This window comes from Stenotrophomonas sp. YJH_SMC_123 (assembly GCF_059368215.1).
Genome location: NZ_JCAFRM010000001.1, coordinates 1,005,807 through 1,053,654 on the forward strand (window position 1 = coordinate 1,005,807; position 47,848 = coordinate 1,053,654).

35 protein-coding genes and 1 pseudogene (1 of these 36 running past the window's edge) are annotated in these 47,848 nt (G+C 66.5%); 23 read left to right on the forward strand and 13 right to left on the reverse strand.

Going from position 1 to position 47,848, the window contains the following annotated elements; all coding sequences use genetic code 11:
- Window positions 1-330 carry the beginning of a 3-oxoacyl-ACP reductase gene (locus AC5P5W_RS04730; protein WP_456044012.1) on the reverse strand. 432 nt of this gene lie to the left of the window's left edge, so 330 of the gene's 762 nt are visible here — the first part of the coding sequence; the start codon lies at window positions 328-330; its stop codon lies off the left edge, out of view.
- A gap of 90 nt (window positions 331-420) precedes the next feature.
- Between AC5P5W_RS04730 and dapB the strand changes: the two genes are divergently transcribed.
- The 5 genes from dapB to AC5P5W_RS04755 all read left to right on the forward strand — a co-directional run bounded on the left by dapB (window position 421) and on the right by AC5P5W_RS04755 (window position 7,392).
- A complete protein-coding gene (dapB, locus tag AC5P5W_RS04735; protein ID WP_080052982.1) occupies window positions 421-1,140 on the forward strand; it encodes a 4-hydroxy-tetrahydrodipicolinate reductase in 720 nt (239 codons plus the stop codon).
- Window positions 1,141-1,476: 336 nt separating this feature from the next.
- Window positions 1,477-2,604: a glutamine-hydrolyzing carbamoyl-phosphate synthase small subunit gene (gene carA, locus AC5P5W_RS04740; RefSeq protein ID WP_014646993.1), complete on the forward strand. Its 1,128-nt coding sequence runs from the start codon at window positions 1,477-1,479 to the stop codon at window positions 2,602-2,604.
- Window positions 2,605-2,754: 150 nt separating this feature from the next.
- Window positions 2,755-5,997 (forward strand): carbamoyl-phosphate synthase large subunit, encoded by a 3,243-nt coding sequence (gene carB / locus AC5P5W_RS04745; RefSeq protein WP_046429957.1) that lies wholly within the window; start codon window positions 2,755-2,757, stop codon window positions 5,995-5,997.
- An 8-nt stretch (window positions 5,998-6,005) separates the two neighbouring features.
- Entirely contained in the window at window positions 6,006-6,470 is a 465-nt protein-coding gene (gene greA / locus AC5P5W_RS04750; RefSeq protein ID WP_495220878.1) for a transcription elongation factor GreA, read from the forward strand.
- Between the two features lie 4 nt (window positions 6,471-6,474).
- Window positions 6,475-7,392 carry a Regulatory protein, RpfE type gene (locus AC5P5W_RS04755; protein ID WP_014646995.1) on the forward strand — a complete coding sequence of 306 codons (918 nt, stop codon included), beginning with the start codon at window positions 6,475-6,477 and terminating at the stop codon, window positions 7,390-7,392.
- 112 nt (window positions 7,393-7,504) lie between these two features.
- Here AC5P5W_RS04755 and AC5P5W_RS04760 read toward each other — a convergent pair whose 3' ends face one another.
- Complete coding sequence (locus tag AC5P5W_RS04760; RefSeq protein ID WP_197574513.1) at window positions 7,505-8,545, reverse strand: DUF1176 domain-containing protein; 1,041 nt, start codon at window positions 8,543-8,545, stop codon at window positions 7,505-7,507.
- A 146-nt stretch (window positions 8,546-8,691) separates the two neighbouring features.
- Between AC5P5W_RS04760 and recJ the strand changes: the two genes are divergently transcribed.
- Both recJ and AC5P5W_RS04770 read left to right on the forward strand, forming a co-directional pair.
- Complete coding sequence (gene recJ, locus AC5P5W_RS04765; RefSeq protein ID WP_481443349.1) at window positions 8,692-10,449, forward strand: single-stranded-DNA-specific exonuclease RecJ; 1,758 nt, start codon at window positions 8,692-8,694, stop codon at window positions 10,447-10,449.
- A gap of 142 nt (window positions 10,450-10,591) precedes the next feature.
- Entirely contained in the window at window positions 10,592-13,504 is a 2,913-nt protein-coding gene (locus tag AC5P5W_RS04770; protein ID WP_197574511.1) for a DUF2135 domain-containing protein, read from the forward strand.
- 102 nt (window positions 13,505-13,606) lie between these two features.
- Here the strand turns inward: AC5P5W_RS04770 and AC5P5W_RS04775 are convergent, their stop codons facing one another.
- Window positions 13,607-14,806, reverse strand: a complete 1,200-nt coding sequence (locus AC5P5W_RS04775; RefSeq protein ID WP_049418897.1) for an acyltransferase family protein — start codon at window positions 14,804-14,806, stop codon at window positions 13,607-13,609.
- Between the two features lie 175 nt (window positions 14,807-14,981).
- Between AC5P5W_RS04775 and AC5P5W_RS04780 the strand changes: the two genes are divergently transcribed.
- The 8 genes from AC5P5W_RS04780 to AC5P5W_RS04815 all read left to right on the forward strand — a co-directional run bounded on the left by AC5P5W_RS04780 (window position 14,982) and on the right by AC5P5W_RS04815 (window position 26,989).
- Window positions 14,982-15,842 carry a LytTR family transcriptional regulator DNA-binding domain-containing protein gene (locus AC5P5W_RS04780; protein ID WP_197574922.1) on the forward strand — a complete coding sequence of 287 codons (861 nt, stop codon included), beginning with the start codon at window positions 14,982-14,984 and terminating at the stop codon, window positions 15,840-15,842.
- 70 nt (window positions 15,843-15,912) lie between these two features.
- A protein-coding gene (gene prfB, locus AC5P5W_RS04785; protein WP_014037064.1) for a peptide chain release factor 2 occupies window positions 15,913-17,038 on the forward strand; the annotation gives its coding sequence in 2 pieces (ribosomal slippage) (window positions 15,913-15,987 and window positions 15,989-17,038; 1,125 coding nt in all).
- A gap of 156 nt (window positions 17,039-17,194) precedes the next feature.
- Entirely contained in the window at window positions 17,195-17,977 is a 783-nt protein-coding gene (locus tag AC5P5W_RS04790) for a helix-turn-helix transcriptional regulator (protein WP_021204557.1), read from the forward strand.
- Between the two features lie 699 nt (window positions 17,978-18,676).
- A complete protein-coding gene (locus tag AC5P5W_RS04795; RefSeq protein ID WP_142234668.1) occupies window positions 18,677-20,062 on the forward strand; it encodes an NAD-dependent succinate-semialdehyde dehydrogenase in 1,386 nt (461 codons plus the stop codon).
- 62 nt (window positions 20,063-20,124) lie between these two features.
- A complete protein-coding gene (locus AC5P5W_RS04800) occupies window positions 20,125-21,765 on the forward strand; it encodes an acetolactate synthase large subunit (protein ID WP_142234669.1) in 1,641 nt (546 codons plus the stop codon).
- Between the two features lie 187 nt (window positions 21,766-21,952).
- A complete protein-coding gene (gene lysS / locus AC5P5W_RS04805) occupies window positions 21,953-23,464 on the forward strand; it encodes a lysine--tRNA ligase (RefSeq protein WP_012480078.1) in 1,512 nt (503 codons plus the stop codon).
- A 205-nt stretch (window positions 23,465-23,669) separates the two neighbouring features.
- Entirely contained in the window at window positions 23,670-24,815 is a 1,146-nt protein-coding gene (gene rpfG / locus AC5P5W_RS04810; protein ID WP_032959453.1) for a cyclic di-GMP phosphodiesterase response regulator RpfG, read from the forward strand.
- A complete protein-coding gene (locus AC5P5W_RS04815) occupies window positions 24,812-26,989 on the forward strand; it encodes a response regulator (protein WP_142234670.1) in 2,178 nt (725 codons plus the stop codon). The genes rpfG and AC5P5W_RS04815 overlap by 4 nt, the downstream gene beginning before the upstream one ends.
- A gap of 70 nt (window positions 26,990-27,059) precedes the next feature.
- Here AC5P5W_RS04815 and AC5P5W_RS04820 read toward each other — a convergent pair whose 3' ends face one another.
- The 5 genes from AC5P5W_RS04820 to betI all read right to left on the reverse strand — a co-directional run bounded on the left by AC5P5W_RS04820 (window position 27,060) and on the right by betI (window position 33,877).
- Window positions 27,060-27,932, reverse strand: coding sequence for a crotonase/enoyl-CoA hydratase family protein (locus AC5P5W_RS04820; RefSeq protein ID WP_014647007.1), 873 nt, complete (start codon window positions 27,930-27,932; stop codon window positions 27,060-27,062).
- A gap of 161 nt (window positions 27,933-28,093) precedes the next feature.
- Window positions 28,094-29,770: a long-chain fatty acid--CoA ligase gene (locus AC5P5W_RS04825; RefSeq protein WP_014647008.1), complete on the reverse strand. Its 1,677-nt coding sequence runs from the start codon at window positions 29,768-29,770 to the stop codon at window positions 28,094-28,096.
- 221 nt (window positions 29,771-29,991) lie between these two features.
- Window positions 29,992-31,674: a choline dehydrogenase gene (gene betA / locus AC5P5W_RS04830; protein ID WP_046430400.1), complete on the reverse strand. Its 1,683-nt coding sequence runs from the start codon at window positions 31,672-31,674 to the stop codon at window positions 29,992-29,994.
- Window positions 31,675-31,775: 101 nt separating this feature from the next.
- Entirely contained in the window at window positions 31,776-33,248 is a 1,473-nt protein-coding gene (gene betB, locus AC5P5W_RS04835; RefSeq protein ID WP_014647010.1) for a betaine-aldehyde dehydrogenase, read from the reverse strand.
- Between the two features lie 38 nt (window positions 33,249-33,286).
- On the reverse strand, window positions 33,287-33,877 hold the full coding sequence (gene betI, locus AC5P5W_RS04840) for a transcriptional regulator BetI (protein ID WP_014647011.1): 591 nt from the start codon (window positions 33,875-33,877) through the stop codon (window positions 33,287-33,289).
- Window positions 33,878-34,045: 168 nt separating this feature from the next.
- On the opposite strand from betI, the gene AC5P5W_RS04845 reads away from it, so the two are divergent.
- Entirely contained in the window at window positions 34,046-35,596 is a 1,551-nt protein-coding gene (locus AC5P5W_RS04845) for a BCCT family transporter (protein ID WP_014647012.1), read from the forward strand.
- 128 nt (window positions 35,597-35,724) lie between these two features.
- Here the strand turns inward: AC5P5W_RS04845 and acnA are convergent, their stop codons facing one another.
- Window positions 35,725-38,478 carry an aconitate hydratase AcnA gene (gene acnA, locus AC5P5W_RS04850; protein ID WP_069118468.1) on the reverse strand — a complete coding sequence of 918 codons (2,754 nt, stop codon included), beginning with the start codon at window positions 38,476-38,478 and terminating at the stop codon, window positions 35,725-35,727.
- Window positions 38,479-38,780: 302 nt separating this feature from the next.
- On the opposite strand from acnA, the gene AC5P5W_RS04855 reads away from it, so the two are divergent.
- From AC5P5W_RS04855 to AC5P5W_RS04885, 7 genes are all read left to right on the forward strand, one after another.
- A complete protein-coding gene (locus AC5P5W_RS04855; RefSeq protein WP_005409505.1) occupies window positions 38,781-39,005 on the forward strand; it encodes an AbrB/MazE/SpoVT family DNA-binding domain-containing protein in 225 nt (74 codons plus the stop codon).
- 6 nt (window positions 39,006-39,011) lie between these two features.
- Window positions 39,012-39,410, forward strand: coding sequence for a type II toxin-antitoxin system VapC family toxin (locus tag AC5P5W_RS04860; RefSeq protein WP_005416402.1), 399 nt, complete (start codon window positions 39,012-39,014; stop codon window positions 39,408-39,410).
- Window positions 39,411-39,453: 43 nt separating this feature from the next.
- Window positions 39,454-42,045, forward strand: a complete 2,592-nt coding sequence (acnB, locus tag AC5P5W_RS04865) for a bifunctional aconitate hydratase 2/2-methylisocitrate dehydratase (protein WP_169411803.1) — start codon at window positions 39,454-39,456, stop codon at window positions 42,043-42,045.
- Between the two features lie 142 nt (window positions 42,046-42,187).
- Complete coding sequence (locus tag AC5P5W_RS04870) at window positions 42,188-43,015, forward strand: WG repeat-containing protein (protein WP_197575081.1); 828 nt, start codon at window positions 42,188-42,190, stop codon at window positions 43,013-43,015.
- A gap of 246 nt (window positions 43,016-43,261) precedes the next feature.
- A complete protein-coding gene (locus tag AC5P5W_RS04875) occupies window positions 43,262-43,990 on the forward strand; it encodes a hypothetical protein (protein WP_197575079.1) in 729 nt (242 codons plus the stop codon).
- A gap of 31 nt (window positions 43,991-44,021) precedes the next feature.
- Complete coding sequence (locus tag AC5P5W_RS04880; RefSeq protein WP_197575077.1) at window positions 44,022-44,216, forward strand: hypothetical protein; 195 nt, start codon at window positions 44,022-44,024, stop codon at window positions 44,214-44,216.
- 422 nt (window positions 44,217-44,638) lie between these two features.
- On the forward strand, window positions 44,639-44,752 hold the full coding sequence (locus AC5P5W_RS04885) for a TonB family protein (protein WP_232017610.1): 114 nt from the start codon (window positions 44,639-44,641) through the stop codon (window positions 44,750-44,752).
- A gap of 136 nt (window positions 44,753-44,888) precedes the next feature.
- Here AC5P5W_RS04885 and AC5P5W_RS04890 read toward each other — a convergent pair whose 3' ends face one another.
- The 4 genes and pseudogenes from AC5P5W_RS04890 to AC5P5W_RS04905 form a co-directional block, all read right to left on the reverse strand.
- Window positions 44,889-45,962, reverse strand: a complete 1,074-nt coding sequence (locus tag AC5P5W_RS04890) for a protein-glutamate methylesterase/protein-glutamine glutaminase (protein WP_014647016.1) — start codon at window positions 45,960-45,962, stop codon at window positions 44,889-44,891.
- Window positions 45,959-46,555 (reverse strand): chemoreceptor glutamine deamidase CheD, encoded by a 597-nt coding sequence (cheD, locus tag AC5P5W_RS04895; RefSeq protein WP_014037083.1) that lies wholly within the window; start codon window positions 46,553-46,555, stop codon window positions 45,959-45,961. The genes AC5P5W_RS04890 and cheD overlap by 4 nt, the downstream gene beginning before the upstream one ends.
- Window positions 46,552-47,421, reverse strand: a complete 870-nt coding sequence (locus tag AC5P5W_RS04900; protein WP_049407415.1) for a CheR family methyltransferase — start codon at window positions 47,419-47,421, stop codon at window positions 46,552-46,554. The genes cheD and AC5P5W_RS04900 overlap by 4 nt, the downstream gene beginning before the upstream one ends.
- A gap of 37 nt (window positions 47,422-47,458) precedes the next feature.
- Window positions 47,459-47,848, reverse strand: a pseudogene (locus AC5P5W_RS04905) (methyl-accepting chemotaxis protein); the annotation flags it as partial.

Sequence of the window (47,848 nt, forward strand, 5' to 3'; positions counted from 1 at the left end):
CGCCGGCCAGCCGATATCGGCGGCGCCGTCGCGGGCATCACCATTGAACGAGAACGCGGCGAGCGCGTTGTTGACCACGGTGGTGACGCCCTGGCCGAAGTGGGCCAGGGCGTGCTGCAGCATTGCATCGACCTGGCTGCGGTCGGTGACGTCGGCCGGCAGCGCGATCGCCTGTCCGCCCAGCTCGGCGGCCAGCGCCCGTGCGAGGCCTTCGCTGCGGTGGTAGTTGACGATGACGCGCGCACCCTGCGCCGCGAACGCGCGGGCGATGTGCTGGCCAAGGCCGCGGCCGGCGCCGGTGATCAGCACCAGCTGTTCGCTGATCTGCATGAGGGAGCTGCCATCCATTGCATGAAAGGGCATGCAGCGTAGCAGCGATGGCGCTTGCCGGAGCGGGCGTGCTGCCGCTAGCCTGCAGGCATGAACCAGACTCCCTTGCGATTGCTCATTCACGGTGCCTCCGGGCGCATGGGCCAGGCCCTGCTGCGGCTGGCCGCCGAACATCCCGAAACCCTGCAGATCGTGGCCGCAGTGACCGGCCGTGCGCCGGCACAGCGCGTGGTCGACGGCGTGCCGTTCTTCGGCGCCAGTGAGCTGCCCGGCGCGCCGGTGTTCGATGTGGCGATCGACTTCAGCCTGCCGGAGGGCTTCGACCCGATGCTGGCGCTGTGCGTGGAGCGGGGTGCCGGGCTGGTGTCGGGCACCACCGGTATCTCCAGCACGCAGCGCCAGGCGCTGGAGGCCGCGGCGGCGAAGATCCCGCTGGTATGGGCCTCGAACTTCAGCCTGGGCGTGGCGGTACTGGACGAGCTGGTGGAGCGCGCGGCGCAGGCGCTGGCCGGCTGGGACTGCGACATCGTCGAATCGCACCACACCCAGAAGAAGGATGCGCCATCGGGCACCGCGCTGACCCTGGGCGCGGCCGCGCAACGGGGCGGGGCGGAGCCGCACTACGCCAGCCTGCGTGCCGGTGACATCGTGGGCGAGCACCTGGTGCAGTTCACCGGTCTGGGCGAGCGCATCGAGCTGGTGCATCGGGCCACCAACCGCGACATCTTCGCCCGCGGCGCCCTGTTCGCCGCCCGCCAGCTGCAGGGGCGGGCGCCGGGCAGCTACCGGGTAAGGGATCTGCTGCAGTAGGGCGGGCTGATTCCTGGGGTCGGATCCCTTTCCTGCGGAAAGGGCTCTGACCCCATCCGAGGGCGCCTGGGGTCAGAGCCTTTCCCATTCGGGAAATGGATCCGACCCCGCCTCCGGCCCGCATACGCCATCGGATTGAAATGAATGCGCAATCGCCTGTTCATGAAGCGCGATAACCGCTGGCGCGAGCGCCCCGGCAGCGCTACAATTCGCACTCGCCGAATCACGAAAGCCGGACCGGTCCCAGACCGTACGTCCGCGCTTTTTTGCAACCGGATTTCCGTGAAGCGCAGGCGTGACTTCGGCAGCCCCCTCGGTAGCCAAAGTGAGATTCCCGTGACCCAAGCCGCAATCCTCGTCCTCGAAGACGGCACCGTATTCGAGGGCGAATCCGTAGGCGCGCCCGGCCTGTCCGTCGGTGAGGTGGTGTTCAACACCGCCATGACCGGCTATCAGGAAGTGCTGACCGACCCGTCCTACGCCCGGCAGATGGTCACGCTGACCTATCCGCATATCGGTAACACCGGCATGACCGACCAGGACAACGAAGCGTCCAAGGTGTGGTCGGCCGGCCTGATCGTGCGCGACGTTCCGCGCCGCCCCAGCAACTGGCGCAGCCAGGTGTCGCTGCAGGACTGGCTGATCCAGCGTGGCGTGGTTGCCATCGCCGGCATCGACACCCGCAAGCTGACCCGCATCCTGCGCGAGAAGGGCGCGCAGAACGGTGCGCTGATGGCCGGCGACATCGACGTGGAAAAGGCACTGGAAGCCGCCCGCAAGTTCCCGGGGCTGAAGGGCATGGATCTGGCCAAGGTCGTCACTACCGAGAAGACCTACACCTGGACCGAGGGCCAGCTGGACCTGGATGCCAATGCCTTCGTCAGCGTGCCGGCCCGGTTCAAGGTCGTGGCCTACGACTTCGGCGTGAAGACCAACATCCTGCGCATGCTGGCCGAGCGTGGCTGCGAAGTGACCGTGGTACCGGCGCAGACCCCGGCCGCCGAAGTGCTGGCCCTGAAGCCGGACGGCGTGTTCCTGTCCAACGGCCCGGGTGACCCGGAGCCGTGTGACTACGCCATCGAAGCGATCAAGACCTTCATCGATGTGAAGATCCCGACCTTCGGCATCTGCCTGGGCCACCAGCTGCTGGGCCTGGCCTCGGGCGCGCAGACCATGAAGATGGGCCATGGCCACCACGGTGCCAATCACCCGGTGCAGGACCTGGACAGCGGCCGGGTGATGATCACCTCGCAGAACCACGGCTTCGCGATCGATGAAGCGACCCTGCCGCCGACCCTGCGCGTGACCCACCGCTCGCTGTTCGACGGCACCAACCAGGGTGTCGCCCGCACCGACGTGCCGGCGTTCTCGTTCCAGGGCCACCCGGAAGCGTCGCCGGGCCCGACCGATGTCGGTCCGCTGTTCGACCGCTTCGTGGTGCTGATGGAGCAGGCCAAGGCGTGATCAGTACGCCGCCGGCCCCCCCGGTGGCGTCGCGATGGACCGTAAACCCCGCATCGCTGCTGCCCCCGGCGCGGCGCTGCGGATCAAGATTCCTGATCGACAGCGTGCGATCACTCCCCCTTGTCACGCTGTACTGACTTAGAGAAGAAAATGCCCAAGCGCACTGACCTCAAGACCATCCTCATCATCGGTGCTGGCCCGATCGTCATCGGCCAGGCCTGCGAGTTCGACTACTCCGGCGCCCAGGCCTGCAAGGCCCTGCGTGACGAGGGTTACCGCGTGGTGCTGGTCAACAGCAACCCGGCCACGATCATGACCGACCCGGAGATGGCCGACGCCGTCTACATCGAGCCGATCAACTGGCAGACGGTCGAGAAGATCATCGCCAAGGAAAAGCCCGATGCGCTGCTGCCGACCATGGGTGGCCAGACCGCGCTGAACTGCGCGCTGGACCTGGCCGACAACGGCGTGCTGGAGAAGTACAACGTCGAACTGATCGGCGCCAAGCGCGAAGCGATCCGCATGGCCGAAGACCGCGAGCTGTTCCGCGTGGCCATGGGTGAGATCGGCCTGGAATGCCCGACCGCCGCCGTCGCCCACACCCTGGACGAAGCGCTGGAGATCCAGACCCGCGTCGGCTACCCGACCATCATCCGCCCCAGCTTCACTCTGGGCGGCAGCGGTGGCGGCATCGCCTACAACCGCGAAGAGCTGGTCGAGATCGTCAGCCGCGGCCTGGAACTGTCGCCGACCACCGAGGTGCTGGTGGAAGAGTCGGTGCTGGGCTGGAAGGAGTTCGAGATGGAAGTGGTCCGCGACACTGCGGACAACTGCATCATCGTCTGCTCGATCGAAAACCTGGACCCGATGGGCGTGCACACCGGTGACTCGATCACCGTGGCGCCGGCGCAGACCCTGACGGACAAGGAGTACCAGCGCCTGCGCGATGCCTCCATCGCCGTGCTGCGCAAGATCGGCGTCGATACCGGTGGCTCGAACGTGCAGTTCGGCATCAACCCGAAGACCGGCCGCGTGGTCGTCATTGAGATGAACCCGCGCGTGTCGCGTTCCTCGGCGCTGGCCTCCAAGGCCACCGGCTTCCCGATCGCCAAGGTCGCCGCCAAGCTGGCCGTGGGTTACACCCTGGACGAACTGAAGAACGAGATCACCGGTGGCCTGACCCCGGCCTCGTTCGAACCGTCGATCGACTATGTCGTCACCAAGATCCCGCGTTTCGCCTTCGAGAAGTTCCCGGCCGCCGACGCCCGCCTGACCACCCAGATGAAGTCGGTGGGTGAGGTGATGGCGATGGGCCGCACCTTCCAGGAGTCGGTGCAGAAGGCCCTGCGTGGCCTGGAAACCGGCAAGGTCGGCTTCGACCCGACCGGCCTGGACCTGGCCAACGAAGACGACCTGCAGACCCTGCGTCGCGAGCTGAAGGCGCCGGGCCCGGAGCGCCTGTTCTTCGTCGCCGATGCGTTCCGCGCCGGCATGAGCGTGGAAGAGATCTACGCACTGTCGTTCATCGACCACTGGTTCCTGGACCAGATCGAGGAAATCATCGCTGCAGAAGGCGAAGTCGCGGCCGGTGGCATCGACGCGCTGGACGCCGCACGCCTGCGCAAGCTGAAGCGTGCTGGCTTCTCCGATGCGCGCCTGGCGCAGCTGACCGGCACCAATGAAGCCGCCATCCGCGCGCTGCGTCGTGCGCACAAGGTGCGCCCAGTCTACAAGCGCGTGGACTCCTGTGCGGGTGAATTCTCCACCGGTACCGCCTACCTGTACTCGACCTACGAGGACGAGTGCGAGGCCGCGCCGAGCAACCGCGACAAGATCATGATCCTGGGCGGTGGCCCGAACCGCATCGGCCAGGGCATCGAGTTCGACTACTGCTGCGTGCACGCGGCACTGGCGCTGCGCGAGGATGGCTATGAAACCATCATGGTCAACTGCAACCCGGAAACCGTGTCGACCGACTACGACACCTCCGACCGCCTGTACTTCGAACCGCTGACCCTGGAAGACGTGCTGGAGATCGTCGAACTGGAACAGCCGAAGGGCGTGATCGTGCAGTACGGCGGCCAGACCCCGCTGAAGCTGGCGCGCGCGCTGGAAGCCAATGGCGTGCCGGTGATCGGCACCAGCCCGGACTCGATCGACCTGGCCGAAGACCGCGAGCGCTTCCAGCAGCTGGTCGACAAGCTGGGCCTGAAGCAGCCGCCGAACCGCATCGCCCGCAACGACCAGGAAGCCCTGCTGCTGGCCCGCGAGATCGGCTACCCGCTGGTGGTGCGCCCGAGCTACGTGCTGGGCGGCCGTGCGATGGAAATCGTCTACGGCGAAGCCGACCTGGCCCGCTACGTGCGCGACGCGGTGAAGGTGTCCAACGATTCGCCGGTGCTGCTGGACCGCTTCCTCGACAACGCCGTGGAGTGCGACGTCGACATCATTGCCGATGCCCAGGGCAACGTCCTGATCGGTGGCGTGATGGAGCACATCGAAGAAGCCGGCGTGCACTCGGGCGATTCCTCGTGCTCGCTGCCGCCGTACTCGCTGTCGGCTGAAACCCAGGCCGAGCTGCGCCGCCAGGTGGTGGAGCTGGCCAAGGCCCTGAACGTGGTCGGCCTGATGAACACCCAGTTCGCGATCCAGACCAGCGACGAGGGTGCCGACACCATCTACCTGCTGGAAGTGAACCCGCGTGCCTCGCGCACCGTGCCGTTCGTGTCCAAGGCCACCGGCATGCCGCTGGCCAAGATCGCCGCCCGCTGCATGGCCGGCAAGACGCTCGCCGAGCAGGGCGCGACCAAGGAAATCGTGCCGGACTACTACTCGGTGAAGGAAGCGATCTTCCCGTTCGCCAAGTTCCAGGGCGTCGACCCGATCCTCGGGCCGGAGATGCGCTCCACCGGTGAGGTGATGGGCGTGGGCCGCACCTTCAACGCCGCCTTCGCGCGGGCGCAGGAAGCCGGCGGCATCAAGGCACCGCCGGTTGGCAAGGCCTTCGTCTCGGTGCGTGATCCGGACAAGAAGCGCGTGCTGCCGGTGGCCAAGGCGCTGCTGGCGCGTGGCTACAGCCTGGTCGCCACCCGTGGCACCGCCGCTTGGCTGCAGCAGCACGGCATGGACTGCGAGATCATCAACAAGGTGGTCGAAGGCCGTCCGCACATCGTCGACTCGATCAAGAACGGCGAGATCGTCTACATCGTCAACACGACCGAAGGTCGTTCGGCGATCAACGACTCGTTCTCGATCCGTCGCGAGGCGCTGCAGCATCGCGTCACCTACTCGACCACCATTGCCGGCGCCAAGGCGCTGGTGGATTCACTGGAATTCCGCGGCACCGGTCCCGTCTGGTCGCTGCAGGAGCTGCACAAGGAGTTGAATGCATGAGAGCCCCCATCACCATGAAGGGCGCGCAGAAGCTGCGCGACGAACTGGATCACCTGAAGTCGGTCAAGCGCCCGAAGGTGATCGCCGCCATCGCCGAAGCGCGTGAGCATGGCGACCTGAAGGAGAACGCCGAGTACCACGCCGCGCGCGAGGAACAGGGCTTCATCGAAGGCCGCATCAAGCAGCTGGAAGGCGAGCTGTCGCACGCCGAGATCATCGACGTGAGCAAGCTCAACTCCGGCTCCAAGGTGGTGTTCGGCGCCAGCGTGACGCTGGCCGACGTGGAAACCGACGAAGAGAAGAAGTACCAGATCGTCGGTGACCTGGAAGCGGACATCAAGCTGGGCCTGATCGCGATTTCCTCGCCGGTGGCGCGCGCGATGATCGGCAAGCTGGAAGGCGATTCGATCGTGATCGACGCCCCGGCCGGCCAGCGCGAGTACGAGATCGTCAGCGTCAGCTACGTGGACTGAAACGGTGGCAACGGCGACCCTGCTGTTGCCGGCCCGCAGCCGCTTTGCCGCGGCTGCGTTGCCGGACGATGTGGCACGTGCGCTCGGCCGTGCCACGACCGTGCAGGTCGCGCCTGGCGAACGCGCGCAGCTGACGCGCCATTTCGCGGTTGCCGCGCCGCACTGGCCGGTGGCCGCGTTGACCCGCCAGCGCGACGTCGGCGATGCGGCCGGCGCCAGCTGGCTGCGTGCCGATCCGGCCTGCATGGTGCCGGACATGCATGGCGCGCGGATGATGGCCTACGGCGAAACGCTGCGGCCGACGCTGGCCGACAGCCTGGCCCTGCTGCCGGTGCTGCAGCCCTTGTTTGCCGATGCCGGGTTCGTGCTTGACGCACCGGACCCGTCGCGCTGGTACCTGCGGCTTCCAATCGACCTGGTGCTGCCGGACTTCAATAGTCCGGACGAGGTGCTGGGCGATGACCTGTTCTCGCATCTGCCGGAGGGCGAGGGCGGCCGTCGCTGGCGGGCGCTGATGACCGAAGCGCAGGTACTGCTGCACAACCATTCCTGGAACCAGCAGCGCGCCGCTCAGGGACAACAGCCGATCAATTCGCTGTGGTTCTGGGGCGGTGGCGTGATGCCGGTGTCGGTCAGCACGCCGCACGCACAGGTGCGCAGCCGCGATGCCCTGCTGCAGGGCCTGGCCCTGGCGGCTGGCGTAGCCGTGGATGGCGAGCAGGCGGTGGATGCACTGGTCGACCTGCGCCAGCTGCGTTCGCTGCAGCAGCTCGGCAATGATGCAATCCGGCCGCTGCTGGCCGCGCTGAAGCGTGGCGAGCTGCAGCGGCTGGTGCTGGATTTCGAGGACGGCCTGCAGTTCCAGCTGGACCGCGGCCAGCGCTGGCAGTTCTGGAAGAAGCCGCGCCAGCTTCACGATTGATCGGGGTCGACCGATCGGGGTCGGATCCGTTTTCCATCGGAAAACGGCTCTGACCCCCAGGATTTGTCGGGGTTGCCGACCAGCGGCCGGCACTACCGCAGGTAGCGGCGCCTCAACGGACCTCGCTGACCACCGTCGGCAGTGTCCAGTGCCCACCGAGCATATTGCGACACTGGCCCGTCGTGAAATCGCTGCTCTTCACGAAGCGCTCCCCGTCCCACACCCAGTCATTGGCGGAGATGCAATCGCCGACACCGCGGCCTCGGGAGCGGCCTCGCAGCGTAGCGTCATCGCGGTCAAAATCTTCGGCCAGGTTGGTGACAAAGGTCGCCTGGTACGGCGATTTATCTCGCACCACCCAGTAGGCGTTGCTCATGTTGTAGGCACCCACGAAGCAACTGGTGCTTGCCAGTACATGCTGGGCGTCCAGTCGCTGGATCTCGATCTCATCTGTCCCGCCATCGCTCAGGCGGCCGCACTCATCCGGCTTCGGCAGGCTGGCGATCAGCGCCTTGCGCAGGCCCGGTGCCTTGGCCAGCGCCGCGTCCGAGGCGCGCGGTGCCATCAGCGTGCCGCGCACGATCACTGGCACCGGCAACGCCGCAGGCACGCTCGCTTCGGGCTTGTCGCCACGCCGCACCAGCGCACCGGGCGTGCCCAGCCGGCCCTGGGCCTCGTCCATCTTCAGCAGTACGGCCGCTGCGCCGCTGTCGGAGATCGGCCACGCCTTGCCCTTGCCGTCGATGATCTCGATGCGTGCCTGGCGCGGCAGTGCGGCGACCAGTGCATCGGTCTGTGCCTGCTGCAACAACACGTTGTCCCCGTCGCCGGTGTCGTGCACCGGGCCCAGGTCCTTGCCGTTCAGGCGCAGGCGCAGCGCCCCGGTCGGCGTCGGGCTTTCGCCATCCTCGCCATTGCGCAGCCGCGCGAGCACCTTCGTAGCCGGGCCGCCCGCGCGTTCCAGCATCAGGCTGAGCAGATTGCCGGGTTCTTCCGGGCTGTAGCCGGCGGCGCGGCAGGTGCGGGTGTTGTCACAGGCCAGCGACCAGTCGTTGTGCTGGAACTGCACGCCGGCCTTCGGTTCGGGTGTGGCGGCGTGGGCGGCCGGGGCCAGGGCAAGGCCCAGCAGCGCGGGAAGCAGCGTGCGATGCATGCGTTGAAGTCCATTTCAGGGCCGACAAGCATGGAAGATATGCTGGCAGATTCCAAATGCTCGCGATCAGGGGGGGGGGCTCCTGCGGGCAGAGAGATCCGACCCCGCGCTATCATGGGGATGTCTTCCGCAACCCGGCGATGCCGATGTCCCTTGCCGCCGATGCTGTGCAGCCATTCCCTGATACGCCGACGATCCGCCGCCGCGATGCGGTTGCGCCCGGCAGCTGGCCGGAGGGCACGCTGCCGCTGCTGGCGCGTCTCTATGCCAACCGGGGCGCGGGTACACCGGAGTTGGCGCAGCCGAAACTGGGCCATCTGCACGCCCCCGAGCTGCTGACCGGCATCGATGATGCGGTGGGCCTGCTGATCGAGGCCATCGCCAATGACAAGCGCATCCTGGTGGTCGGCGATTTCGATTGCGATGGCGCCACCGCCTGTGCGGTCGGCGTGCGTGGCCTGCGCATGCTCGGCGCGCAGCATGTCTTCCACGCGGTGCCGAACCGAATGGTGCACGGCTACGGCCTGTCACCTTCTCTGGTGGAGGAGCTGGCCGAGCTGCAGCCGGACCTGCTGGTCACGGTCGACCACGGCATCGCCTGCCATGCGGGCGTGATCGCGGCCAAGGCGCGGGGCTGGCAGGTGCTGGTCACCGACCATCACCTACCCGGGCCGCAGCTGCCGCCGGCCGATGTCATCGTCGATCCCAATCTCGACGGTGATGCCTTCCCCAGCAAGTCGCTGGCCGGCGTCGGCGTGATCTTCTACGTGCTGATGGCGCTGCGCCGGCACATGCGCGAGGCCGGCGTCTTCGCCGATGGCAAGGGGCCGGACCTGACCACGCTGCTGGACCTGGTGGCGGTCGGCACCGTCGCCGACATGGTGGCGCTGGATCCGAACAACCGGGCACTGGTCAGCGCGGGCCTGCGGCGTCTGCGCGCGGGGCAGGGCTGTGTCGGCCTGCGTGCGCTGATCGAAGCCAGCGGCCGTGATGCCGCGCGGCTCACAGCCACCGACATCGGCTTCGCGCTCGGCCCGCGCCTGAATGCCGCGGGCCGGCTGGAAGACATGGCGCTGGGCATCGCGCTGCTGCTGACCGAAGACCCGCGCCAGGCGCGCGAGATCGCGCAGACGCTGGAGCAGATCAATTCGGAACGGCGCGCCGTGCAGCAGTCGATGACCGACGATGCCGAGCAGGCGTTGACCCGCGTGGTGCTCGACATGTCGGGGCAGCGACCGGTGGCGGCCTGCCTGTTCGATGCCGACTGGCATCCGGGTGTGGTTGGCCTGGTCGCATCGAAGATGAAGGATCGCCTGCATCGCCCGGTGATCGCCTTTGCCCCGGCCGAACCGGGCGCCGACACCCTGCGTGGCTCGGCGCGCTCGATTCCCGGCCTGCACATCCGTGACGCCCTGGCGCTGGTCGACGCGCGCCATCCGGGCCTGATCGAACGCTTCGGCGGCCACGCCATGGCGGCCGGGCTCAGCCTGCGGCGTGACCACGTCGATGACTTCAAGGCCGCCTTCGTCGCCGTGGTGCTGGAAATGCTCGACCCGGCGGCACTGCAGCAGCAGGTCCTCAGTGATGGCGAACTGGCGGCGGACGAGCTGGACCATCGCCACGCCGATGCGTTGCGCCTGGCCGGGCCGTGGGGCCAGGGCTTCCCCGAGCCGCTGTTCGACGGCCACTTCGAAGTGGCCAACTGGCGCGTGCTGAAGGAGCGTCACCTGAAGCTGGAACTGCGCCTGCCCGGCGTACCCGGCACGATCAACGCCATCCATTTCGGCGGCTGGCACGGCAACGCGCCCGGTCGCCATGTGCATCTCGCCTATCGCCTCGCCTGCGACGACTATCGCGGCGGCAGCGCCATCCAGCTGATCGTGGAGCACTGCCTGCCCGCATGAAAAAAGGGGACGGAGGGGATTAAGTCGCTTGTGCCTTGTTTGCCACTTGCGACTTAATCCCCTCCGTCCCCTTTTTGGGGGCGCCAACCCCATTACGGTTGCTGGTGCGTTCAAAGGTTCACGATCCCACTGGAGTCCGCTCATGGTCTTCGTCCGTTGCTGCACTGTGTTGTTGCTGGCCCTCGCGGCCTGGCCCGCTGGCGCGCAGTCGCCGCCGATCTCCCGGCCGCAGGCCAGCATGCCTTTGCTGATTGCCCCGGCCGCCGAGCAGGCGGTGCAGCTGCGACACGCCCACATCGAAGGCGAAGTCCAGGCCGGCATCGCCCAGACCCGGATCACACTGGAATTCCACAACCCGAACCGGCGCGTGCTGGAGGGCGAGCTGCAGTTCCCGCTGGCCGACGGTCAGCAGGTCAGCGGCTTCGCGCTGGATATCAACGGCGAGATGCGTGACGCGGTGCCGGTGCCCAAGGATCGCGGCCGCCAGGTGTTCGAGGAGATCGCCCGTCGCGGGGTCGACCCGGGCCTGCTGGAACAGACCGCTGGCAACCAGTTCCGGTTGCGCATCTACCCGCTGCCGGCCGGCGGTAGCCGGCGCGTGGAGCTGGTGATTCGCGAGCCGTTGGCCTTCGCCGGCCAAGGCTGGCAGTGGACACTGCCGCTGCAGTTCGCCGCCGGTGCAGCCTCGGTTGAGCTGAAACTGCAGGCCCCCGACACGGCCACCGCGGGTACGGCGCCATTCCGCATCAGCGCGGGCCAGCTGCAGTGGCAGGGCAGGGGCGCGCAGCTGCCGCAGCAGCTGCAGTGGAGCCTGCCGGCAGCCCGACAGGCACAGGTGCAGGTGGCGCCCTGGCAGGACGGCCATTACCTGTTGGCGCAGCTGCCGGTGGTGGCCAGCAGCACGCCGCGCACGTTGCCCAGCGAGATCGGCCTGCTGTGGGACGGCTCCGGTTCGGCGGGACAGCGCGATCGCTCGCGTGAGTTCGCCCTGCTGGATCGCTACTTCGCTGCGATGGGTGACGGCACCGTGGCCTTGACCGTGCTGCGCGATCGCGCCGAGCCGGTGCGTCGATTCCGCATCCGCGCCGGCAACTGGAACGAGCTGCGCGCAGCACTGCAGGCCGTGCGTCCGGACGGCGCCAGCGCACTGGCGCAGTGGCAGCCGCAGCCGGGCGTGAAGGAATACCTGCTGGTCAGCGATGGCCTGCTGACCTATGGGCCGGAACAGCTGCCGGCGATGGCGCCGGACCAACGCCTGTTTGCGGTCAGCAGCGCCGGCGCGCGCACCGATGCCGTGCGACTGCGTGGCTGGAGCGAAGCGCATGGTGGTCGCTTCGTAGCGCTGGGGAAGGATGTCGAATTGGCCGCCCGTGAGCTGCTATCGTCGCCGATGGATGTGCAGGTCGATGCAGGGCGCGGCGTGCAGGACGTGGTGATCGATCGTCGCAGTGAAGCCCAGGGCTGGTTGTGGCTGCATGCACGACTGGCGGCCGACGGTGTGCCGATGCGGGTGCGCGTGGGTGGCGGCGAATGGCAGGCGCTGCCCGCCACGCAGAAGAGCAACGACGGAGAACTGCTGGCGGGCTTGTGGGCGCAGGCGCGCCTGCAGCAGCTGGCCGCCGATCGCCGTGGCAACCGCGAGGCGATGCAGCGCCTGTCACAACAGTTCGGCCTGGTCGGGCCGGATACCTCGCTGATCGTGCTGGAGACGCTGGAGGACTACCTGCGCTATGCGATCCGCCCTTCGGGCACGTTGCGCGCCAAGTACGACGCCAGGTTTGCAGTGCAGGTAAGTGATCGCGCCGCAGCCGATCGCCAGCGCCTGGATGAAGTGGCCGCTCGCTGGAAGGAGCGCCAGCAGTGGTGGAACCGCAGCTGGCCGAAGGGTGTGCCGCCGCAGCCGAAGGGCGGGGCACTCGAAGTGGCCTCCGCGGACTACGCGATGGAATCAGCGCCGGTGGCGATGCTCGCCGCGCCGGCCCCGGCGGCACCACCCGCCCCGGCACCGATGGCCGCCGCCGCCGAGCAGCGCATGGAAGCCAGCAGCGCGCGTGCGCGTCGCTCAGCGCCTGCATCGAACAAGGCCCTGGATTCAATCACGGTCACTGGTGGCCGTGTCGCTGCGCCCGCTGCTGCCAACGACGGCCAACTCGGCATCCAGCTGGCGGCCTGGCAGCCGGACTCGGCCATCGCCCGGCGCCTGCGCGAGGGCCCGCCGTCGCAACTCTACGACCGCTATCTGGCCGAGCGCGATGCCCACGCCGACAGCAGCGCGTTCTTCCTCGATGTGGCCGACCTGCTGCTGGAGCAGGGCCAGCGCGAACTGGCACTGCGGGTACTGTCGAACCTGGCCGAGATGGATCTGGACAACCGGCATCTGCTGCGCGTGCTCGGCTACCGGCTGATGCAGGCTGATGCCCCGGCACTGGCGGTGCCGGTGTTCGAGCAGGTGCTGGCGATGGGCCAGGAAGAACCGCAGAGCTTCCGCGACCTGGGCCTGGCGCTGGCAGCGGCCGGCAAGCCGCAGCAGGCGCTGGCGCCGCTGTACCAGGTGGTGGTGCGGCCGTGGGACAGCCGCTTCGATGGCATCGCCCTGATCGCATTGGATGAGCTGACCAACCTGGTGGCGCGCAGCACGCCACGGCTGGATACCTCGGCCATCGACCCGCGCCTGCTGCAGGCAATGCCGCTGGACCTGCGCGTGGTGCTGTCCTGGGATGCCGACAACAGCGACATGGACCTGTGGGTGACCGACCCGAACGGCGAGCGTGCCTACTACGGCAACCGCCAGACCTACCAGGGCGGGCGGATGTCGCAGGACTTCACCGGCGGCTATGGCCCCGAGCAGTTCTCGCTGCGCAACGCCAAGCCGGGCAAGTACAAGGTCGAGGCGAACTATTTCGGCAGTCGCCAGCAGCTGGTGACCGGTGCGACGACGCTGATGCTGCGCCTGACCACCCATTGGGGCACGGCCAAGCAGAAGGACCAGATGGTGACGATGCGGCTGAAGGATCGCGCCGAAACCGTGCTGGTGGGCGAGTTCGAGGTGCGTTGATCGCTCGGGCACCCGTGTAGAGTCGAGCTGGCTCGACTGCCTCAATGTAGAGCCGAGCCTGCGCTCGGCTCATGGCAGAAGCAGCCGAGCGCGGGCTCGGCTCTACACTACTGCGGTGCGCGCCATTGGCGCCGCCGGCGGATTCGCACGCAGGCCGAACAGGGGCCGCAGCCAACGCACGCGACGGATCAGCAACTCATGGATCAGCAGGCAGCCGCCGACAGTACCGGCCAGCAGCAGGGCCGGTTCCATCCACGGGCCCAACTGAAGTGGCTTGAGCCAGAACAACAGCACGATGATCAGGCTCTGGTGCAGCATGTACCAGGGATAGATCGCCTCGGTGCAGTACGGCAGCCAGCGGAACGGGCGATCGAGGAAGACCTTTCCCCAGCCGAGGATGGCCAGCAGCGCGGTCCATACGTAAAGCGACTGGCTGGCCCGGCCCTGCAGGTCCCAGAACGGTTCGGGCCATTGCCGCAGCGGGGAATCGGCGGGCAATACCTGGCCGAGGATGCGCAACCCCAGATACCAGCCGACGGCAGCCAGCGCCAGCCATAGCGTGGTGCGGCGCAGGGCGACCACGCGCTCCCAGAACACCGGTTCACGACCCAGCAGGTAGCCGGCCAGGAACACCGTCGCGTACTTCGCGTGCTGGTACCAGTCGCCGAGCAGGGCATTGGTGGACGGGTAGATCGGCTCCAGCCAGATCACCCAGGCCAGCAGCAGGGCGGACGGAAGGCCGATCAGCAGCATCGGCGATGCTGCGCAGAGCGCCATCGCGCGGCGAACCACCGCCGTTCCCAGCAATGGCATCAACAGGGCCAAGGCCAGCGTGTAGTTCCACAGATAGGCCAGGTACCACAGGTGGTTCCAGGTGATGCCGTACTGCCAGCCGGCGAAGCTGCCTTCCGGCCACGGCCGCACCTGCCAGTAGCGCAGCAGGAACTGGCCGAAGCCGGGTGCCACGTGGCCGTTGGCCACGCCTTCGCAATAGGGCTGGATCGGCACGATCACGAACATGCCGAACAGCAGCGGCAGCAGCAGCCGCCAGGTGCGCAGGCCGGCGAAGCGCAGCAACCTGCCTTCCGGCCGCATCAGCGCGATGGCGATACCCGAGATCAGGAACAGCAGCGACATCCGCCAGCGGTTGACGAACAGCATCGGCCACTGCAGCCATTCGGCGGTATGCACGCTCTTGAGGTGAAAGCCCCAGTCGTCCACGTAGGCCATGGCGGTGTGGTAGAGGATCAGCAGGGCGAAGGCGAACACGCGCAGGGCGTCGATGTCGTAGCGTCGGGTCATGGTGGTGGTGTGCCGGAGAGTCGAGCCAAGGTGACGCCGCCCGGTCCGTGCGGCGACTGGCAAGGGGCCGCTGGAACCGACGCAGTGACCAATGGCGGGGGTGGTGGGATCAATGGAGCCGCTACCCTTTGTCCCTTGAGGCAGGCTGGAGCACCGCAACGACATGGATGCAGCAATGACTCAGGGCCGACCATCGCGCTGGCGTACTTCAACCCGGCTGCTGGTATGGGCGGCGATCCTGTCGGCCTCGGCAGTGACCAATGCGCTGGTGGAAGTGATGGACGCCAGTCGCCGCGGCGGCGATCTCGGGCTGTGGGAGCCGATGATCTGGGAGTTCAGCAGCCTCGGCCTGGTCCTGTTGACCCTGCCGCTGCTGTGGTGGGGCTGCGAGCGCTGGCCGCTGCATGCCGATACCTGGAAGCGGCGATTGCCGCTGTATCTGCTGGCCAGCGTCGGCTGGTCGCTGCTGCACGTGGTGGGGATGGTGCTGCTGCGGCACCTGGCCTACGGGTCGCTGGGCCATCGCTACCAGGATGATGCCGGCTGGCTGGAGCGTTTTGCCTACGAATACCTGAAGGATGTACGCACGTTTGCGATGTTCGTGGCACTGGAGCACTTTGCCAGCTGGTTCGGCCGGCGCAGGCAGGGCGAGGCGAGCCTGCTGGCCGAGCCGGACGTCGGCCCGCCGGTGGAGCCGGTCGAGCGCCCCCAGCACTTCCTGGTGCGCAAGCTGGGCAAGGAGTTCCTGGTCGCCACGGCGGACGTGGAGTATGCCCAGGCCGCGGGGAACTATGTGAACCTGCGGGTACGCGGCCACGACTATCCGCTGCGGATCACCATGGCGGTGCTGGAGCAGCGGCTCGACCCGGGCGAGTTCCTGCGCCCGCACCGCAGCTGGCTGATCCATCGGGGCCAGCTGCGCTCGATCGAGCCGCTGGACGGTGGCGAGGCCCTGCTGCACATGGTCGACGGGGCGAAAGTGCCGTGCAGCCGGCGCCAGCTGCCGCTGCTGCGGCAGGCGCTGGGGGCAGGGTGAGGCCCTCATTCCGGGCACCCGCAGCCTGCGGTATCATTACCAGTCATCTTTTGAATGCATAACCGCTGACATGATCGAACTGAATCCTGTCCGCCAGCGCATCACCGATCTGACCGATCGCGTGCTGTCGCTTCGGGGGTATCTTTGACTACGACGCCAAGAAAGAGCGTCTTGAAGAAGTAACGCGGGAGCTGGAAAGCCCCGACGTCTGGAACAACGCCGAGTACGCCCAGAACCTGGGCCGCGAACGTTCCAGCCTGGAAAAGACCGTGGGCGGCATCGCCTCGGTGCTCGATGGCCTGAACGATGCCACCGAGCTGCTGGAGCTGGCCGAGTCCGAGCAGGACGAGGACACCGCCCTGGCCGTGGTCGCCGACCTGGACAAGCACCAGGCCCACGTGGAGAAGCTGGAGTTCCAGCGCATGTTCTCCGGCGAGATGGACAATGCGGCGGCGTTCGTCGACATCCAGGCCGGTGCCGGCGGCACTGAAGCCCAGGACTGGGCCGAGATCCTGCTGCGCATGTACCTGCGCTGGTGTGAATCGCGTGGCTGGAAGACCGAGCTGATGGAAGTCTCCGGCGGCGACGTTGCCGGCATCAAGTCGGCCACGCTGCGCGTGGAAGGCGACTATGCCTATGGCTGGCTGAAGACCGAGACCGGCGTGCACCGCCTGGTGCGCAAGTCGCCGTTCGACTCGGACAACCGCCGCCACACCAGCTTCACATCGGTGTTCGTGTCGCCGGAAATCGACGACAACATCGACATCACCATCAACCCGGCCGACCTGCGTACCGACGTGTACCGTTCGTCCGGTGCCGGTGGCCAGCACGTGAACAAGACCGAGTCGGCGGTGCGTATCACCCACATCCCGACCAACATCGTCGTGGCCTGCCAGACCGGCCGCAGCCAGCACCAGAACCGCGACAACGCGATGAAGATGCTGGCCGCCAAGCTGTATGAACTGGAGATCCAGAAGCGCAACGCCGAGAAGGACGCGGTGGAAGCCACCAAGTCCGACATCGGCTGGGGCAGCCAGATCCGCAACTACGTGCTGGACCAGAGCCGCATCAAGGACCTGCGCACCGGCATCGAACGGTCGGACACGCAGAAGGTGCTGGACGGCGACCTGGACGAGTTCGTCGAGGCCAGCCTGAAGGCCGGCCTGGCCGTGGGCTCCAAGCGCGTCGATGCCTGATCGGCGCGCCTGCGCGGATATCGTCACCCTCGTGCGCAATGCCGAGGGTGGCTGATCACGCTTCCGATGTGGGGCCGAGCCCATGCTCGGCTGCTGTTGGCGCAGTAGCAGATGCGTCGAGCATGGCTCGACGCTACAACGGGTACGGCGGTAGCGATGATGCGCAGCGAAAGTGAACGCAAGGAACTCGGCGGCTTTCTCAAGGCCTGCCGCGCCCGTGTCGATCCTGCCACGCTCGGCCTGCCGGCCGGGCGCCGGCGTACCCCGGGCCTGAAGCGCGAGGAAGTCGCGCTGGCGATCGGGGTGAGCGTCAGCTGGTACACCTGGATCGAGCAGGGCCGTGAAGTGCGCGCCTCGCCCGAGGTGCTGGAGCGCCTGGCGCAGGTGCTGCGCATGAGCGACGACGAACGCGCCTACGCGTTCGCGCTCTCCGGCTACGGCGTGCCGCTGGAATCACCGGACGAGAGCGTGACCGACGGCTTGCGCCAGCTGGTGGAGGCGATGCAGCCGATCCCGGCCTATGTGCGCAACACCCGCTTCGACATCCTGGCCTGGAACCCGGCCATCGCCGATCTGTTCGTGGACTACAGCCAACTGGCGCCGCATGAGCGCAACACGCTGCGGCTGATGTTCCTGTACCCGCCGTACCGCACGCTGATCCTCAACTGGGAAGAAATGACCCGCGGCCTGCTGGCAGGCTTCCGTGCGGCGATGGCGCAGGCGCCGGACAAGGCGCCGTTCCTGGCGCTGGTGGAGGACATCGCGGCGCATAGCGAGGAGTTCCGCCAGTGGTGGCCGGAGCACGACGTGCGCCGGTTCGATGAGGGTGCGAAGAAGCTGAACCATCCCACGCGCGGGCTGCTGGACCTGCAGTACGTGGCGCTGGTGCCGGAGAGCCGGCACGATCTTTCCCTGGTCACTTACCTGCCGCGTAGGTAGGTTGGTCGGCAGGGCTTGCAGCCCTGCACCTGCTCAATGCAACGGCCAAAGCCAGAGCCAGAGCTAGAGCTGGATTCCGTGGGTTGGCGGGGCGGTGTCGGAGTGCGGGGACGCCGTAAACCCGTCCCTGGGGGCTTGGCAGCCGCATCCATGCGGCTGACACCCCGCACGCCGACACCGCCCCACCTTCGACAGGTTCACGCGGCTGTTGGCAACTGCGGCTTTGTTCCGCGCGGCTGTTGGTAGGTGTCGACCTTGGTCGACACGATTTTTCTCTCAGATATCGAATGAGTCATCCACGGATGGCGTGGGTCTACTGTGTCGACCAAGGTCGACATCTACCAACAGCAACGCAGAGCGCCGCCCCGACAGATCGCGGAAAACCGTCGAAGGCGGGGTGGGTCCGGTTGCGGGAGTGTCCGCGGCATGGATGCCGCGGCCAAGCCCCCAAGGACGGGTTTACGGCGTCTCCGGCAACCGGACCCACCTCGCCATCCCACGGATAGCCCGCTGTTGCTGCTGCTTCGGCTGTTGCCGTTGCCTCTGCGGGTGCAGGGCGCAGCCCTGCAAGAGCCCCCATTCAGACAGGTAAGTGCAGGTCACAGGATAAGCAGACGCCTTGTTGCCTCCGCCAATCGGGTCCACATTCCTGTGCAGGAGACGGGCCGCCGCCCGTCGTCGAGACACCAGGAGACCTGCATGTCCGCTGCCCCCACCACCGCCATTTCCCGCGATCCGGCTACCGGCCAGCAGATCGCCAGCCATCCCTTCGCCACCGATGCCGAACTGGATGCGATCCTCGAGCGTGGCCAGGCCGGCTTCGCCGCCTGGAGCGCCAGCAGCCTCGAACAGCGGGCCACAGTGCTGCGTGCAATGGCCGCCGTACTGCGCCGTGACCGTGAAAAGCTGGCCGCGCTGGCCACTGCCGAAATGGGCAAGGTCCAGGCCGAAGCACTGGCCGAGATCGAGAAGTGCGCCGTGCTGTGCGACTGGTACGCCGACCATGGCGCGCAGTTCCTGCGCGACGAACCCACCCAGGTGCCCGATGACAAGGCCTACGTGTCCTACCTGCCGCTGGGCGTGGTGCTGGGCATCATGCCGTGGAATTTCCCGTACTGGCAGGTGATGCGCGCGGCGGTGCCGATCCTGATGGGGGGCAACGGCTTCCTGCTGAAGCCGGCCGAGAACATCGTCGGTACCGCGCAGCTGCTCGACGCCGCCTGGCGCGACGCGGGGCTGCCGGAAGGCACCTTCATCGCCGCCAACATCAGCCGCGAGGGCACCAGCCGCGCGATTGCCGATGACCGCGTTGCGGCAGTCACCCTGACCGGCAGCGTGGCCGCAGGCCGCAGCATCGCTGCCCAGGCCGGGCAGGCGCTGAAGAAGGTGGTGCTGGAACTGGGCGGCTCGGATCCGTTCATCGTGCTGGCCGACGCTGACCTGGATGCGGCCGTCGATGCGGCGGTGACCTCGCGCTTCCAGAACACCGGGCAGGTCTGCATTGCCGGCAAGCGCATCATCGTTGAAGACGCGGTGTACGACCGCTTCGTGGCGCAGTTCTGCCAGAAAGTGCAGGCGCTGACCATCGGTGATGGCCGTGAAGCGGGCAATCGCATTGGTCCGATGGCACGCCAGGACCTGCTGGAACAGTTGGACGCGCAGGTGCGCGCCTCGGTGGACGCAGGCGCGAAGCTGCTCGTCGGCGGCCATCAGCTCGATCGCCCGGGCGCGTTCTACGCGCCCACCGTACTGGCGGACGTGGAGCCGGGCATGCAGGCCTTTGACACGGAAACGTTCGGGCCGGTGGCCTCGATCAGCCGCGCCCGCGATGCCGACCACGCGGTGGAACTGGCCAACCAGAGCGAGTTCGGCCTCAGCGGCAACCTGTGGACCGGTGACCGCGCGCGGGCCATGCAGCTGGCGCGCCGGCTGCAGACCGGCGGTGTGTTCGTCAACGGCTTCTCCGCTTCCGACCCTCGCGTGCCGATCGGCGGTGTGAAGAAGAGCGGCTTCGGCCGCGAGCTCTCGCACTTCGGCATCCGTGAATTCGTCAACGCGCAGACAGTGTGGTTCGACAAGCATTGACGCGCGGCTCTCATCCTTCCTGCAACGATCCACCATCAGTCCAGCACAAAGGACGGCATCCGATGTCCAAGGGTTCAGATCTGCTCGTCGCCGCACTTGAGAACGAAGGCGTCGAGCGCATTTTCGGCATTCCCGGCGAAGAAAACCTCGACGTGGTCGAGTCGCTCCGCCATTCCAGCATCGAACTGGTCATCACCCGCCACGAACAGGCGGCGGTGTTCATGGCGGCCACTTACGGCCGCCTGACCGGCAAGCCGGGCGTATGCCTGGCCACGCTCGGCCCGGGCGCGCTCAACTTCACCACCGGCGCCGCCTATGCGCTGCTGGGTGCGTGGCCGGTGATCATGATCACCGGCCAGAAGGGCATCGTCGCCAGCAAGCAGGCGCGCTTCCAGATCGTCGACATCGTCGGCACGATGAAGCCGCTGACCAAACAGGCGCGGCAGATCGTCTCGGCACGCACCATTCCGACCATCGTCCGCGAGGCGTTCCGTGTCGCCCAGGAAGAGCGCCCGGGCCCGGTGTTGCTGGAGCTGCCCGAAGACATTGCTGCCGATGAGGTCGAGGGCGTGGCGCTGATTCCGCCGCACGCGGTGGACCGTCCCATTGCCAGCCCGGAGGCGCTGGATCGGGCAGCAGAGCTCATCCGCAATGCAAAGCGGCCGCTGCTGATGATCGCTTCGGCGGCCTCGCGGCCGCAGTCCAGCGACGCGCTGTCCGCGTTCGTGCTGCGCGCCGGCATCCCGTTCTTCACCACGCAGATGGGCAAGGGCGCGGTGGCCGGTGGTTCAGGCCTGTACATGGGCACCGCGGCGCTGACCGAGCGCGATTACGTGCACATGGCGATCGACCAGGCCGACGTGATCGTGACCATCGGCCACGAGGTCACCGAGAAGCCGCCATTCGTGATGCGCCCGGGTGGGCCGACGGTGATCCATATCGGGTACTCGCAGGCGGCGGTGGAACAGGTGTATTTCCCGCAGGTGGAGGTGATCGGCGATATCGGTCGTTCGCTGACCCAGCTGGCCGACCGCATCGAGGGCGCGGTGCCGGATGCCGCTGCGCTGCTGCCGCTGCGCGCGACCATCCTCGAGCACCTGGCCGACCGGGCCGAAGAGGCCGGGTTCACCCCGCAGCGGCTGGTGCACGACGTGCGCCAGGTGATGCCGCCGGATGGCATCGTGGCGCTGGACAACGGCATGTACAAGATCTGGTTCGCGCGCAACTACCGCACCCAGGTGGCCAACACGCTGCTGCTGGACAACGCGCTGGCGACGATGGGCGCGGGCCTGCCGTCGGCGATCATGGCCTCGATCCTGTATCCGCAGCGGCGGGTGCTGGCGGTGTGCGGCGACGGCGGTTTCATGATGAACAGCCAGGAGCTGGAGACGGCCCGCCGGCTGGGCCTGAACCTGGTGGTGCTGATCCTCAACGACGGTGCCTACGGCATGATCCGCTGGAAGCAGGCCGTGGACGGATTCACCGACTACGGCATGACCTTCAGCAACCCCGATTTCGTGAAGTACGCCGAGGCCTATGGCTGCAAGGGCCACGAGGTGACGGCCATCGAGCAGTTCATCCCGACCTTGGAAGCGGCCTTCAACGAGGGCGGGGTGCACCTGGTGTCGGTGCCGGTGGACTATTCGGAGAACCAGCGGGTGCTGGTGGATGAGTTGCGCCAGGCGTTCCCCGGCAACAGGTAGCGGCGGAGCAGGGCCGGCCGATCCGCCCGGTAGGTGTCGACCTTGGTCGACACGCACGGCGCCAACCAAGGTTGGCGGCTACCGGGGCGGGCCCGGCCCAGGGCTGGGGCTGGGCGGTTTTGGTATGCTGGGCAACCGGCTGTGCCGGGCGCTGCATCCCCCCTCACTACACGATTCCCGCAGATCCATGAGCGAAGCTACCGATACCCCCCCCGTCGACGAAAACAAGTTGATCGCCGAGCGCCGTGAGAAACTCAAAGCGCTGCGTGGGCAGGGCATCGCGTACCCGAACGACTTCCGTCGCGAGGACTTCGCCGGCCGCCTGCAGGAAGAATTCGCAGATGCCGAAACCTGGACCGCCGAGGCCCTGGAAGGCAACGGCCGCCAGGTGAAGATGGCGGGCCGCCTGATGGCCAAGCGCATCATGGGCAAGGCCAGCTTCGCGCAGATCCAGGACGAGTCCGGCCGCATCCAGCTGTTCCTGCAGGGCGCGGTGCTGGGCGATGCCTATACCGCCTTCAAGGGCTGGGACGTGGGCGACATCATCGCCGTCGAAGGCGGCCTGACCCGTACCAAGACCGGCGAGCTGTCGGTCAAGGCCGAATCGATCCGCCTGCTGACCAAGTCGCTGCGCCCGCTGCCGGACAAGTGGCATGGCCTGGCCGACGTCGAGCAGCGTTACCGCCAGCGTTACGTCGACCTGATCGTGACCCCGGAGTCGCGCGCGGTGTTCATCAAGCGCTCGAAGATCATCCGCGCCATGCGCGCGTGGCTGGACAACCGCGACTTCCTGGAAGTCGAGACGCCGATGATGCATTACATCCCCGGCGGCGCGGCGGCCAAGCCGTTCACCACCCACCACAATGCGCTGGACCTGGACCTGTACCTGCGCGTGGCGCCGGAGCTGTACCTCAAGCGCCTGACCGTGGGTGGCCTTGAGCGCGTGTACGAGATCAACCGCAACTTCCGCAATGAAGGCGTCAGCACCCGCCACAACCCGGAATTCACCATGATGGAGCTGTACGAGGCCTATGCCACGTACAACGAGATCATGGACCTGACCGAAGGCGTGATCCGTGACGTGGCCAAGGCCGTCAACGGTGGCACCGAGGTCGAATGGGACGGCGCGAAGATCGACCTGGGCCCGGCATTCCGCCGCTGGCGCATGGACGAGGCGGTGCGCCACCACAATCCGGAAATCTCTGCGGCGGACTGCACCGACCGCGACGCGCTGCTGCGCCATTGCGAGCGCCTGAAGATCCGCGTCAAGCCGTCCTACGGCTGGGGCAAGCTGCTGCTGGAGATCTTCGAGGCCACCGTCGAGCACACCCTGATCCAGCCGACCTTCATCACCGACCATCCGGTGGAGGTCTCGCCGCTGGCCCGTGCCAACGACAATGACCCGGGCTACACCGACCGCTTCGAGCTGTTCGTCAACGGCAAGGAGCTGGCCAACGGCTTCTCCGAGCTGAACGATCCGGAAGACCAGGCCCAGCGCTTCCAGGCCCAGGTGGCGGCGAAGGAAGGTGGCGATGACGAGGCCATGCACTACGACGCCGACTACATCCGTGCGCTGGAGTACGGCATGGCACCGACCGGCGGCCTCGGCATCGGCGTGGATCGCCTGGTGATGCTGCTGACCGGCAGCAGCTCGATCCGCGATGTACTGCTGTTCCCGTACATGCGTCCGGAGCAGTAAGTCGCCTTTTTGACTCCCGATTGTGCGCGCCGTCCCGAAACGAGACGGCGCGATTGACGCGTCCCGCACTCGGCGTATCGTAATTGCACTACCTTGACGCCTGTTATGGCTTGATCGGCGCCAGGGGGAGGGCACGGTGTGGGGAGTCCGCTTCACATTGTGATGACGATCATGAATCGGGACGCATGACACGGGAGTCAGGCCGATGCAGGGTGCGAGCGTTCGCAGCGGCAGAGTATCCTCGCCTGCTGATGATCCAGCGTGGTCGAGAAACCAGGCAGAGTACGCGTTGAACATCGTCATCGTTGACGACCAGACTTCGGCCCGGACGATGCTGCGTCACGTCATCGAAGACATCGCGCCGGAACTGAGCGTGTATGACTTCGGAGACCCGCTGACCGCATTGGCCTGGTGCGAAGCCCATCCGGTCGACCTGCTGCTGCTCGATTACCGCATGCCGGAGATGGATGGGCTGGAATTCGCCCGTCGTTTCCGTCGCCTGCCCAAGCACCGTGACATTCCGGTGATCCTGATCACCGTGGTCGGTGACGAGCCGATCCGGCAGGCGGCACTGGAAGCAGGCGTCATCGACTTCCTGGTCAAGCCGATCCGCCCGCGCGAGCTGCGGGCGCGCTGCTACAACCTGCTGCAGCTGCGCCAGCAGACCGAGAACGTGAAGCAGCGGGCGCTGTCGCTGGAGCAGCGCCTGCTGGCCAGCATGCATGAGGTCGAAGAGCGCGAGCGCGAAACGCTGTCGCGGCTGGCACGCGCGATCGAGTTCCGTGATGCCGGCACCAGCGCCTACCTGGAGCGCATGGCGCGCGTGGCCGGACTGATCGCCGAACAGCTCGGGCTGCCCGAAGAGGAGGTGCGCCTGATCGAAATGGCTGCGCCGCTGCATGACATGGGCAAGATCGCCATTCCCGATGCGGTGCTGCTCAAGCAGGGCAAGCTCAACGAGGAAGAGCTGGCGATCATGCGCCGGCACCCGCGGATTGGCCATGAACTGCTGAGCGGCAGCCAGAATCGCTTCATCCAGGTTGGCGCGTTGATCGCACTGCGTCATCATGAGCGCTATGACGGCAGTGGCTATCCCGATGGGCTGGTCGGCGACGCGATTCCGCTGGAAGCGCGCATCGTGGCCGTCGCCGATGTCTTCGACGCACTGATTTCGCCCCGTCCGTACAAGGAAGCATGGACCATGGAAGCCACCCTGGCTTATCTCTACGCCCAGCGTGGCCGCCTGTTCGATCCCCGATGCGTGGACGCGCTGCTGCGCGGCCGCGAACAGCTCGACCAGATCTGCGCCGAGCATTCGATGGCGTCCGCGCGCCCGGGGCTGGGCGCGTGAAACGCCTGTTGTCGCAGCTGCGGCTGCGCCTGTCCCAGCGCCAGGACAGCGAGCACGGCCAGCAGATCGTCCGCATCGTGCTGATCAGCCTGATCCTGGCCTACGTACTGTTGCCGGCACCGCGCCACGATCTGCCGCACACCCAGTACGTCGGTGTGCTGGCGATCGTGCTGACCGGCCTGAGCCTGTCACTGTTGCTGTTCGGCTGGCTGCTGTGGCGGCCGGCGCGTTCCGATCCCCGCCGCGTGCTGGGCATGCTGGCTGACTACGGCCTCATTGCTGCCGGCATGGTGCAGATGGGTGAGCCGCTGGCCTGGGTCTACATCGTGGTGATGTGGGTGACGGTCGGCAATGGCATGCGCTTTGGCAACCACTATCTGTACGTGGCGGTGGCCATGGCGATGGTGAGCTTCGGTTGCACCGTGATGCTGACGCCTTACTGGCAACAGAATTTCCGCCTGGCCATCGGCCTCTGGCTGGGCCTGGCAGCGGTGCCGCTGTACTTCTCGACATTGCTGCGGCAGTTGACCGAAGCGATGGCCGAGGCGCGCCGCGCCAGCGAGGCCAAGAGCCGGTTCCTGGCCAACATGAGCCATGAGTTCCGCACGCCGTTGAACGGTCTCAACGGCATGACCGAAGTGCTGGCCACCACGCGCCTGGATGACGAGCAGCGCGAGTGCCTCAACACCATCCAGGCGTCGTCGCGCAGCCTGCTGGCACTGGTGGAGGAAGTGCTGGACATCTCGGCCATCGAGGCCGGCAAGCTGCGCGTGGTGGCCGAGGACTTCGCCGTGGCCGACGTGATCCAGGCGATCGGTCTGATCCTGTTGCCACAGGCCAAGGCCAAACGGCTGGATTACCGGGTGAAGGTGGCCGATGGTGTGCCGCCACGCGTGCGCGGCGATGTCGGGCACCTGCGGCAGATCCTGCTGAACCTGGCCGGCAACGCGGTCAAGTTCACCGACCATGGCCGGGTCGAGATACGTGTCGGCGTGGTGCAGGCCGATGCCAGCGGGGCGGTGCGGTTGCGCTTCGACATCCTCGACACCGGCATCGGCGTGCCACCTGCCATGCGTGCACGGCTGTTCGACGCGTTCGAGCAGGCCGATGTCAGCATGGCGCGCCGCCACGAGGGGACGGGGCTGGGCACGACCATCGCCAAAGGCTTGGTCGAGGCGATGGACGGTGACATCGGTTATCTGGAAAACCCGCCGCGCGGCAGCCACTTCTGGGTCGAGCTGCCGTTCGCGCCGCCGCAGCCGCAGGTGCCGGGCGCGGTGCCGAGCCTGAGCGGCGACGAAGACGCGGGCCCGGGCGGCAACGTGATCGCTTTTGCCGATCCGTTCCTGCGCCATCGCGCCCGCGTGCGCAGCATGCAGATCCTGGTGGCCGACGACCACGAGGCCAACCGCATGGTCCTGCAGCGCCTGCTGCAGAAGGCCGGCCATCGCGTGCTGTGCGTGGACGGCGGTGAGGCGGTGCTGGATGCGCTGGCCGACAGCGAGTTCGACGCGGTCATCGTCGATCTGCACATGCCGGGCATGAGCGGGCTGGACATGCTCAAGGAACTGCGGGTGATGCAGGCCGGCGGCGGTCCGCGCACGCCGGTACTGGTACTCAGTGCGGATGTAACGCCCGAGGCGATCCAGCGCTGTACCCAGGCCGGCGCACATGCCTTCCTGGCCAAGCCCGTCGTTGCGGTGCGCCTGCTCGATACGCTGGCCGAGATCGCCAGCAATGCCCAGCTGAAGACCATGGCCGCACCGGTGGTGCGACCGGCGGCGCCGCTGCACGATGGCGTGCTCGACAGCAGCGTGCTGGACGAACTGGCTTCGCTGGGCATGGGCGAGGGCTTCGAACGTGAGTTCATCCGCCAGTGCCTGGAGGACGTGGCGAGCTGCATGGGCAAGGCCGAGCAGGCCGGCGAGGCCACGCAGTGGGATGTGTTCCGCGAACAATCCCACGCGATCAAGGGCGTGGCCAGCAACCTCGGCCTGATGCGCGCATCCAACCGTGCCGGCGAGCTGATGCGGATGGCCGACTGGCAGCTCAAGACCGAATGGCGCACGCGCCTGGGCATCCTGCAGGAGGCGATCAAGGAAGGCCGGCGCGCACTGGACGCGAGGGCCGAACGCCGCATGCGCGGCGCCGCCGATGATGGTGAAGCGCGCTGAGGCGTGGCGTGAACCCAAAAAAAGCCCGGTGGCCAGCCGGGCTTGAACCCATCCTGGGGGAGGGGAGGAATCAGGCCGCGTCGAGACTGGCGCGACGGGTCTGGGCCTTGATCAGGCGATCCATGGTGCGCAGCGAGCGGTCGCCGAGTGCGAGGGCGGAATCGACCCATACCTTGGTGATCTCCAGCAGTTCGTCGTAGCTGACCGGCTGGGCGATGGCGCGTGCGGCGTTCATCGCCAGATAGGACTGCGGCGTGCGCTGCTGCTGGCGGATCAGTTCCTCCACCGCCGCCCGGCCTTCGCCCTTCTTCACCAGCACGTCGACCACGCCCATCGCGTGCATCTCCTCGGCGCTGTAGACCCGGCCGTCGAGGATGATCTTCTCGGCCAGGTGGGGGGACACGCGCCGGCACAGGAAGGAGTACGCACCCATGCCCGGGAACAGGCCGAACAGCACCTCCGGCAGGCCCAGTCCGCTGCCTTCCTCGGCGACGATGGTGTGGCAGGCCAGGGCCATTTCCAGGCCGCCGCCGAGGGCGTCACCCTGGATCAGCGCGATCGAACGGACGTCGCCGCCGAACCCGGTGTGCAGGTGGTGCACGCCCTCCACGCAGCGCTGGGCGTAGTTCAGCAGGAGGTCGCGGTTGCCTTCGCGGATCAGGCGGGTGAACAGGTCCAGGTCGCCGCCCAGGTTGTAGGCGACGGCATCGGAGGCCAGCACGAAATGCCGCAATGTCCCGTTGTGGCGTTCGGCAGGGCTGCGGGTGATGGCCGCCATGTAGCTCCACATTTCGTCGAGCATGTCCTTGCGGCAGCAGGGGCGGATCCCGGTGGCGGCATCGGCGTGCATGAACAGCCAGTGGGCAGCGCCGTCGGCGCTGTCTTCGGTACGGATGGTGGCGAACGGTGAGCCGCTTGAAGGCAGCTTTTCGATGGTACTCATGGAAGGGTCCTCGGCATGCGGCCCGCAGTGTCAGGTGCGTGGCCGGCGGGCCGAACGGTCCACACACGCGGCGATGCTACACCGCCTCAGCGGCGTCGCATGCGAAAGGGCCCGGGACGTTTCCGCCCCGGGCCCTGCACTGTCCAGATTGCCGCAAACCCTTACTGGGCGGGCGTATCGCGGAGTTCGCGACGGAGGATCTTGCCGACGTTGGTCTTCGGCAGCTCCTTTCGGAATTCAACGATTTTGGGGTGCTTGTAGCCGGTCAGGTTGGCCCGGGCATGCTCCTTGACCATTTCGGCGGTCAGGTTCGGATCCTTCTTCACGATGACCACCTTCACCACCTCGCCGGACTTGTCGTCCGGGACGCCGACTGCGGCCACTTCCAGCACGCCCGGCATCATCGCGATCACGTCCTCGACTTCGTTCGGGTACACGTTGAAGCCGGACACCAGGATCATGTCCTTCTTGCGGTCGACGATGTAGAAGAAGCCGTGTTCGTCCATCTTGGCCATGTCGCCGGTGTGCAGCCAGCCGTCCGCGTCGATGGCCTTGGCCGTTTCCTCCGGGCGCTGCCAGTAGCCCTTCATCACCTGCGGGCCCTTGATGCAGAGCTCGCCGACCTCACCCAGCGGCAGGATGGCACTGTTGTCATCCTTGATGCAGGCATCGGTGGAGGGGATCGGCAGGCCGATCGAGCCGTTGTACTCGGTCAGGGTGAGCGGGTTGATGCAGGCTGCCGGCGAGGTCTCGGTCAGGCCATAGGCCTCGACCAGGGTCACGCCGGTGACCTTCTTCCAGCGCTCGGCGACGGCGCGCTGCACCGCCATGCCGCCGCCCAGGGTGACCTTCAGCGAGGAGAAGTCGACCGTGTCGAAACCGGGGGTGTTGAGCAGGCCGTTGAACAGCGTGTTGACGCCGGTGATGGCGGTGAAACGCACCGACTTGAGCTCCTTGACGAAGCCCTTCATGTCGCGCGGGTTGGTGATCAGGTGATTGCAGCCACCGAACTTCATGAAGACCAGGCCGTTCGCGGTCAGCGCGAAGATGTGGTACAGCGGCAGGGCGGTGATGATCCACTCCTTGCCCATCTCGATGCCGGACGCACTGATCCAGGCCGAGGCCTGCTGCATGTTGGCAATCAGGTTGCGGTTGGTCAGCATCGCGCCCTTGGCCACGCCGGTGGTGCCGCCGGTGTACTGCAGGAACGCGATGTCGTCGTGGTCGATCTCGACCTTGGGCAGGCTGTGGCGGCTGCCGAGCTTGAGCGCCTGGCGGAAGCGCACCGCGCCCTTGAGATGGTAGTTGGGCACCATCTTCTTGATGTACTTCAGCACGAAGTTGACGATCACGCCCTTGGCGCCGAGCAGGTCGCCCAGGCCGGTGGTGACCACATGCTTGACCGGCGTATCGGCGATGACCTGCTCGACGGTGTCGCCGAAGTTGTCGACCACCACCAGCGCGGTCACGCCGGCATCGACCAGCTGGTGCTTGAGCTCGCGGGCGGTGTACAGCGGGTTGACGTTGACCACGGTCAGGCCGGCGCGCAGCACGCCGAAGGTGGCCACCGGGTACTGCAGGCAGTTGGGCATCATCAGGGCGACGCGGTCACCCTTCTTGAGCTTGAGCTCACCGAGCAGGTAGGCCGCGAACTGTTCGACCAGCGCGTCGGTCTCGCCGTAGGTGAGGACCTTGCCGAAGCTGGAGTAGGCGGGACGGTCGCGGAATTTCGCGACGGAAGCGTCGAAGACCGAAGCTACCGAATGGAACTCGTTGACGTCGATCTCGGCGGGAACGCCTTTCGGATAGCTCTGCAGCCAGGGACGATCCAGACTCATATTCCCCCTCCAGGAATCGTGATGTATTAGGTCCGGCCCTGAGCGTATCGACAACGGCCGGTCATTGCAGCATACCCCGCCGTAGGGAAAACGCGAAGAGGCCCCGAAGAGCCTCTTTGCTGGGTAGTGCCGGTCGCTGGCCGGCATCTGCGCTGGACGGACCATGCGATGGATGCCGGCCAGCGGCCGGCACTACCGTGGCCCCAAACGGGCCGGCTGCGTCAACCCTGCTTGCGAACGGGTGCGCCGTTGGCCTTGTAGTACGGCGCGGTGCTACGGGCGAGCGGGGTGCGGCCGCGGATCACGTCGGCCAGCTTCTCGGCCATCATGATGGTCGGCGCGTTGAGGTTGCCGGTCACCACCTGCGGCATGATCGAGGCATCGACGATGCGCAGGCCTTCCAGCCCGTGCACGCGGCCCTGGCCATCGACCACCGCCATCGGATCGTCGGCATGGCCCATCTTGTTCGAGCACGACGGGTGATAGGCAGTCTCGGCGTGCTCGCGCACGAACGCATCGATCTGCGCGTCGGTCTGCAGCGCGCTTCCCGGCGAGATCTCGCGGCCGCTGTACGGGGCCAGTGCCGGCTGCGCGAAGATCTCGCGGGTGATGCGGATCGCCGCACGGAACTCGCGCCAGTCCTGGTCGTGCGACATGTAGTTGAACAGGATGCTCGGATGTTCGCGCGGGTCCTTCGAGCGCACGTGGATGCGGCCGCGGCTGGGTGAGCGCATCGAACCGACGTGCATCTGGAAGCTGTGCGCCTTGATCGGGTTGGAGCCGTTGTAATTGATCGCCACCGGCAGGAAGTGGTACTGCAGGTTCGGCCAGTCGAATTCGGCGTCGCTGCGGATGAAGCCACCGGCCTCGAACTGGTTGCTGGCGCCGATGCCGGTGCCCAGGAACAGCCACTCGGCACCGATCGCCGGCTGGTTGTACAGCTTCAGTGCCGGCGCCAGCGACACCGGCTTCTTGCACTCGTACTGCAGGTACATCTCGAGGTGGTCCTGCAGGTTGGCGCCGACGCCCGGCAGGTGGTGCACCAGGTCGATGTCCAGGCTGCGCAGCAGGTCGGCCGGGCCGACGCCCGAGCGCTGCAGGATCTGCGGCGAGGCGATGGCGCCGCCGCACAGCAGCACTTCGCGGCGGGCGGTGGCGCGCTGCGGCCGGTCGCTGTGCAGCCACTGCACGCCCACGGCGCGCTTGCCCGAGAACAGGATGCGGTCGGTCAGCGCGTGGGTGACGATGGTCAGGTTCGGGCGCGGCTTGGCCAGGTCCAGGTAGCCGCGGGCGGTGCTGGAACGACGGCCCTTCGGGGTCACCGTGCGGTCCATCGGGCCGAAACCTTCCTGCTGGTAGCCGTTGAGGTCGTCGGTGCGCGGGTAGCCGGCCTGCACGCCGGCTTCGACCATCGCAGCGAACAGCTCGTTGTTGCCGGCCTTCGGCGTGGTAACGCGCAGCGGGCCGTCGCCACCGTGGTAGTCATTGGGGCCGATATCACGGGTTTCGGCCTTGCGGAAGTAGGGCAGGCAGTCCAGGTAGGTCCAGTCTTCCAGGCCCGGCATGCTGGCCCAGTTGTCATAGTCCATCGCGTTGCCGCGGATGTAGCACATGCCGTTGATCAGCGACGAGCCGCCCAGGCCCTTGCCGCGGCCGCAGTCCATGCGGCGGTTGTTCATGAAGGGCTCCGGATCGGTCTTGTACGCCCAGTTGTAGCGCTTGCCCTGCAGTGGGAAGGCCAGTGCCGCCGGCATCTGGGTACGGAAGTCGAGCCGGTAGTCCGGGCCACCGGCTTCCAGCAGCAGCACGCTGACATCGGCATCTTCGGTGAGGCGGGTAGCCAGCACGTTGCCGGCCGAACCAGCGCCGATGATGATGTAGTCGTACTCGTTGTGGGTGCTCATGGGTGTCTCCTGCAGGCCGGGGCGCGCTGCATGCAGGCGTCCCGGCGGGATGTCGGATCGGCGCGGTGGCCGGACGATGGGGCGTGCTGGCGGCGCGCTGGTCAGAACACGCTGGCGTAGTCGCCCAGCTCGACCTGCACCGACTTGATGCGGGTGTAGTGGCCGAGGGTCGAGATGCCGTTCTCGCGGCCGACGCCGGATTCCTTGTAGCCACCGACGGGCATTTCGGCCGGCGATTCGCCCCAGGTGTTGATCCAGCAGATGCCGGCTTCCAGGCGGTGGATGATGCGGTGGGCGCGGCTGACGTCCTTGCTGACCACGCCGGCGGCGAGGCCGAAGGTGGTGTCGTTGGCACGACGCACCACTTCGTCTTCGTCGTCGTAGGCGAGGATGCTCATCACCGGCCCGAAGATCTCTTCCCGGACAATCGTCATGTCATCGCGGCAGTCGGAGAACACGGTCGGCAGCACGTACGCGCCATTGGCCAGCGCGCCTTCGGTGGCACGGCCGCCGCCGGTCAGCAGGCGGGCGCCTTCGGCCTTGCCGCTTTCGATGTAGCGCAGCACGTTTTCCATGTGCGGGAAGCTGGTCAGCGGGCCGAAGTTGGTCTCGGCGGCCATCGGGTCGCCGATGCGGATGCGCTTGACGCGCTCGACAACGGCGGCCTCGAACGCGGCCAGCATGCTGCGCGGCACGAACACGCGGGTGCCGTTGGTGCAGACCTGGCCGGAGCTGAAGAAGTTGGCCATCACCGCGATGTCGGCGGCGCGGTCCAGATCGGCGTCATCGCAGATCACCAGCGGCGACTTGCCGCCCAGCTCCATGGTCACTTCCTTCAGCGACGAGGACGCCGCGCTGGCCATGACCTTCTTGCCGGTGGCGACGCCGCCGGTGAAGGAAATCTTCTCGATCACCGGGTGCTCGGTCAGCCACTGCCCGATCTCGCGGCCCGGGCCCTGCACGACGTTGAACACGCCGGCCGGCACGCCGGCTTCGGTGTAGATCTCGGCCAGCCGGATCGCGGTCAACGGGGTCACTTCGGACGGCTTGAACACCATCGCATTGCCGGCGGCGAGGGCCGGGGCCGACTTCCACATGGCGATCTGGATCGGGTAGTTCCAGGCGCCGATGCCGGCCACCACGCCCAGCGGTTCGCGGCGGGTGTAGAAGAAGCTCGATTCGCGCAGCGGCAGCTGGATGCCTTCGATGGCGGTGGCCAGGCCAGCGTAGTACTCGACCACGTCGGCGCCGGTGACGATGTCCACGGTGGTGGTCTCGGCCAGCGCCTTGCCGGTGTCCAGGGTTTCCAGGTGGGCCAGTTCGTCGTTGCGCTCGCGTAGGAGCTCGACGGCGCGGCGCAGGATGCGCGAGCGCTCCATGGCCGTCATCGCGGCCCACACCTTCTGGCCTTCGGCCGCGCTCTGCACGGCGCGCTCGACGTCGGCCTGGCTGGCAACCTGCACTTCGGCGATCACCTCACCGGTGGCCGGGTTGACGGTCTTGAAGGTCTTGCCGCTGGTGGCATCGACGCGCTGGCCGTGGATGTAGAGCTGTTGGACGGGCAGGGTGGTCATGGGGCGTACTCCTTGGAAGGGGGCGGGTGCTGAAGCGCTTATAGCGCGGCAGCCTGCAACTGGAAGTCGATGTAGCCGTAGGCGATGCGCCGCGACTTGTCGGCGTTGAACTGGCCGCCGACCAGGCTGCCACGCAGCCACAGGCCGTCGATCATCGCGGCCAGGCCACGGGCGGCCAGGCGGGCCTGCGGGTGGGGCAGCAGGCGGTTGAACTGGTGGCACAGGTTGGAGAACAGGCGCTGGTCGTTGGCGCGCTGCAGCCGGGCCAGTTCCGGCTGGTGCATGCTGGCGGCCCAGAACGTGAGCCAGACGCGCATTGCGGTACCGTTGATCTGGCTGTCGTCGAAGTTGCCATCGACGATGGCACGCAACTGCTCGCGGGGGTCATCGCTGGCCTCGGCGCGGTAGCGGGCGACGGCGTCCTTCAGTTCGCGCAGGATCTGCCGCATTGCAGCATTGAGCAGGCCGTCCTTGTCGCCAAAGTAGTGGGCGACGATGCCGCTGGACAGCCCTGCCTTCTTCGCGATGGTGGCGACGGTCGCGTCGGCCATGCCGATCTCGTCGATGGTCTGGAAAGTGGCCCGGATAAGCTGTTCGCGCCGTACCGGTTCCACGCCTTTCTTCGGCATTGTCTCTCCACGGATTGCGACCCGAAGGATCGGCTGCCCGCCATTATGCTTTTTATTGATTGAACGTTCAATCAATAAACCCTAGGATGCGCTCGCGCCCCACGCCATGGGCCCGGTTTACCGGTCCGGCCCCGCCCATGTGCTCCCCCGGACTGATGAGACGATCCCATGTCTTCCCTGGCTCATCCCAAGCGTTCGCCCCTGCGCTTGAACCGTTTTGTCTTTCTCAGCTCCTCGGTGTCGATCGGCATCCTCGGGCTGCTCACCGTTCTCTATCCCGAAGGCAGCGAGCACTGGCTGCAATGGGCGCAGGCCGAGGTGTCGGCCGCGTTCGGCTGGTGGTACATGCTGCTGATCGTGCTGTGCCTGGGCTTCGTGCTGTGGCTGGCGTTCTCGCCGTATGGCCGCATCCGCCTGGGTCACAACGAGGAGTCACCGGCCTTCGGCTACGTTGCCTGGGTCTCGATGCTGTTCTCGGCCGGCATCGGCATCGCGCTGCTGTACTACGGTGCCTACGAGCCGCTGGACCATTTCCTGCATCCGCCCGGGCAACCCGGCGGGACCGTGGCCGCCGGCCGCGAAGCGATGGTGCTGACCTTCCTGCACTGGGGCCTGCATGGCTGGGCGCTGTACGCGCTGGTCGGCGTGGCGCTGGGCTACTTCGCGTACCGCCGCGACCTGCCGCTGGCGCTGCGCTCGGCGCTGTACCCGATCTTCGGTGAGCGCATCCACGGCCGCATCGGCGACATGGTCGATGGTTTCGGCATCCTGGCCACGCTGATCTCGATGGTGACCAACCTCGGCATCGGCGCGCTGGTGGTGCAGTCCGGCCTGGTCTACCTGTTCCACATCCCGGATACGCCGCAGGTGCTGGTGGCCATCGTGCTGGTGATGATGGTGGTGGCCACCATCGGCGTGGTCGCCGGTGTGGAAAAGGGCATTGCCTGGCTGTCCAACCTCAACGTGCGCCTGCTGTGTGGCCTGCTGCTGTTCGTGCTGGTCACCGGCCCGACCCTGCACCTGTTCGACGGCCTGATCCAGAACACCGGCGATTACCTTGGCGCGTTCGTGCGCAAGAGCTTCGACATGTACCTCAACGACCCGAAGGGCCGTGAGTGGATGGGCTCGTGGACGCTGTTCTACTGGGCCTGGTGGATCGCCTGGGCGCCGTTCGTCGGCCTTTTCGTGGCGCGCATCTCGCGCGGCCGCACCATCCGCGAAGTGATCATGGGCGTGCTGCTGATCCCGCTCGGCTTCACCCTGGCCTGGCTGTCGATCTTCGGCAACACCGCCATCGACCTGGTGCTCAACCACGGCCAGGCGATCCTGGGTGAGGTGGCCCAGCACGATGCGGCGATGACGCTGTTCAAGCTGCTGGAATACCTGCCCGGCGCGCCGTACGTTGCCGGTGCGGCGGTGGTGATCGGCTTCGTGCTGTTCCTGACCCCGGTCGACTCGGGCACGCTGATGATCGCCAACCTGTGCACCCGTCGCGTTGACGATGGTGTGGAAGACGGCCATGACGCGCCGATCTGGCTGCGCGTGTTCTGGGCGGCCGGCATTACCGTGGCCAGCGTCGGCCTGCTGCTGGCCGGCAATTTCAGTGCGATGCAGACGGCGGTGGTGCTGTGTGGCCTGCCGTTCTCGTTCACGCTGGCGTTCTACATGTGGGGCCTGCTGAAGGCGCTGCGCACCGACCCGGACGCACCCCGCCGCTGAGCGCCTCTGTAGAGCCGAGCCCACGCTCGGCTGCTGTTGGCGCAGAAGCAGACGAGCGCAGGCTCGGCTCTACAGGGGGGCATCGCAGACGGAAAGGGCCGGACCCGCAAGGATCCGGCCCTTTTCCGTTACTTGGCTGCCAGCTGGCGCAGCACGTACTGCAGCAGGCCGCCATGACGGAAGTACTCGACTTCCTTCGGGGTCAGCAGCATCACCGAGACCTCGAAGGTCTTCTTCGTGCCATCGGCCTTGGTCGCGGTGACCGTGGCGCGCTTGCTGGCACCGTCCTGCAGGCCGGTGATGTCGATCACTTCCGAGCCGTCCAGGCCCAGGCTCTGCGCGTTCTCGCCGTTGCGGAACTGCAGCGGCAGCACGCCCATGCCGACCAGGTTGGAGCGGTGGATGCGCTCGAAGCTTTCGGCGATGACCGCCTTCACCCCCAGCAGCAGGGTGCCCTTGGCCGCCCAGTCGCGCGACGAACCGGTGCCGTATTCCTTGCCGGCCAGCACCACCAGCGGCACCTTGTCGGCCTTGTACTTCATGGCCGCATCGTAGATCGCCAGCTTCTCCGGCTGGCCACCACCGGCGGGGTAGTACAGGGTGTTGCCGCCTTCCTCGCCACCGAACATCAGGTTCTTGATGCGGATGTTGGCGAAGGTGCCGCGGACCATGACGTCGTCGTTGCCGCGGCGGCTGCCGTAGCTGTTGAAGTCGGCCGGCTGCACGCCGCGTTCCTGCAGGAAGCGGCCCGCCGGCGAGTCCTTCTTGATGTTGCCGGCCGGGGAGATGTGGTCGGTGGTGATCGAATCGCCGAACAGGCCCATCACGCGTGCGCCGTGCACGTCGTCGATGCTGCCGGTCTGCATGGTCATGCCATCGAAGTACGGCGGGTTCTTGATGTAGGTGGAGGCATCGCTCCACGCGTACAGGTTGCCGTCCGGCGAGGCGATGGTGTTCCAGCGGGTGTCGCCCTTGAACACGTCGGCGTAGTTCTGCTTGAACATCTCCGGGCCGATGGTGGCGGCGATGACATCGCCGATTTCCTTGTTGCTCGGCCAGATGTCGCGCAGGAACACCGGCTGGCCATCGCTGCCGGTGCCCAGCGGCTGGGTGGTCAGGTCGATGTCGGTGGTGCCGGCGATGGCATAGGCCACCACCAGCGGCGGGCTTGCCAGGTAGTTCATCTTCACTTCGGGGTGCACGCGACCCTCGAAGTTGCGGTTGCCCGACAGCACCGAGGTGACCACCAGGTCGCCGGTGGCGATGCCGGCGCTGACTTCGGTCGGCAGCGGGCCGGAGTTGCCGATGCAGGTGGTGCAGCCGTAGCCGACCACGTAGAAGCCGATCTTCTCCAGCTCCTTCAGCACGCCGGCCTTTTCCAGGTAGTCCGTGACCACGCGCGAGCCCGGCCCGAGCGAGGTCTTCACCCACGGCTGGCGGTTCAGGCCCTTGGCGGCCGCATTGCGGGCCAGCAGGCCGGCACCGATCATCACCGCCGGGTTGGAGGTATTGGTGCAGGAGGTGATAGCGGCGATGACCACCGCGCCATCCTTCAGCCGCACCTTGCGGCCTTCGATCTCGATGTCGGCGAAGCCCTTGGCCAGCTGCTCGTTGCCGACCGCCGCGCCGCCGCCTTCATTGACGAACGAGGAAACATCATCACTGCGCTTGTCGCGGTTGCTGGTCATGCCAACCAGTGCTTCGCGGTAGTTCTTCTGCACGTCCTCCAGCAGCACGCGGTCCTGCGGACGCTTCGGGCCGGCCAGCGACGGCTTCACCGTGCCCATGTCCAGTTCCAGCGTGGTGCTGTACTGGGCATGCGGGCTGCCCGGTTCGTGCCACAGGCCCTGTGCCTTGGCATAGGCTTCGACCAGGTCGATCTGCTCTTCGCTGCGGCCGGACAGGCGCAGGTAGTTCAGCGATTCGGCGTCGATCGGGAAGATGCCGCAGGTGGCGCCGTACTCCGGGGCCATGTTGCCGATGGTGGCTCGGTCGGCCAGCGGCAGGTGCTGCAGGCCGTCACCGTAGAACTCGACGAACTTGCCGACGACGCCCAGCTTGCGCAGCATCTGGGTGACGGTCAGCACCAGGTCCGTAGCGGTGGCACCCTCGGGCAGCTTGCCGGTCAGCTTGAAGCCGACCACCTGCGGAATCAGCATCGACGACGGTTGGCCGAGCATGGCGGCCTCGGCTTCGATGCCGCCCACGCCCCAGCCAAGCACGCCGATGCCGTTGATCATGGTGGTGTGGCTGTCGGTACCGAACACGGTATCGGGGTAGGCGACCGCCTTGCCGTCCTTGTCGGCGGTCATCACTACGCGGGCCAGGTTCTCCAGGTTTACCTGGTGGACGATGCCGGTGTTCGGCGGCACCACCTTGAAGTTGTCGAAGGCCTTCTGGCCCCAGCGCAGGAAGCCGTAGCGTTCCTGGTTGCGCTGGAACTCGATCTTGCCGTTGAGGTCGAGCGCGTCCGGCTTGCCGAACACATCGACCTGCACCGAGTGGTCGATGACCAGTTCGGAGGGGATCTGCGGGTTGATCTGCTCCGGCGAGCCGCCCAGCTTGACGACCGCGTCGCGCATCGCGGCCAGGTCGACCACGCAGGGCACGCCGGTGAAGTCCTGCAGGACCACGCGCGCCGGCATGAAGGCGATCTCGGTGTCCGGCTCGGCCGCCGGGTTCCAGCGGGCCACGGCTTCGATGTGGTCCTTGCCGACGGTGATACCGCCGTCCTCGTGCCGGAGCAGGTTCTCCAGCAGGATCTTCATCGAGTAGGGCAGGTGGGAGATATCGAAGCGCTGGCCCAGCGTGGGCAGGCTGAAGTAGTCGTAGGTCTTGCCGCCGACGTTCAGCTGGCTGCGGGTGGAGAACGAATCGCTCATGCGGGGTAACTCCTTCTTGCGGATGGCTTGCAGTGGCCCGCGCATGGGCGGGCCTGCTTGCGGTCGCCGCGGGCCTGACGGCCCCGGTCGTCCCAGTATGAACCTCAGACTGAATGGATTCATCCGGGCCGGGTTCCGGCCTGCGGCAGCGGTTCCAGACTACAGGGGAAGGTGTATGGCGTATGTCACGTTTGTGGCCGATCCTTTGCGAGGCAAGGGCTGGCGGGGCGCCGGTCCTGTTCAGGGTGGAAGTATGCCCGGGGAAGTATGTATAATTTGTGCATACTCTGGAGGGCCTACCGATGGAAGCCACTGTTGCAGAACGCGGACAGATCACCCTGCCCAAGGCGGTGCGTGATGCCCTCGGCCTGACCAAGGGCACGCTGCTGAAGGTCGAGCTGGACGGCAGCCGCATCATCCTGCGCAAGAGTGTTGACGATGCGATTTCACGGGCGCGCGGCAAGTTTGCGCTGGACGGCTTCGAATCGTCCGACGCAGCGGTACGCGCGGTGCGTGACGAGGAATAAGCCGTGATGATCGCCGTCGATTCACCGGTGCTGGTCGAGCTGCTCAGCAATGGTCCGCAGGCCGATGCCGTGGAAGCCATCCTCCGGCAGAGCCTGGTCGGTGGCCGCGTGGTGGTCTGTGGCGCGACCCTGGCCGAGGTCTGCGCATCGCTGCGCGGCGGCGCCGAGGTGCTCGAAGCGCTGGAAGAAATGGGCGTGCACTTCAACCCGATGGAAGCCAAGTCGGCGCTGCGCGCCGGCGAGATGCACCGCCGTCATCGCCAGCGCGGCGGCAGCCGCCGCAGCCTGGACGAATTCATGGTCGGCGCCCACGCACTGCTGCAGTGTGACGGCCTGATCACCTGGAACGACACGTTTTACCGCGACTACTTCAAGGGCCTGAAGCTGATCGTGCCGCACGCCTGAGCCCACTTTGTTATTTCAACCTACGCATTACCCGGGAGTTGTCATGTTGGAAGCCTACCGCCACCACGTCGCCGAGCGCGCTGCGCTTGGCATCCCGCCGCTGCCGCTGAGCGCGCAGCAGACGGCCGATGTCATCGAACTGCTGAAGAACCCGCCGCAGGGCGAGGCCGAGTTCCTGCTCGACCTGCTGACCCATCGCGTGCCGGCCGGTGTCGATGACGCGGCCAAGGTCAAGGCCTCTTACCTGGCGGCGATCGCCCTGGGCAGCGAGCAGAACCCGCTGATCAGCCGCGAGCGCGCCACCGAACTGCTGGGCACCATGCTCGGCGGTTACAACGTCGCCCCGCTGGTGCAGCTGCTGGACGACGCCAGCGTCGGCACCATCGCCGCCAACGGCCTGAAGAAGACCCTGCTGGTGTTCGATGCGTTCCATGACGTGCAGGAAAAGGCCAAGGCCGGCAACGCCAACGCCCAGGCCGTGCTGCAGAGCTGGGCCGATGCCGAGTGGTTCACCAGCAATCCGGAAGTGCCGCAGAGCCTGACCGTCACCGTGTTCAAGGTGCCGGGCGAGACCAACACCGACGACCTGTCGCCGGCACCGGACGCGACCACCCGCCCGGACATTCCGATGCACGCCCTGGCGATGCTGAAGAACAAGCGCGACGACGCGCCGTTCACCCCGGAAGAAGACGGCAAGCGCGGCCCGATCCAGCAGATCCTGTCGCTGAAGGAAAAGGGCCACCTGGTTGCCTACGTCGGCGACGTGGTCGGCACCGGTTCCTCGCGCAAGTCGGCCACCAACAGCGTGCTGTGGTGGACCGGCGATGACATTCCGTTCATCCCGAACAAGCGCGCCGGTGGCGTCTGCCTGGGTTCGAAGATCGCCCCGATCTTCTACAACACCATGGAAGATGCCGGCGCGCTGCCGATCGAGCTGGACGTGTCGAAGATGGAACACGGCGATGTGGTCGAGCTGCGTCCGTACGAAGGCAAGGCGCTGAAGAACGGTGAAGTGATCGCCGAGTTCCAGGTCAAGTCCGACGTGCTGTTCGACGAAGTGCGTGCCGGTGGCCGCATTCCGCTGATCATCGGCCGTGGCCTGACCGGCAAGGCGCGCGAAGCGCTGGGCCTGGCCCCGACCGATCTGTTCCGCCTGCCGGTGCAGCCGGTCGACACCGGCAAGGGCTTCTCGCTGGCGCAGAAGATGGTCGGCCGCGCCTGTGGCCTGCCGGAAGGCCAGGGCATGCGCCCGGGCACCTACTGCGAACCGAAGATGACCTCGGTGGGCTCGCAGGACACCACCGGCCCGATGACCCGCGACGAGCTGAAGGACCTGGCGTGCCTGGGCTTCTCGGCCGACCTGGTGATGCAGTCGTTCTGCCATACCGCCGCGTACCCGAAGCCGGTGGACGTGAAGACCCACCACACCCTGCCGGAGTTCATCTCCACCCGTGGCGGCGTTTCGCTGCGCCCGGGCGACGGCGTGATCCACAGCTGGCTCAACCGCATGCTGCTGCCGGACACCGTCGGCACCGGTGGTGACTCGCACACCCGTTTCCCGGTGGGTATTTCGTTCCCGGCCGGTTCGGGCCTGGTCGCCTTCGCCGCGGCCACCGGCGTGATGCCGCTGGACATGCCGGAGTCGGTGCTGGTGCGCTTCAAGGGCAAGATGCAGCCGGGCGTGACCCTGCGTGACCTGGTCAACGCGATCCCGCTGTACGCGATCAAGTCGGGCCTGCTGACCGTGGCCAAGGCTGGCAAGAAGAACATCTTCTCCGGTCGCATCCTGGAAATCGAAGGCCTGCCGGAGCTGAAGGTCGAGCAGGCGTTCGAGCTGTCCGATGCCTCGGCCGAGCGTTCGGCGGCCGGTTGCTCGGTGCGCCTGAACAAGGAACCGATCATCGAGTACCTGACCAGCAACATCACCCTGCTGAAGTGGATGATTGCCGAGGGTTACCAGGACCCGCGTTCGCTGCAGCGTCGCATCGAGAAGATGGAAGCGTGGCTGGCCAACCCGCAGCTGCTGGAGCCGGATGCCGACGCCGAATACGCCGCCGTCATCGAGATCGACCTGGCCGACATCCATGAGCCGATCGTGGCCTGCCCGAACGACCCGGACGACGTGAAGACCCTGTCCGAAGTGGCCGGTGCCAAGATCGACGAAGTGTTCATCGGTTCGTGCATGACCAACATCGGTCACTTCCGCGCCGCTGCGAAGCTGCTGGAAGGCAAGCGTGACCTGCCGACCCGCCTGTGGGTGGCCCCGCCGACCAAGATGGATGCTTCGGAGCTGACCAAGGAAGGCGTGTACGGCACCTTCGGCGCTACCGGCGCGCGCATGGAAATGCCGGGCTGCTCGCTGTGCATGGGCAACCAGGCGCAGATCCGCGAAGGCTCCACCGCGATGTCGACCTCGACCCGCAACTTCCCGAACCGCTTGGGCCGCAACACCAACGTGTACCTGGGTTCGGCGGAACTGGCGGCGATCTGCTCGCGCCTGGGCCGCATCCCGACCAAGGAGGAGTACATGGCGGACATCGGCGTGATCAACGCCAATGGCGCGGAGATCTACCGCTACATGAACTTCGACCAGATCGAGGAATACCAGGACGTGGCCAAGACGGTCGCTGCCTGATGCGGTAGTGCCGGCCGCTGGCCGGCATCTCGTTGAAATGAAGAACCCCCGGTGAAAGCCGGGGGTTTTTTGTGGACAGGGCACTTTCGGAGAAATTGTAACGCGCGCGGGCAGGATGTTTCCCACGCCTGCAGGCCACTGTATGAAAACAGATAAGTTCGCTGAACGAGTAGGCTATGTAATTTTCAGTTCGGAAGATGATGAATACGTTGTAGGTCTGGATGGGGCGCTGCGCTCCCTGCAACGCGCTGCAGGCCTGCATCCGTTGAACCGCAGGATCGTCGAGTATCAAAGGCCCGGCGAAGCGGGGGTGCGTTTCATGATGCTGGAAGACGGCAGCATCTCGTCTTCCCTGTACTACCGACTTGCGCCTTTTCAAACCGCGGCAGGACTGGATGACCAACTGCTGTTGGCCCAAGCCGATGGAGGATGGGGTGTAATAGATCCTACGGGTGCTTGGCTGATTCCTCCTCGCTACCGTCGGATACAAACATTGGGTCCGAATCTGGTCGCGGCATTCGAACGACTGGGATATGACCCCGGGTATCACATACTCGATCTGCGCGGTAATGCGGTGGCTGATTTCACGCCGCATGATCCCTCACCGGAGTTTTTGGCGGATGGAACAAGGGTCTATGCCCTCTCACTGCGGGGTCGCTGGGGTCTGCTGGATGAGTCGGGGCGGTGGAGGCTGGCACCCCGCTACGGCTACGTGAGTGTTTCGAAGGGCTTGGTTTTCGTGCGTGACCGAAACAGTGCCGGTGATGTTACGGTTAATTTTCTTGACCCAGACACAGGAACGACGCTGTTCGAACAGGGATTTCTATCGATTCATCATCAAGCGGATGGTCTGTTTGAGACGTTGAAGACAGATCAGACCTTGGAGCTGATCAAGCTTGACGGGACCGTTCTGGCGAGCCAGCATCCACGTCCAGCTGATAGTCGGACCATGACTGATTGGAGTCGCTGAAGCCTGGCGCGATTCAAATGGCTGACAGGACGTTCCTACATCGCATTACGACCAAGGGTAGGTTCATCGCCGATACCTCCTTGATTGAAGCCTGGCGCGGTATTTCCTGCGCTTTGTCGTCAACTCGTCGATACAAAGGTTCCGGATAACTGCCCCGGATAGCTGTGCTCTTCTCGATTTTTTCAAGGCGATTGGCGATCATGTCCCGTTGAACTGAGATGCATCACCGGAACAGGGAAGCGGACAATGAAGGACATAAGTGGTTTGGCTGGATTCCATGGAGCGGGAAGGTCAGCTACCAAGCTGAAGCCAGTCGTCGAGTCATGGATGGAAATTCTTACCACGTATAGCCGGCGCAACTCGAACGATGCGCTCTGGTGGTACAACGAACGTGCGACGTTGAGCAGCCTTGCGGGCGCTGCGTGGAGGGTGAGTTCCGGCCGTTGGATGGCCATTGAGGAGTTCAGCAGTAGTAAGCGGGCACGTGTCCGCGCCAACTTGATGGAGGACAGCGCGCCACATGGCCGGGTGGAGAGTGGTTCAATCAGTCCGGGCAGAGTCGATCTGCTTTTGACAAATGGCAGGAACCAGTTTGCGATAGAGGCCAAGCAAGCGTGGCAGCCCATTGGTCGAGAGGCGGTCGATTGCCGTGTGCATATGCGCCGCGCGATGGCTGCAGCGTGGAAGGACGCAGGCCACCTGCTGCTTGACGAAGGTGATCACCGTTTGGCATGCACGTTTGTTGTTCCTTATATTGCACCGGGTATTGCCGATCGGGTAGGGGATGTAACCAGCATCATCGAAGGTTGGCTTGAACAGGAAATGTCGGGCCTGAAGGCGGACGCCATCGCTTATCACTTTCCCGGTTGTACCCGTGACCTCAGATCGATCAAGGAGTACGTCTATCCCGGTGTGGTTATGCTGCTCAGGGAGCGGAAGAGGGCCGTCAAGCGGGAAAGGCTGATACAGCAGTGAAAGTGGAGATCTTCCATGAGCCATGGTGCTCATGAATGCACGTTTTCCACTGGGGTTTCGGGCTTCGCCGGGCGACTTCCCGAGCTGTCTGGGCCGCATCCCGACCAAGGAAGAGTACATGGCCGATGTGGGCGTGATCGCCGCCAGCGGCGCGGAGACCTACCGCTACATGGACTTCGACCAGATCGAGGAATACCAGGACGCGGCCAAGACGGTCGCTGTCTGATCCTGCTGATCGGTTGATGATGTAAACGAAGAACCCCCGGTGAAAGCCGGGGGCTCTTCGTTATGCACCGGGCTAGACTTGCCGCTTCGTTTCTTGGAGTACACGGGTGTCGCAGGATCGATTGAGAGGGAGCCGCTCCCGCTGCTGGCGCTGCGTTGGCAGTGCGGTGGTGCTGGCCACGGTGATGATGGCCCACAGCGCCATGGCGCAGCAGGAGACGCAGCAAGCGGTTGTCGAGAACGTTCGCCCCCGCGCACGTGCCGGCATCAATCGTGATGGAGACCAAGCACAACAACCCGCCGCGCTATCCATCACAGGCCTTTCGCGATGAGAAGGAGGGCGAAGCGATCCTGATGGTGCAGGTGGCTGCCGACGGGCAGTAGGTCAGTGCCACCGTACTGCAGAGCACTGGCTGGCCGGAGCTGGACGAGGCCGCGCAGGCGGCGACTCGCAAGTGGCAGTACCTGCCGGCGAGCGAAGGCGGTGTGCCGGTGCCCGGAGAGATCCGCGTGCCGGTGTCGTTCAAGCTGTGGTGATGTTACGGGCGTGTCGAACGGGTTGCATGTGACGCTCGCGGCGCAACGCTGGAGTTCAATAGAGCCGAGCCTACGCGCGGCTTGCCGGTGCGGGCCTGAAAAGCAGCCGAGCGTGGGCTCGGCTCTACAGGGCCTGTCAGCCGCGGGCGAGGGCGAGCAATCGCTCGGCGATCCGCTCCAGCGGCACCTGTTCCTCGGCCGCGCCCAGCTTGAACGCGGCACCCGGCATGCCCCAGACCACGCTGGTGGCTTCGTCCTGCACCAGCGTCGGCGCGCCGGCCTGGCGCATTTCCAGCAGGCCGCGTGCGCCGTCGTCGCCCATGCCGGTGAGGATGGCACCGATCGCATTGCCACCGGCGTTCTGCGCGACCGAACGGAACAGCACGTCCACCGCGGGCTTGTGGCGGTTCACTGCCGGGCCATCGTCGACGCGGCAGCGCCAGCGCGCACCGTCGCGGATGATCCGCAGGTGCTTGCCGCCGGGTGGCAGGTAGGCATGGCCAGGCAGCACCGCTTCGCCATCGCTGGCCTCGCGCACGGCCATCGCCGAGTGCCGGTCCAGGCGTTCGGCGAAGGCACTGCTGAAGCTGGCCGGCAAATGCTGGGTCATCACCACGGCGGGCGCGTCGGCAGGCATGCCTTCCAGCACCACGCGCAGCGCTTCGGTGCCGCCCGCCGAGGAACCGATCGCGATCAGTCGGTCGGTGGTGCGGAACTGCGGCGCGGCCGGGCGTATCGCGGGCGCGGCGTCCAGCATGAGCTTCGGCGCGGCAGCGCGCACCAGCGGACGTACCCGCGAGCGCGCCGCCATCTTGACCTTGGCGATGATCTCGTCGGCGTAGCCCTGCAGGCCGCGGGCCACGTCCAACTTCGGCTTGGACACAAAATCCACGGCGCCCAGCGCCAGTGCCTGCAGGGTGGTGTCGGCGCCGCGCTCGGTGAGCGAGGAGATCATCACCACCGGCAACGGGTGCAGGCGCATCAGGTTTTCCAGGAACGCCAGCCCGTCCATGCGCGGCATTTCCACGTCCAGGGTGATCACGTCCGGGGCCAGTCGCTTGATCTTTTCACGGGCCAGCAGCGGGTCGGCGGCGGTGCCGACCACGTCGATGGCGGGATCGCTGGACAGGATCTCGGTGAGCATCTGGCGCACGACGGCAGAGTCGTCGACGATCAGCACCCGGCAGGGGGCGTTGCCGGTAAAGGTCATTCGAACAGCTCCACGCCACCGGTGACCGGCGCCTTGGACAGGCGCGCACGCACCGCCGATTCGGTGGCGGCCACTTCGGCCTCATGCGCATGCGGCAGGCGCTGCACCACCACGCGGCCGGTGTCGGCGAAGAACCAGATCTTGCGCGGATGGATGCCGCACAGGTCCTCGGCGATGATCGGGATGTGCTCGGCCTGCAGGTACTGGCGCACGAACTCGGCGTTGCGGGTGCCCACTGGATTGCTGGTGAAGCCCTTGAGCACGTTGGCGCCGCCGAACACCTTGGCTTCGATGCGCTTGCGGTGGGCGCCCCGCTTGAGCATGTCGTTGATCAGCAGTTCCATCGCATAGCTGCCGTAGCGTGCGGGTGCGCCGTCACCGGCGTTGCCCTCCGGCAGCAGGAAGTGGTTCATGCCGCCGATCTTCAGCACCGGGTCGCGCAGGCAGGCCGCCACGCAGGAGCCCAGCGTGGTGGTCAGCGCAGTGGTGTCATCGACCACCAGGTACTGGGTCGGCAGCAGCTTGGCGGCGATGGTCTGGAAGCGCGCATCCTGGTAGCGCATCACATCGTCGGTACGCAGCGAGGCATTCATGCGCCGGCCTTTGCCGCACGGCGGTACAGGGTGCGGCCGCAGGGCTGGATCAGGTCGGCGGCGTGCAGGTAGTTCTCCGAATGGCCGGTGTAGAGCAGGCCGTCATCGGCCAGGTGCTGGACCAGGCGACCGAGGATGGCGCGCTGGGTCGGCTTGTCGAAGTAGATCATCACGTTGCGGCAGAACAGCGCGTCGAACGGGCCGCCGACGTCGTAGCGCGGGGCGAGCAGGTTCAATGGGCGGAACTCGATCAGTTCGCGCAGCGCCGGCAGCACGCGGCACTGGCCCTCGTTGGGGCCGCTGCCGCGCTGGAAGTAGCGGCGGCGCAGGTCCGGATCGAGGCTGGCGACGCGATCGATGTTGTAGACGCCGCGGCCGGCGGTGGCCAGCACCTGGGTATCGACGTCGGTGGCAATGATGCGTACCGGCGGCTTCAACGTGCCGAAGGCCTCGCAGGCGGTGATCGCCATCGAGTAGGGCTCTTCGCCGGTGGACGCCGCGCACGACCACAGCAGCAGTGGGGCGCGGCTGGAGCGCTGTTGGAGTTCCTCGCGCAGCTTGTCGAAGTGATGCGGTTCGCGGAAGAACGAGGTCAGGTTGGTGGTCAGCGCGTTGGTGAACGCCTGCCATTCGTCACCATCTTCCTGTTCCAGATGGTCCAGGTACTGCTGGAAGCTGCGCATGCCCAGCGTGCGCAGGCGGCGCGACAGGCGGCCATAGACCATGTCGCGCTTTGCCGGCGCGAGGGCGATGCCCACGCGCTGGTAGATCAGGTCGCAGACGCGGCGGAAATCGCGGTCGGCGAACTCGAATTCGCGCGGGCCGGTGACGATGGGGGTAGGACTTTGCACGGGGGACGTGTCCATCGGCAGAGGCGGCGGCCGCAGCCGCCGCGGGTGGGTCTCAGAATTCCTGCCAGTCGCTGTCGCTGGCGGCGAAGGTGCTGGCGTTGCTGCTGCGGCGGACCGGAGCGGGCGTGCTGGTCGGCTGCGGGCGTGCCACGGTGGTGATACGGGCCGGCTCCGCGCGCGCGGCCACGGCCTTCACTGCGGCGGACACCTGGTTGTCGAGGCGGAAGATCGCCACGGCGTCAGCCAGCTGGCCGGCCTGGTCCTCCATTGCGCGTGCCGCAGCAGTGGCTTCTTCCACCAACGCAGCATTCTGCTGGGTGGTTTCGTCCATCTGCACCACGGTCTGGTTGACCTGCTCGATGCCCGCCGACTGTTCCTGCGAGGCCGCAGAGATCTCGGCCATGATGTCGGTCACGCGCTGCACCGAGGCGACGATCTCGCC

What these genes read in the sequence shown, in the direction of transcription:
- dapB (WP_080052982.1), top strand. Translation starts at nt 421, where the DNA reads ATGAACCAGACTCCCTTGCGATTGCTCATTCACGGTGCCTCCGGGCGC.
- carB (WP_046429957.1), top strand. Translation starts at nt 2,755, where the DNA reads ATGCCCAAGCGCACTGACCTCAAGACCATCCTCATCATCGGTGCTGGC.
- AC5P5W_RS04760 (WP_197574513.1), bottom strand. Translation starts at nt 8,545, where the DNA reads ATGCATCGCACGCTGCTTCCCGCGCTGCTGGGCCTTGCCCTGGCCCCG.
- recJ (WP_481443349.1), top strand. Translation starts at nt 8,692, where the DNA reads ATGTCCCTTGCCGCCGATGCTGTGCAGCCATTCCCTGATACGCCGACG.
- AC5P5W_RS04770 (WP_197574511.1), top strand. Translation starts at nt 10,592, where the DNA reads ATGGTCTTCGTCCGTTGCTGCACTGTGTTGTTGCTGGCCCTCGCGGCC.
- AC5P5W_RS04775 (WP_049418897.1), bottom strand. Translation starts at nt 14,806, where the DNA reads ATGACCCGACGCTACGACATCGACGCCCTGCGCGTGTTCGCCTTCGCC.
- AC5P5W_RS04780 (WP_197574922.1), top strand. Translation starts at nt 14,982, where the DNA reads ATGACTCAGGGCCGACCATCGCGCTGGCGTACTTCAACCCGGCTGCTG.
- AC5P5W_RS04790 (WP_021204557.1), top strand. Translation starts at nt 17,195, where the DNA reads ATGATGCGCAGCGAAAGTGAACGCAAGGAACTCGGCGGCTTTCTCAAG.
- AC5P5W_RS04795 (WP_142234668.1), top strand. Translation starts at nt 18,677, where the DNA reads ATGTCCGCTGCCCCCACCACCGCCATTTCCCGCGATCCGGCTACCGGC.
- AC5P5W_RS04800 (WP_142234669.1), top strand. Translation starts at nt 20,125, where the DNA reads ATGTCCAAGGGTTCAGATCTGCTCGTCGCCGCACTTGAGAACGAAGGC.
- lysS (WP_012480078.1), top strand. Translation starts at nt 21,953, where the DNA reads ATGAGCGAAGCTACCGATACCCCCCCCGTCGACGAAAACAAGTTGATC.
- rpfG (WP_032959453.1), top strand. Translation starts at nt 23,670, where the DNA reads ATGCAGGGTGCGAGCGTTCGCAGCGGCAGAGTATCCTCGCCTGCTGAT.
- AC5P5W_RS04820 (WP_014647007.1), bottom strand. Translation starts at nt 27,932, where the DNA reads ATGAGTACCATCGAAAAGCTGCCTTCAAGCGGCTCACCGTTCGCCACC.
- AC5P5W_RS04825 (WP_014647008.1), bottom strand. Translation starts at nt 29,770, where the DNA reads ATGAGTCTGGATCGTCCCTGGCTGCAGAGCTATCCGAAAGGCGTTCCC.
- betA (WP_046430400.1), bottom strand. Translation starts at nt 31,674, where the DNA reads ATGAGCACCCACAACGAGTACGACTACATCATCATCGGCGCTGGTTCG.
- betB (WP_014647010.1), bottom strand. Translation starts at nt 33,248, where the DNA reads ATGACCACCCTGCCCGTCCAACAGCTCTACATCCACGGCCAGCGCGTC.
- betI (WP_014647011.1), bottom strand. Translation starts at nt 33,877, where the DNA reads ATGCCGAAGAAAGGCGTGGAACCGGTACGGCGCGAACAGCTTATCCGG.
- AC5P5W_RS04845 (WP_014647012.1), top strand. Translation starts at nt 34,046, where the DNA reads ATGTCTTCCCTGGCTCATCCCAAGCGTTCGCCCCTGCGCTTGAACCGT.
- acnA (WP_069118468.1), bottom strand. Translation starts at nt 38,478, where the DNA reads ATGAGCGATTCGTTCTCCACCCGCAGCCAGCTGAACGTCGGCGGCAAG.
- AC5P5W_RS04855 (WP_005409505.1), top strand. Translation starts at nt 38,781, where the DNA reads ATGGAAGCCACTGTTGCAGAACGCGGACAGATCACCCTGCCCAAGGCG.
- AC5P5W_RS04860 (WP_005416402.1), top strand. Translation starts at nt 39,012, where the DNA reads ATGATCGCCGTCGATTCACCGGTGCTGGTCGAGCTGCTCAGCAATGGT.
- acnB (WP_169411803.1), top strand. Translation starts at nt 39,454, where the DNA reads ATGTTGGAAGCCTACCGCCACCACGTCGCCGAGCGCGCTGCGCTTGGC.
- AC5P5W_RS04870 (WP_197575081.1), top strand. Translation starts at nt 42,188, where the DNA reads ATGAAAACAGATAAGTTCGCTGAACGAGTAGGCTATGTAATTTTCAGT.
- AC5P5W_RS04875 (WP_197575079.1), top strand. Translation starts at nt 43,262, where the DNA reads ATGAAGGACATAAGTGGTTTGGCTGGATTCCATGGAGCGGGAAGGTCA.
- AC5P5W_RS04880 (WP_197575077.1), top strand. Translation starts at nt 44,022, where the DNA reads ATGAATGCACGTTTTCCACTGGGGTTTCGGGCTTCGCCGGGCGACTTC.
- AC5P5W_RS04890 (WP_014647016.1), bottom strand. Translation starts at nt 45,962, where the DNA reads ATGACCTTTACCGGCAACGCCCCCTGCCGGGTGCTGATCGTCGACGAC.
- cheD (WP_014037083.1), bottom strand. Translation starts at nt 46,555, where the DNA reads ATGAATGCCTCGCTGCGTACCGACGATGTGATGCGCTACCAGGATGCG.
- AC5P5W_RS04900 (WP_049407415.1), bottom strand. Translation starts at nt 47,421, where the DNA reads ATGGACACGTCCCCCGTGCAAAGTCCTACCCCCATCGTCACCGGCCCG.